The 57,671-nt window shown below is 41.7% G+C and carries 48 protein-coding genes (2 of these 48 cut by a window edge); 37 read left to right on the top strand and 11 right to left on the bottom strand.

What is annotated here, in order from left to right:
* Nucleotides 1-267, bottom strand: the 5' end (the start) of a protein-coding gene (locus POV27_RS11180; protein WP_272862856.1) for an acyl carrier protein phosphodiesterase. 318 nt of this gene lie to the left of the window's left edge; 267 of the gene's 585 nt are visible here — the first part of the coding sequence; the start codon lies at nt 265-267; its stop codon lies off the left edge, out of view.
* A gap of 68 nt (nt 268-335) precedes the next feature.
* Here POV27_RS11180 and glmM point away from each other — a divergent pair, with 68 nt between their 5' ends.
* From glmM to POV27_RS11165, 3 genes are read left to right on the top strand one after another with little or no spacing between them, the layout of a single operon-like run.
* The gene (glmM, locus tag POV27_RS11175; protein WP_272862855.1) at nt 336-1,724 is read left to right on the top strand and encodes a phosphoglucosamine mutase; all 1,389 of its coding nucleotides are present in this window, start codon (nt 336-338) and stop codon (nt 1,722-1,724) included.
* Between the two features lie 38 nt (nt 1,725-1,762).
* Entirely contained in the window at nt 1,763-3,256 is a 1,494-nt protein-coding gene (locus POV27_RS11170; RefSeq protein ID WP_272862854.1) for an aminotransferase class V-fold PLP-dependent enzyme, read from the top strand.
* Between the two features lie 47 nt (nt 3,257-3,303).
* Nucleotides 3,304-4,437, top strand: coding sequence for a glycerate kinase (locus POV27_RS11165; protein WP_272862853.1), 1,134 nt, complete (start codon nt 3,304-3,306; stop codon nt 4,435-4,437).
* On the opposite strand, the gene POV27_RS11160 is transcribed toward POV27_RS11165, so the two are convergent.
* A complete protein-coding gene (locus tag POV27_RS11160) occupies nt 4,434-5,324 on the bottom strand; it encodes a lysophospholipid acyltransferase family protein (RefSeq protein ID WP_272862852.1) in 891 nt (296 codons plus the stop codon). The two genes, POV27_RS11165 and POV27_RS11160, sit on opposite strands and share 4 nt — an antisense overlap.
* Nucleotides 5,325-5,394: 70 nt before the next feature.
* Between POV27_RS11160 and POV27_RS11155 the strand changes: the two genes are divergently transcribed.
* Nucleotides 5,395-6,045 carry a rhomboid family intramembrane serine protease gene (locus POV27_RS11155; protein WP_272863251.1) on the top strand — a complete coding sequence of 217 codons (651 nt, stop codon included), beginning with the start codon at nt 5,395-5,397 and terminating at the stop codon, nt 6,043-6,045.
* Between the two features lies 1 nt (nt 6,046).
* On the top strand, nt 6,047-6,724 hold the full coding sequence (locus POV27_RS11150; RefSeq protein WP_272862851.1) for an SIMPL domain-containing protein: 678 nt from the start codon (nt 6,047-6,049) through the stop codon (nt 6,722-6,724).
* On the opposite strand, the gene POV27_RS11145 is transcribed toward POV27_RS11150, so the two are convergent.
* Nucleotides 6,721-7,833: a TlpA disulfide reductase family protein gene (locus POV27_RS11145; protein WP_272862850.1), complete on the bottom strand. Its 1,113-nt coding sequence runs from the start codon at nt 7,831-7,833 to the stop codon at nt 6,721-6,723. The genes POV27_RS11150 and POV27_RS11145 overlap by 4 nt on opposite strands.
* Nucleotides 7,834-7,973: 140 nt before the next feature.
* On the opposite strand from POV27_RS11145, the gene POV27_RS11140 reads away from it, so the two are divergent.
* Nucleotides 7,974-10,355 (top strand): GAF domain-containing protein, encoded by a 2,382-nt coding sequence (locus POV27_RS11140; protein WP_272862849.1) that lies wholly within the window; start codon nt 7,974-7,976, stop codon nt 10,353-10,355.
* On the opposite strand, the gene POV27_RS11135 is transcribed toward POV27_RS11140, so the two are convergent.
* Nucleotides 10,352-11,557, bottom strand: coding sequence for a Pycsar system effector family protein (locus tag POV27_RS11135; protein WP_272862848.1), 1,206 nt, complete (start codon nt 11,555-11,557; stop codon nt 10,352-10,354). The two genes, POV27_RS11140 and POV27_RS11135, sit on opposite strands and share 4 nt — an antisense overlap.
* Nucleotides 11,558-11,611: 54 nt before the next feature.
* On the opposite strand from POV27_RS11135, the gene POV27_RS11130 reads away from it, so the two are divergent.
* Entirely contained in the window at nt 11,612-15,313 is a 3,702-nt protein-coding gene (locus POV27_RS11130) for a metallophosphoesterase (RefSeq protein ID WP_272862847.1), read from the top strand.
* 88 nt (nt 15,314-15,401) lie between these two features.
* On the opposite strand, the gene POV27_RS11125 is transcribed toward POV27_RS11130, so the two are convergent.
* On the bottom strand, nt 15,402-15,767 hold the full coding sequence (locus POV27_RS11125) for a LamG domain-containing protein (protein ID WP_272862846.1): 366 nt from the start codon (nt 15,765-15,767) through the stop codon (nt 15,402-15,404).
* Nucleotides 15,768-15,944: 177 nt separating this feature from the next.
* On the opposite strand from POV27_RS11125, the gene POV27_RS11120 reads away from it, so the two are divergent.
* Nucleotides 15,945-17,684 (top strand): helix-turn-helix transcriptional regulator, encoded by a 1,740-nt coding sequence (locus POV27_RS11120; RefSeq protein ID WP_272862845.1) that lies wholly within the window; start codon nt 15,945-15,947, stop codon nt 17,682-17,684.
* 9 nt (nt 17,685-17,693) lie between these two features.
* Here the strand turns inward: POV27_RS11120 and POV27_RS11115 are convergent, their stop codons facing one another.
* Nucleotides 17,694-18,560: an esterase-like activity of phytase family protein gene (locus POV27_RS11115; protein ID WP_272862844.1), complete on the bottom strand. Its 867-nt coding sequence runs from the start codon at nt 18,558-18,560 to the stop codon at nt 17,694-17,696.
* A gap of 69 nt (nt 18,561-18,629) precedes the next feature.
* Here POV27_RS11115 and cysQ point away from each other — a divergent pair, with 69 nt between their 5' ends.
* From cysQ to POV27_RS11000, 23 genes are all read left to right on the top strand, one after another.
* A complete protein-coding gene (gene cysQ, locus POV27_RS11110; RefSeq protein WP_272862843.1) occupies nt 18,630-19,412 on the top strand; it encodes a 3'(2'),5'-bisphosphate nucleotidase CysQ in 783 nt (260 codons plus the stop codon).
* Between the two features lies 1 nt (nt 19,413).
* Nucleotides 19,414-19,875, top strand: a complete 462-nt coding sequence (locus POV27_RS11105; protein ID WP_272862842.1) for a DUF2061 domain-containing protein — start codon at nt 19,414-19,416, stop codon at nt 19,873-19,875.
* Nucleotides 19,875-20,474, top strand: coding sequence for an adenylyl-sulfate kinase (cysC, locus tag POV27_RS11100; protein ID WP_272862841.1), 600 nt, complete (start codon nt 19,875-19,877; stop codon nt 20,472-20,474). Before POV27_RS11105 ends, cysC begins: the two co-directional genes overlap by 1 nt.
* A complete protein-coding gene (gene cysD / locus POV27_RS11095) occupies nt 20,467-21,372 on the top strand; it encodes a sulfate adenylyltransferase subunit CysD (RefSeq protein ID WP_272862840.1) in 906 nt (301 codons plus the stop codon). Before cysC ends, cysD begins: the two co-directional genes overlap by 8 nt.
* Before the next feature lie 83 nt (nt 21,373-21,455).
* On the top strand, nt 21,456-22,712 hold the full coding sequence (locus POV27_RS11090) for a sulfate adenylyltransferase subunit 1 (RefSeq protein ID WP_272862839.1): 1,257 nt from the start codon (nt 21,456-21,458) through the stop codon (nt 22,710-22,712).
* 39 nt (nt 22,713-22,751) lie between these two features.
* Entirely contained in the window at nt 22,752-24,047 is a 1,296-nt protein-coding gene (locus tag POV27_RS11085) for an oligosaccharide flippase family protein (protein ID WP_272862838.1), read from the top strand.
* Nucleotides 24,044-24,919, top strand: coding sequence for a hypothetical protein (locus tag POV27_RS11080; protein WP_272862837.1), 876 nt, complete (start codon nt 24,044-24,046; stop codon nt 24,917-24,919). The genes POV27_RS11085 and POV27_RS11080 overlap by 4 nt, the downstream gene beginning before the upstream one ends.
* A complete protein-coding gene (locus POV27_RS11075) occupies nt 24,916-25,689 on the top strand; it encodes a class I SAM-dependent methyltransferase (RefSeq protein WP_272862836.1) in 774 nt (257 codons plus the stop codon). Before POV27_RS11080 ends, POV27_RS11075 begins: the two co-directional genes overlap by 4 nt.
* 7 nt (nt 25,690-25,696) lie before the next feature.
* The gene (locus POV27_RS11070; protein ID WP_272862835.1) at nt 25,697-26,617 is read left to right on the top strand and encodes a glycosyltransferase family 2 protein; all 921 of its coding nucleotides are present in this window, start codon (nt 25,697-25,699) and stop codon (nt 26,615-26,617) included.
* Entirely contained in the window at nt 26,614-27,495 is an 882-nt protein-coding gene (locus tag POV27_RS11065) for a sulfotransferase family protein (RefSeq protein ID WP_272862834.1), read from the top strand. Before POV27_RS11070 ends, POV27_RS11065 begins: the two co-directional genes overlap by 4 nt.
* Before the next feature lie 3 nt (nt 27,496-27,498).
* Nucleotides 27,499-28,695, top strand: coding sequence for a hypothetical protein (locus POV27_RS11060; protein WP_272862833.1), 1,197 nt, complete (start codon nt 27,499-27,501; stop codon nt 28,693-28,695).
* The gene (locus tag POV27_RS11055) at nt 28,673-29,764 is read left to right on the top strand and encodes a glycosyltransferase (protein WP_272862832.1); all 1,092 of its coding nucleotides are present in this window, start codon (nt 28,673-28,675) and stop codon (nt 29,762-29,764) included. Before POV27_RS11060 ends, POV27_RS11055 begins: the two co-directional genes overlap by 23 nt.
* Nucleotides 29,746-30,903, top strand: coding sequence for a glycosyltransferase family 4 protein (locus POV27_RS11050; RefSeq protein ID WP_272862831.1), 1,158 nt, complete (start codon nt 29,746-29,748; stop codon nt 30,901-30,903). The genes POV27_RS11055 and POV27_RS11050 overlap by 19 nt, the downstream gene beginning before the upstream one ends.
* A gap of 11 nt (nt 30,904-30,914) precedes the next feature.
* A complete protein-coding gene (locus POV27_RS11045) occupies nt 30,915-31,526 on the top strand; it encodes a sugar transferase (protein WP_272862830.1) in 612 nt (203 codons plus the stop codon).
* Nucleotides 31,523-32,122 (top strand): acetyltransferase, encoded by a 600-nt coding sequence (locus tag POV27_RS11040; RefSeq protein WP_272862829.1) that lies wholly within the window; start codon nt 31,523-31,525, stop codon nt 32,120-32,122. The genes POV27_RS11045 and POV27_RS11040 overlap by 4 nt, the downstream gene beginning before the upstream one ends.
* A gap of 3 nt (nt 32,123-32,125) precedes the next feature.
* A complete protein-coding gene (locus POV27_RS11035) occupies nt 32,126-33,253 on the top strand; it encodes a DegT/DnrJ/EryC1/StrS family aminotransferase (protein ID WP_272862828.1) in 1,128 nt (375 codons plus the stop codon).
* A 35-nt stretch (nt 33,254-33,288) separates the two neighbouring features.
* Complete coding sequence (locus tag POV27_RS11030) at nt 33,289-35,256, top strand: polysaccharide biosynthesis protein (protein WP_272862827.1); 1,968 nt, start codon at nt 33,289-33,291, stop codon at nt 35,254-35,256.
* Nucleotides 35,257-35,304: 48 nt separating this feature from the next.
* Nucleotides 35,305-36,060, top strand: a complete 756-nt coding sequence (locus POV27_RS11025; protein WP_272862826.1) for a polysaccharide biosynthesis/export family protein — start codon at nt 35,305-35,307, stop codon at nt 36,058-36,060.
* 4 nt (nt 36,061-36,064) lie between these two features.
* Nucleotides 36,065-38,449, top strand: a complete 2,385-nt coding sequence (locus POV27_RS11020; RefSeq protein ID WP_272862825.1) for a GumC family protein — start codon at nt 36,065-36,067, stop codon at nt 38,447-38,449.
* 35 nt (nt 38,450-38,484) lie between these two features.
* A complete protein-coding gene (locus tag POV27_RS11015; protein WP_272862824.1) occupies nt 38,485-39,819 on the top strand; it encodes a capsule assembly Wzi family protein in 1,335 nt (444 codons plus the stop codon).
* A 169-nt stretch (nt 39,820-39,988) separates the two neighbouring features.
* Nucleotides 39,989-40,417: a response regulator gene (locus POV27_RS11010; RefSeq protein WP_272862823.1), complete on the top strand. Its 429-nt coding sequence runs from the start codon at nt 39,989-39,991 to the stop codon at nt 40,415-40,417.
* A gap of 27 nt (nt 40,418-40,444) precedes the next feature.
* Nucleotides 40,445-43,186 carry a TonB-dependent receptor gene (locus POV27_RS11005; RefSeq protein WP_272862822.1) on the top strand — a complete coding sequence of 914 codons (2,742 nt, stop codon included), beginning with the start codon at nt 40,445-40,447 and terminating at the stop codon, nt 43,184-43,186.
* Between the two features lie 23 nt (nt 43,187-43,209).
* Entirely contained in the window at nt 43,210-44,994 is a 1,785-nt protein-coding gene (locus POV27_RS11000) for a YfiR/HmsC family protein (RefSeq protein ID WP_272862821.1), read from the top strand.
* 62 nt (nt 44,995-45,056) lie between these two features.
* Here POV27_RS11000 and POV27_RS10995 read toward each other — a convergent pair whose 3' ends face one another.
* Nucleotides 45,057-46,484 carry a choice-of-anchor B family protein gene (locus POV27_RS10995; protein ID WP_272862820.1) on the bottom strand — a complete coding sequence of 476 codons (1,428 nt, stop codon included), beginning with the start codon at nt 46,482-46,484 and terminating at the stop codon, nt 45,057-45,059.
* Nucleotides 46,485-46,737: 253 nt separating this feature from the next.
* Between POV27_RS10995 and POV27_RS10990 the strand changes: the two genes are divergently transcribed.
* Both POV27_RS10990 and POV27_RS10985 read left to right on the top strand, forming a co-directional pair.
* Nucleotides 46,738-48,483, top strand: a complete 1,746-nt coding sequence (locus POV27_RS10990; RefSeq protein ID WP_272862819.1) for a helix-turn-helix domain-containing protein — start codon at nt 46,738-46,740, stop codon at nt 48,481-48,483.
* 176 nt (nt 48,484-48,659) lie between these two features.
* Nucleotides 48,660-49,769, top strand: a complete 1,110-nt coding sequence (locus POV27_RS10985; RefSeq protein WP_272862818.1) for a T9SS type A sorting domain-containing protein — start codon at nt 48,660-48,662, stop codon at nt 49,767-49,769.
* A 98-nt stretch (nt 49,770-49,867) separates the two neighbouring features.
* Here POV27_RS10985 and POV27_RS10980 read toward each other — a convergent pair whose 3' ends face one another.
* Genes POV27_RS10980 through POV27_RS10965 form a run of 4 tightly spaced genes read right to left on the bottom strand, consistent with a single transcriptional unit; the run spans nt 49,868 to nt 53,016 of the window.
* Nucleotides 49,868-51,331, bottom strand: coding sequence for a DUF3570 domain-containing protein (locus tag POV27_RS10980; protein ID WP_272862817.1), 1,464 nt, complete (start codon nt 51,329-51,331; stop codon nt 49,868-49,870).
* Nucleotides 51,332-51,341: 10 nt separating this feature from the next.
* Nucleotides 51,342-51,551 carry a DUF4266 domain-containing protein gene (locus POV27_RS10975; protein ID WP_272862816.1) on the bottom strand — a complete coding sequence of 70 codons (210 nt, stop codon included), beginning with the start codon at nt 51,549-51,551 and terminating at the stop codon, nt 51,342-51,344.
* A 16-nt stretch (nt 51,552-51,567) separates the two neighbouring features.
* Nucleotides 51,568-52,575 (bottom strand): FAD:protein FMN transferase, encoded by a 1,008-nt coding sequence (locus tag POV27_RS10970; protein WP_272862815.1) that lies wholly within the window; start codon nt 52,573-52,575, stop codon nt 51,568-51,570.
* A 3-nt stretch (nt 52,576-52,578) separates the two neighbouring features.
* Nucleotides 52,579-53,016: a thioredoxin family protein gene (locus tag POV27_RS10965; protein WP_272862814.1), complete on the bottom strand. Its 438-nt coding sequence runs from the start codon at nt 53,014-53,016 to the stop codon at nt 52,579-52,581.
* A 118-nt stretch (nt 53,017-53,134) separates the two neighbouring features.
* Here POV27_RS10965 and POV27_RS10960 point away from each other — a divergent pair, with 118 nt between their 5' ends.
* The 4 genes from POV27_RS10960 to POV27_RS10945 all read left to right on the top strand — a co-directional run.
* Entirely contained in the window at nt 53,135-53,656 is a 522-nt protein-coding gene (locus tag POV27_RS10960) for an RNA polymerase sigma factor (protein WP_272862813.1), read from the top strand.
* Between the two features lie 48 nt (nt 53,657-53,704).
* Nucleotides 53,705-54,622, top strand: a complete 918-nt coding sequence (locus POV27_RS10955) for a FecR family protein (RefSeq protein ID WP_272862812.1) — start codon at nt 53,705-53,707, stop codon at nt 54,620-54,622.
* Nucleotides 54,576-57,191, top strand: a complete 2,616-nt coding sequence (locus POV27_RS10950; RefSeq protein ID WP_272862811.1) for a TonB-dependent receptor — start codon at nt 54,576-54,578, stop codon at nt 57,189-57,191. Before POV27_RS10955 ends, POV27_RS10950 begins: the two co-directional genes overlap by 47 nt.
* Nucleotides 57,192-57,285: 94 nt before the next feature.
* Nucleotides 57,286-57,671 carry the 5' end (the start) of an HYR domain-containing protein gene (locus POV27_RS10945; protein WP_272862810.1) on the top strand. Its footprint extends 7,579 nt past the window's final position, so the window shows 386 of its 7,965 coding nt (coding positions 1-386); its start codon is at nt 57,286-57,288; its stop codon lies off the right edge, out of view.

Raw genomic sequence — 57,671 nt, 5'->3', positions numbered from 1 at the left:
CCAATTCTTGGCCAAGAAATGATCGTAGAGAATGTCTACAATTACCCCGCTGTAATGTCCATATTTTTTATGAAGTCGCTTGGTACTTTGCTTTACCGTAGGATGTTGATCGGTATAAGAGTCGATGGCACGGTGCAACAATATTCCCTTTTGAATTTGTGGTGGATACTTCTCATACCTTTTTCCTTTTATGCCATCGGCGATAAAATTGCCAATTGTAATTCCTTCATCCTCTCCCGAAAGGTATATATGTGCGAGAAAATTCATTAGGACAATTTACAAAAACGCAACATAACATTTCCGTTTTAAAAGTATCTTTGCCAAAATTTCGAATAATGACCTTAATCAAATCCATTTCTGGAATCCGAGGAACCATTGGAGGCCCTCAAAAAGAGAATTTAACACCAATCGATGCAGTGACTTATGCGGCCGCTTATGGAACTTGGGTGAAAGAACAGCGCAACAAGGACAACTATCGCGTGGTCGTAGGTAGGGACGCTAGGATTTCGGGGGAAATGATTCAACAATTGGTCATGAATACCCTTATCGGATTAGGAATCGATGTGATCGACTTAGGGCTATCGACTACGCCTACGGTCGAAGTAGCAGTCGATTTGGAACATGCGGATGGCGGGATCATTCTTACTGCAAGCCATAACCCCAAGCAATGGAATGCCCTTAAATTATTGAATAACAAAGGGGAATTCCTAAATGCAGCAGCGGGACAGCGTGTATTGGATATAGCCGAAGCAGGGCAGATCTCCTTTGCGGAAGTAGATGCATTGGGTAAAGTGAGTAGAAACGATGCCTATTTCGATCTTCATATTGAAGAAATCCTCAATTTGGATCTGGTAAATGTAGAAGCCATTAAAAAAGCTGGATTTAAAGTGGTTGTAGACGGAGTGAATTCTACCGGAGGGATTGCTGTTCCTTTATTGCTTGAGGCGTTGGGAGTACAACCCGTGAAATTGTATTGTACGCCAAACGGAGAATTCCCGCATAATCCCGAACCTCTAAAGGAACATCTTACGGACCTCATGGAAATGGTTATAAAGGAACGTGCCGATTTCGGTATTGTGGTAGACCCCGATGTGGATCGATTGGCCTTTGTAGATGAAAAGGGAGAGATGTTTGGGGAGGAATATACCTTGGTAGCGGTAGCCGATTATGTATTGAGGCACACTCCTGGAGACACCGTTTCCAATATGTCATCTTCACGAGCCCTACGCGATGTCACCCAAAAGCATGGTAGAAACTATACCGCCAGTGCCGTGGGAGAAGTGAATGTAGTACAACAAATGAAGGATACCAACGCCGTTATTGGAGGAGAAGGAAATGGAGGAATCATCTATCCAGAATTACATTACGGTAGGGATAGTTTGGTAGGAATCGCACTTTTCTTGAGTCACTTGGCCGATGAACGAACGAGTGTGAGTGCTATGCGTGCGGGATATCCATCGTACTACATGAGCAAAAAGAAAATTGAGTTAACACCAGATTTGGATGTCGATGCTTTACTAAAAGCAATGGAAGAGGCCTATGCTTCTGAAGAAATCAAAACTATAGATGGTGTAAAAATCGATTTCGCCGAAAACTGGGTACACTTACGAAAGTCCAATACAGAGCCCATTATCCGAATTTATACCGAAGCCAAATCCCAAGAAGCTGCAGATGCTTTGGCAGATCGATTCATTGCTGAAATCAAGGAAAAAAGTATGCAATAATTTTCTTACATTTGTCCGCTTAATAAATTGATCCCTAATTGCTTACACGGCTCCCTGACAAAGTAGATAACTTAGAAATTTATTTTAATTCCTTCAGAAGCAACATTGTAGGGATCGATCATTTTTTTACTACCCCTTTTGGTGAAAAGAAGATTATCTATACTGACTGGACCGCAAGTGGACGTTTGTACCGTCCCATAGAAGAGAAAATTCTCAACGAATTTGGTCCTTTTGTCGCCAACACCCATACAGAGACTACTGTAAGCGGCACGGCCATGACCTATGCGTATCGTGAGGCGAGGAAAATTATCAAAGAACATGTAAATGCCAGCGCAGATGATGTACTCATTACAACGGGTACGGGCATGACAGGTGCGGTGAATAAATTTCAGCGCATTCTTGGGTTGAAGGTCCCCGAACAAATAAAGGATACCCTACAAATAAGGGAAGAAGATCGTCCTATAGTGTTCGTTTCCCATATGGAGCATCACAGCAATCAGACTTCTTGGCTGGAAACTCTGGCCAAAGTGGTTGTAATACCTTGCAATCATGAAGGGCTTTTCTGCTTAGAGAATTTCAAAGCACTTATCGAAGAATATAAGGATAAGCCCAATCTGAAAATCGCTTCTATCACCAGTTGTTCTAATGTTACAGGTATAACAACACCCTATTACGAAGTAGCCAGATTGATGCACGAAATTGGAGGCTTGTGCTTTGTAGATTTTGCGTGTTCAGGACCTTATGTGGACATCAACATGCATCCTGAAGATCCCGAAAGTTATTTAGATGCCATCTTTTTTTCACCCCATAAGTTTTTGGGCGGACCTGGAAGTTCGGGGGTGTTGATTTTCAATAAAAAGTTATATAGAAATTTGGTGCCCGATTGTCCGGGAGGCGGTACCGTTTCTTGGACCACTCCATGGGGGCAACATAAATATGTGGACGACATAGAAGAACGTGAAGATGGAGGAACCCCAGGGTTTTTACAAGTGATTCGTACTTCTCTGGCTATTACCCTGAAAGAACAAATGGGCGTTGAGGCCATTATGAAAAGGGAGCACGAGCTGTTAACCTATTTCTTCGATCGCATTTCTGGTCATAAGGAGATTTCCATTTTGGCAGGAGAACATAGGGATCGTTTAGGGGTAGTTTCCTTGAATATCGGAGAACTGCATTTCGATTTGGCTGTTAAAATGTTGAACGATCGTTACGGAATTCAAACCCGAGGCGGTTGCAGTTGTGCAGGAACTTACGGGCATTATCTCTTGGAGATCGATCAGACGAAATCGAATGCGATCATTTCCGAAATAGAATCGGGTAAAGTCTATTTAAAACCTGGTTGGGTTCGTATTTCTTTCCATCCTACCATGACCAATGCAGAAATGGCGTATGTGTGCGATAGCCTTTTAGAATTGGCTTCCCATTGGACCAAATGGAAGGAGGATTACAAATACCAGGACGGGAAGTTCTTGCATAAAAACGCTACCGAGGACTGTACCAGTGCCGTTTCCAAAGATTGGTTTAAGTTGTAAGGCATCTTAGATTTGTTCCCACCATATTTGGGTAGTATCTTAGGACTATGAAAATTGTGCTTGCCCCCGATAAGTTTAAGGGATCGCTTACGGCTATTGAGTTTTGCTATTTGGTGGCAGCGGGTATTCGCGAAAAAATACCCGAAGCGCAGATCATATCCCTTCCCTTGGCCGATGGGGGAGATGGCACGATCGATATACTCAATTTCTATTTGAAAGGAGACTTCCTTAGTGCCCAGGTGCACGACCCGCTCTTCCGAACCATTACCGCTAGGTATTTGTATAGCGAAAACTCGGAAACGGCTTTTATTGAAATGGCCGAGGCTTCGGGACATAAACTATTGAAACCTTCAGAAAAAAATTGCAAGAACGCTACCACCTTGGGAACGGGGGAGTTGATCATGGATGCTGTTTCTAAAGGAGCTAAAAAGATCATCTTGGGCATCGGCGGAAGTGCAACCAATGATTGTGGAATGGGCATGGCCACAGCATTGGGCTATCAATTCTTGAATTCTCTTGGGGAATCCGTTTCGCCCATAGGTGCCAATCTTTCGGAGGTAGCCGCTATTGATGTTGCCGAAGTGGATGAACGATTGAAAAATATTGAATTCTTCTTGGCTTGTGATGTAAGCAATCCGCTTTATGGTATGAATGGCGCCGCTCATGTATATGCACAGCAAAAGGGAGCAACTCCCGAAGATATTGTGCTATTGGACCAAGGACTTAAAGATTTTGCGAGCGTTCTTGAAAATCACTTCGGAATAAATCCGCAAGAGGTCCCAGGAGCTGGAGCGGCTGGTGGTATGGGTATAGGCTCCATGCTATTTTTAAGTGCCCATCTCGTTCCGGGTATCGACATGATTAAGAAGTTGGCCAATTTCGATTCGGAAATCGAAAATGCCGACTGGATCATTACTGGGGAAGGTCAATTGGACGAACAAACCCTTTCTGGGAAAACGATCAATGGCGTAATACAATCTGGGCAGGAACAAGGAATTCCTGTAGCCTCTTTTTGTGGGAATATTACCTTGTCTCCATCCGAAATTCGGAACATGGGAATTCAGTATTCCGATGCTATCATGAAACGTGCTGTAAACATTCGGGATGCAATGGAAAACAGTGAAATGTATCTAAAGGAGATGGCTGTAGACTTTACCAATTGGTTGTTGAAGGAGGCCTAAGATGCTTCCCTTGGGGCATTGTCTTTGTATTTCCAACGTTTGTGTGTCCACAGGTAATAAGCAGGATCTTCGTAAATGAGTTCTTCCAATAGCTTTATGAATGCGTCTGTAATTTCGAAGTCTTCGAATTCCTTCGGATTTGTAGTAATGGTCTTAAATGTGGTAGAGTAGTGGCCTCTTTTTACCTTTTTCGTGCCAATAAAAACAACGGCCATATCCAATCGCTTTGCAATCATTTCGGCTCCCGTAAGTACGGGAACTTTTACGCCCAAGAACTCCTGCCAGTGTTTGGCCTTCCAGTGTTTGGCAGTTTGATCGGCCAAGAAACCATTAATAGTCAATTCGCCTCTATTTCGTGCCGCCCCTAGTTTATGAAAAGTCTCTTTAGTGGTGATAAGTTCGGTGTTGTATTTGGCACGTATCCCCTTGATGAGGGCATCGAAATACTTATTTTCTATACGTTTATAAACGGCATATCCTTTATGGTTAATGTGTCTTTGCAGAATAAAAGACCACTCCCAACTCCCGTAATGCCCACCCATAAGAGCGATACTCTTATTTTGCTCTTCTAGTTTATGGATCTCCTCAACATTGGTAAAGGTGAAGCGTTTGTTAAGTTCCTTTTCTGAAATGGAAAGAGATTTCACCGATTCCACAACCATATCGCAAAGGTGATGGTAGAAGCGCCTGGAAATCTCCTTTATTTCCTTTTTGGATTTGTTAGGAAAAACCAATTCCAAGTTTTCCCGTACGACTCTTCGTCGATATCCTATGATGTAGAAGATGAGTAAGAAGAACGCATCCGATATAAAATAAAGAACTCCCATAGGGAGCTTTGAAAGGAACCAGATAATCGGAAAAACAAAAATATAAACTAGCCGTTGCATAGGTAAAGTTAGCGCAAAACTAACTAAATTTATTGCATTATAATTCCGTTGTTAGATAAAATTCCACATGCTGCAAAGTATCCATATTGCCACCCTCATCATAATTGTTGCCAACGTACTTATCTCCATGAAAGCCTTGAATGATTTTTCGTTTTTCGAGAAATATAAATTCAATATAGCGGCCATTCGAAGGGGAGAACAGATACGAATGTTTTCATCGGCTTTTTTACACGCCGATTTTGTGCATCTATTTTTCAATATGATCACCCTTTATTTCTTTGCCGATGTGGTCATAGATACCTTAGGCGTTCCTAGATTTCTCATCATATATGTGATAAGCCTAATCGTCGGGAACCTACTGTCATTCTACTTTCATAAGGATGAGTACCATTATAGTGCTGTTGGGGCGAGTGGCGCCGTTATGGGAGTGATTTATGCGGCAATTCTAATACACCCAGAAGGCGAACTCTTATTGTTTTATGCATTGCGTATTCCCGCTTGGATGTTCGGCTTAGGATATCTCCTGTTTTCTATTTACGGTATGAAGGCCCGATTGGGAAATATTGGTCATGATGCTCATTTCGGTGGCGCAGTGGCAGGGTATTTGTTAACTTTACTATTCTATCCTTCGGTGTTCGATGATAAGCTGATTTATGTAATCCTATTGGCCGTTCCCATCGTGATACTGTTGGTTATGTACAGAACTGGAAAAATTTATTAGCATGAAACATTTTATTGCAATCATCACCTTACTAAGCACCTGCTTTATGACAGCACAACAATCACAGACACCCAGTGTAGATGTTACTGGGGAAGGGATCGTAACCGTGATACCCGATCAGGTAACCGTTAACATACGTGTAGAGAACACCGGCAATGATGCCAAAGAAGTAAAATTGAAGAACGACCAGACCATCAGCGATGTTTTTCAATTTTTGAAGAAACAAAAGATAGACGAGAAATATATCAAGACGGAGTACATCCGCTTGAATAAAACCTACGAATACAACACTAAGCGGTACAACTATACTGCAAATCAATCCATTTCATTAAAAATTGTGGATCTAGACGATTATGAAAGCATTATGAATGGCCTTATTGAAACGGGGATCAATCGTATCGATGGCATTCATTTTTCATCTTCAAAACAAGCCAGTTTAGAATCGGAAGCACGAACTAAAGCCATTCAAAATGCCAAACAAAAGGCAGAAGAGTACACAGCGGTATTGGACCAAAAAATAGGGAAGGCCATGCAGATTAGTGAATTTCAGGCAACCCATACACCAGGGCCCATGTTCCGTTCGGCTATGCTCATGGAAAACGATGCCTCCGGCCAAACAATGGCCCCGGGGGAAATGGAAATTAAGGTACGCGTTAACGTACGTTTCGAATTGTATTAATCTAAAAGACTAGCAATTTTCTGCTGAAGGGCAGCACCACGCAGATTTTTATCAATAATTCTCCCTTCTTCATCCAATAGGAAGGTAGCTGGTATACTGCGTACATTGTATTGACGTGCAATCGGATCTTGCCAAAACTGCAGATTGGATACGTGGTACCAGTCCATTTTATCATCTTCAATGGCTTTTAACCAGCGATCTCTCTGATTGGCTTTGTCCAATGAAACACTAATGATGTTAAGCCCTTTGTCGTGGTATTCGTTGTACACTTTTACCACATTAGGGTTTTCCATACGGCAAGGACGGCACCAAGAAGCCCAGAAGTCGATAATCGTGTATTTTCCTAACGTTTCTTTGAGTGATAGCATTTCCCCATTAGGTTGCGGAGCACTAAAGTCGGGAGCGACACCACCAATGCTTGCTTTCTTTTTGGCTTCTATGGTCTTTTTAAGATTGTCTACCAATGGATGCTTTGCCATCTTGGGGCTTAACTCTCCTATAATTTGATTTGCTTGCTCGGTAGTCATTTCTTCTTTACCCAATAGTTCTGCCAATAGCATAATACTGAAAACAGAGTTCCTATTCTCATTCACAAAATTCGACTTATAGCCGCGTTCTTCGGCGGTCAAGGCCTGACTCTGCGCACGTAGTTCGTTCACCAAAATACCATCTTGCTCTACCTGCGCCTGTCGGAAAGCTGCAGTAATCTGCTGTTTCTTTTTGTTGATTGATGCCATGCCTTCATTGAATTCGTTGTAGAGCTCGTTCTGTTTTCCACCGGTAACAAAGGAGGCACCTAGGCTGTCTTTATAAATAGTAGCCTTTATGGGTTCGTTTTCAACAAAGTAAATGATATTGTTGCGACTTCCGTCCATTCGTAGCAAATGGATCTTTGTGTCAGTTTCATTGGGGTAGGTCTTAGAGAATTTCTCACCGATGATCTCCAAGGTATCCTTTATTTTGGTCTGATTGTTTACCACGTCATATACCAAAACCTTGGTACCATCTGCATATCCAAGGGCATTTCCTTCTAAAGTATAGCTGTCGGAACTCGTTTCATTACAAGAAATAAACAAAAGTGTAATAAAAAATGCAATTAATCGTCTCATTTTGTAGTAGGTTTTACGTCACAAAAGTAACGGTATTTTTTTCTGAATGAAAGTCGGAAATCCGAAAATACTGTTAATAACAAGGTGATATGGTCCCACTTGCGGGATAATTCTTAATTTTATAGTGTATTAGGCAGATAATGAAACAAAAAATTACTCAAGGGGAATTCCCTCTAAGCGTGGAGATTAGCTTTAAAAAGCTATTCGATTCCTATCGTGATAAACTGGAAGGAAGCACTTCCCTGTTCCGTGCTCGTGCTGAAGAAGTACTGAAAATTGCTGAAGACTATCCGGCACTTGTCGAAGGAATGTCTACAGCCGAGGAAATTGAGGCACATAAGGAACAAATAGATATCATTTTAGAAGATCTTTTTGCATCCATTTTGCAAAAAAACGAAATCAAGATCGCAACCATTCCATTTCAGGATTATGTGGTGAAATCTTCAGAGCGTTATGACAATATTATAAAAGTAGCAGGGGGTGATTCGTTCGAATTTAAATTGGCCGATTTCTCCGATGAGGAAATGTACATCATGGGATGTAGCGTTATCCTCAATATGTACTATGGCTACCGAACCGATTTTAGAAGGCCCTTCTACTATGACATCCCGGATGCACAAGGTATCATGAGACACTATCGTGTTTTGTACAATGGAGACTTTGTAGGTATAGAAAAAACAGGAGACTCAAAAGATATCACTCCCGAAGATGTAGCGGAATTGCTGGACAGTTTTGATAATATCGAGGTATGGAAGGAGAAGTTTCCGCCGAATAGCTGGAAATTTAGTGGATTCGTGATCGCCAATATGTACGACGCTACGACCGATGTTTCCCTGTCCGATTTTAAAGCGAACTTGTTGCAGAATGATCCTAAGGATGAGAGCTTTGCCCAACAGTTTCAGGAAATCCTTAGAGCAATCTTTGGCTTGCCTCAATTAGAGGTGGGATATTCCATTTATGAGCCGGAAGATGATACCTTCCAAGCTCCTCCATCGTTATTGAATGTGAAAAGTTATTTGCTGAATTCGGAAATGAAGGAATCTTGTAATAAGTCCCTTTGCCCGCATTCCTATGATCACTTAATGAACAAAGGGGAAGCTTATTGTATATCAGATACCGACAGGTACGTAGAATTGTATCCAGACAATCTATTGTACAAAAAACTTCAGAAGCAAGGTGTAAAAAGTGCTATCATTCAACCCATTCAGAATGAAGATGAATTGTTCGGAATGATGGAAATCGTATCTCCGAATCCACAGGAGTTAAATACAATCAATGCCAATAAGCTAAGGGACATCATGCCTTTCTTGGTAGACTCTGTACGTCGTTCCAAGGAAGAAAAGGACAATGAAATGGAATTGCTTATTCAGAAAGAGTGTACCTCCATTCACCCCAGTGTACACTGGAAATTTAAGAAAGAAGCCAAACGTGTGATCGACACCAAGATGAATGGAGAAGAGGCGACCTTTCAAGAGATTGTTTTCGAAGATGTTTTCCCGTTGTTTGGGCAGATCGATATTAAGGGATCTTCCACAGCTAGAAATGAGGCGACCAAGGACGATCTTATCCTTCAGCTGAAGCAGGTAAAGAAAATTATTGCGAAAGTGTTCACCGAAGAACCCCTTCCCATATACGAGCAGATCAATTTCCGAATCGATAATTTCCTTAAGGATATTCGGAAAAACCTACAGGTGGATAGCGAGCGTAGGGTATTAAATTTCCTGCGCAATGAAATTGTTCCCTTGTACGATCACCTAAGTAAAAAGGATACGAAGTTAAAGGCGCTTATCGATGAATACTATTCCATTTTAGATCATGACAAAGGCTTTATCTATAAGCATAGAAAGGATTACGATGAATCTGTAATGCTTATTAATAAGACCATGGCGGCTATTCTGGATAAGAAGCAGGAAGATGCTCAGAAAATGTATCCGCATTACTACGAGCGTTTTAAAACGGATGGTGTAGAGCATAACCTATATATTGGCGAGTCCATTACCAAACAGGATAGTTTCAATAAGATTTACTTGTATAACCTTCGCTTGTGGCAATTACAGGCCATGTGCGAGATGGAGAACAAGTTCTATCAACTCAAAGAGAAACTATTGGTTCCGTTAGATGTAGCCTCTATGATTTTGGCTTTCAATAGTTCCTTATCCCTTCGTTTCCGTATGGACGAAAAGCGTTTCGACGTAGATGGCACTTATAATGCCCGTTACGAAGTGGTGAAGAAACGTGTAGACAAAGCCCTTATTAAAGGAACGGACGAGAGGATTACGCAACCAGGTAAGATTACCATTGTGTATTCTCAGCGATCGGATGAGGTGGAGTATTTGAAATACGTAAACTTCCTTCAGTCCAAGAAACATCTGGGCGATGAAGTCGAAATCCTAGAATTGGAAGACTTACAAGGAGTAACAGGGCTAAAAGCCATCCGTGTAAATGTACTTTACAACCGTGGTAAAAAGGATAAATCCTACTACACCTATGAGGATCTAATGAAGGAAATAAGCAGCAATTAAGCGTCTGGCGTACCACTTAGGATAAAGGAAATCACAAAAGCGGCCACCGAAATTATAATACCACTCATAAAAATAGAGTAGGTAAGTCTTAATATTTTATATTTCTTCTGAAGTACTAGCCCAAGAAAATAGAGGTCCTTGGTCAATGACGAATAGATATACTGCTTGTCATTGAGCATTTCGTTCATGGCCCAATCGTATTCCGGTAGGCTCATTTGGTGGAAATTCCCAAAGAACAAAAGGTTCACTTTCTTGTTTTCCACATCTTCCTTGGTAAACTTTCCTGTAGTCACATTAGGGCGTGTTGCCAGTACAGAAAGTACAATAGATACTACTGTGAAAAAACAGAAGATAATGGTAGGGACTATTAAATAGGCATTGGATGGGTTATCCAACTTAGGAATTAAATTGGATAACGCAATCGAAATGATAATGGCATTTACCGATAGTAAGATGTTTGCTTTGGTATCGGCAATATCACTCAATTTAATATGGTTTCGTAGAGTCACCCTAAATACACTTTGTATGGCTTTTTCAGGATCTACCGCTTTCATTTTTTCCTTCAACTTTTTCCCATCTTTCTTTTTCTGAAGGGCTTTTTCGGCCGCTAGGGTTTCGCTTTCCTGTATCATGAGTTTCAGATTTTCTTCTTTTTTAGGTGTCCAATGCTCCTTGGCATATTTGGATAAATACTGGTGCTTGTTTTGTAACAGATCGATATTCTCTTCGAGCCACTTGCGTTTGCTGTAATCGGCACAGCCCTGCATTTTCCACTCCAGTCGAAGGAACTCGCTTGCCTCCTGAAAGTAGTCCTTTGCAAAATGCGAAGCATCGGCATCGCGAATGATTTTTTCCAGTTCTGTTTCGGGAACTGCATCGAACTTAGTGGCCATGATGCACTTTCCCACTTCGGCGATAAGATGGTCGGAAGCACCATGCTCCTTAAGGAATGAAGCAGCTATTTCAATACTCTTAGCCTCGTGGCCTTCACCACCAGCAATATAACCTACATCATGAAAAAGAGCAGACAATAATAAAATTTCGGACTCTTCTCCATTGAGGCCGCTTCCATCAATTATTTCTTTTGTACTTTTAAAAACACGTTTGGTATGAGTTAGGTTGTGATAGAGGCAAGTGCTTGGTAACTCCTCTGTGAGGAGGTCCTGAACATATGCTTCGGATTTTTCAATGAGTGTAGACATACCAGGTTTAAATTAGTTTACCAAATTACTAAATTTTAGCATTAGTCAACCGATATGAAGAAAGTTTACACTACCATCAGTATTGCCCTTATTTTTCTATTATCCAGTTGTGCTACCTATAAAACCAAGATCGCTAAGGAGGCCAATAATATGGCCCCTAACGATGCCAAGGAGGTAGCGCACACTTTTTATTTGATAGGGGATGCCGGAAATGCCGAAATGGGTTCTTCAACTTGGTCACTTCTTTCCTTTCAGGAACATATACAGGGAAAGGACACTTCTAAGGACCATCTTATCTTTTTAGGGGACAACATCTATGAAAAAGGAATGCCGAAAGAGGGAAGCCCAGAGGAAGACGAGGCAAAACACAGAATTGATGTTCAGATAAACGCCGCTAAGGAATTTGATGGAAATACCATTTTCATTCCTGGAAACCATGACTGGTATAATGGTCTTTCTGGATTAAAGCGACAGGAAAAAAGAGTAGAGAAGGGATTGGGTAAAAATACCTTCCAGCCTGAAAATGGATGTCCCATTGAAAAAATCAATATTACCGATGAGATCGTCGTGCTGGCGGTCGACTCTCAATGGTATATTACGGATTGGAACGATCACCCCACCATTAACGACGAATGCGACATAAAAACCCGTCACGATTTCATTCTTGAACTGGAAGGGGAGTTGAAAAAGAATAACGAAAAGACCATTCTGTTAGCCATACATCATCCAGCTATTACCTATGGATCCCATGGAGGGAAGTTTAGTTTAGACAAGCATCTTTTTCCCTTTCAGTCTAAGATTCCGTTGCCGGGATTGGCTACTTTGGCCACCCAAATAAGATCGCAAGGAGGTATTTCGCCTCAAGATCGATACAATGTGCTGTACAACCAATTAATGAATCGCCTAATTACCATGGCTAAGGGCAATGATCGCCTGATTATGGTATCGGGTCACGAACATTCCCTTCAATATATTGATTTGGATGGAGTGAAGCAGATTGTTTCTGGTTCAGGTTCAAAAACATCCGCAGCTTCTTTGGGAGAGGGATCTATGTTTTCTTCTGGAACACAAGGGTTTGCCGAATTAAAGGTATTTACCGATGGATCTTCCCATGTTACCTTCTATGGATCGGAAGATGGAAGGCCTACAGAATTGTTCAGTACCGAAGTTCATGGACCTAAGTACAACTATGACTTCAATACGCTGACCAATAATTTCCCAAAAACTAAAGTCGCAACTACCTACGAAAAGGAAAAAACCGAAAAAGGAAAGAGCTACAATTGGCTTTGGGGAGATCACTATCGCTATGTATATGGCACCGATCTTACGGTTCCAGTTGCAACCTTAGATACTTTATACGGAGGACTAGCTATTGAAAGAAAAGGGGGAGGGCACCAGACCCGTTCGCTACGTGTTGTAGACAAGAAAGGTCGCAATTTTGCCATCCGTGGAGTAAAGAAAAGCGCCACGCAATACCTGCAGACTGTATTGTTTACCGAGACCTATGTCGAAGAGGATTTTGAAGAAACCGTAACCGAAGATCTCATCTTGGATTTTTACACAGCTAGTCATCCTTTTGCTTCCTTTGTTGTTGCTCCTTTGGCAGATGCTGTTGGCGTATTTCACACCAATCCAGAACTGCTGTACATACCTAAACATAAAGCCTTAGGAAAGTATAATGCTGAGTTTGGGGACGAATTATATGTGATCGAAGAACGCCCCGATGATGGATTTTTAGACGTAGCGTCTTTCGGAAAGCCCGATGCCATTGAAAGCACGAGCGACATGATGCAGAACCTTCGGAAGGATGAAGAATATCAAGTAGATGAAAGTGCATTTATAAAAGCCCGTTTGTTCGATATGCTGTTGGGCGACTGGGACCGTCACCAAGATCAGTGGCGCTGGTCCCGTTTCGATATTTCTAAAGATGAGAAGGTATATAGACCCATCCCAAGAGATCGCGATCAGGTGTTTTCGTATTATGACGGAGCTTTATTGGATATTGCCAAGGTGCTGATTCCGAGTGCGGGGCAACTTCAGAAATACAACGAGAATTTCAAGGATATAAAATGGTTGAATGCAGCTGGAATTCTGCTGGATCGAAACTTTGTACAAACTTCTTCCAAAGAAGAATGGGTAAAGCAAGCCAAGTACATTCAGGAGAGCCTTACGGATGAAGTGATTGAAAATGCTTTTACCAAACTTCCTAAAGAGGTACAAGACGATCGCGCCGAAGAAATAAAGGTAAAATTGAGATCGAGAAGGGATCAGATGGAAGATTTGGCGAATCGCTACTACGATTACCTTTCCAAACTACTCATATTTACCGGAACGGACAAGGATGACCATATAGAGATAACTCGGGGAAATGGATCCACAAAAATTTCCATTTCCAGGATCAAAGATGGCGCGATAGAGGCTCCTTACAAAGAGCGTACGGTTTTCAGTAATGAAACTAAGGAAATCTGGATTTACGGATTGGACGACGACGATCATTTTGTAGTAAAAGGAGAAGGGAACAATCCGGTGTTTATCCGCATTATTGGAGGACAGAACAACGATATCTATACGTTGGAGAACGGTAGAGCCGTAAAGGTGCACGACCACAAGAGCAAGCCCAACACGGTTGCTAAGAATAATGGAGGGGCCATTCGCTTTAGGGACGATTATGTAATCAATAATTACGATTTCCGAAAGTTGATTACGCGTAACAATTCCATCATCCCTTCCATAGGGGCGAATCCAGATGATGGTCTACGTATCGGATTGATGGATACGTATACCGTAAAAGGTTTTAAAACAGATCCGTTTCACCAGAAACATATTTTTAGAGCTGGCTACTACTTCGCTACCCAAGGCTTCGATTTAGAATACAATGGAGAATTTGCCGATGCAGTAGGGGATTGGAATTTTCTGATTGGAGGCCATTTTACAAGTGAAAACTTTACCCGTAACTTCTTTGGATTTGGAAATGAAACCGAAAATTTTGATGATCAAGATGGTGTTGATTTTGATTTTAACCGTGTAAAAACGGCTATTCTAAGTGGAAAAGTAGGTGTAGTGAAGAATGGTTTGTACGGTGGCCGCTTTGGAATTACTGCCTTTTTCGAAAATATCGAGGTAGAAGATACCGAAGGACGTTTCATTTCGGATTTCTTCAGTGGCATGCCAAATACTTTTGAAGCGCAGAACTTTGTGGGTGCAGAAATGGACTATACCTACTCCAGTTATGATAATGCGGGAGCACCCAGTCGTGGGATGCACTTTGGATTGAAAGTAGGGGGTCGGACCAATATAGACGATACCGAACGCACGTACGGATACATTCAGCCCGAATTACAGTTCTACAATTCCTTAACCAAGGATAAGAAGCTGGTATTGCGTACCATGGCACAGGGACAATTCAATATTGGAGATTCTTTCGAGTTCTATCAAGCTGCGGTGCTAGGATCGGGCGATGGATTGAGAGGATATCGAACCCAACGTTTCAGTGGGGAAAGTGCCTTGGCCTTTGGTGGTGATCTGCGTTATGGATTCCGAAAATTTAAAACAGGGATTCTGCCCTTACAATTAGGAATCTTTGGAGGGGCCGATACTGGAAGAGTATGGTTGGATGGAGAAGATAGTGACACTTGGCACAGTGATGTGGGTGGCGGTCTTTGGATCAATGCCGTGGATACCATTTCGGGTCAGTTGGGTATTTTTAGTGGAGATGACGGCATGCGTATTTCCTTTGGATTTGGCGTGAGTCTGTAAGATAAAACGGAGAAAGGAAGCTCGTGAGAACTTCCTTTTTTACCGTCTCTCAGTAAAGGCTTGATCAAAAGCCCTATGGCTTAACTTGTTATTCCTTGATTATTTCAGCAATTTCCTTCACTCCAGAATCGTTGGGGATGGACAAGAAATACATGCCCGAAGGAAGGGAGTTGATAGAGATGGATTGATGGGTAATGCGTCCATGCAATTCAATTTGGAAGCCCCATCCTCTAAAAGCTCCTTCTTCAATTCCCAGTTTCGAAATGATTTGTTTAAACCCCGGCTGCTCAATTTTTATCCATGCCTCGATTGTAAAGGAATCGTCTGGATTAAAAACGTAGTTCTCTCCCAAATCAACGTAATCATCCTCTCCATCGAATAGGAGGGATCGCTGTTGTCCATAAAATGTTATGGTGAAAAGTAGCAGGAAGCATAAAGATAATTGTGTTTTCATCGTTTTTTAAATGTGTTATTGAATATTCCAGAAATATGTTGTTATGGCCTATTGTTGCCTAAAGAAGTGATTTGTTACCCGAGGTTTTTGGGCTTTTGAAGAAATCGTAGGAATAAGCTATATTTACGAAAAGCGATTTGCATTTTATAAAATGCATTAAAAAAAATTGTAACTCTATTGAAGTCAGCTAACCATCATTTGCTACGGACCTTCGGTTTGTGGATACTCTCTCTTTTGTTATTGGGGTCCCTAGACGCCCAAGACCTAGCATTGGAAGAGATCTACCACGATAAGGTGGTTCAATACATGCACAAGGATGCTGATAGTACCCGTTTCTACATTCGGAAAATGAGGCAATCTGATAATCATTGCCGTGTTCTTTTTGCCGATTTGTATGAAGCCACACTGTTGTACTATGAGGGAAAGGAAATAGCTTGTATCGAAATTCTGGATGATGTATTGGTGGTCATTAATCAAAATCCTCAACCACAAAACTATACCCACACAAAAAACCTTATTGGAAAGACCTATGAGGAGTGTACGGATATCATAAAGCTGAACATATACCGGAGATACTTCTATTTAAAAATGAACCGACAGAAGTTTTCCGAAGCATACGATCATCTTATGCAAATGGGAGAAGTTTTAAACAACTTACCAGAGCGGGACGATTACTATATGAAGAATGAGATCTCCCTTACCTTTAGTTTAGCCAGTCTTAAAAGCAAAATGGGAAAATTCCAGGAAAGCAATAGCATTCTGGAAAAACTGAATAACGAAATAGACTTTCACATAAGCGATACAAGTCAAGTTTGGTACAAACATTTGCTTCATGAAAAGGCCAATATCAGTGTGGAAATGGGTAGAAACTTTCTTTCCCTCGGAAAGAAGAACCCTGTGCTTATAGATTCCGCAGAATCTTATTTTAAGGAAGCCTACATGCTCACCCAGAAGATTGACAGCAATAACAAGAAGCATAAGGCCCATTATTATTTAAGAAAGGCCGAATTGGATTATTACAGAAAACAATTCTCTCGGGCATTATCTTATGCGGATACCGCCTTAACCTTTTATACCGAAGACGAAAGTAAGCAGGCCGTCTACTTTTTTAAGTCCAAAAGTCATTTTGGAAAGCAAAAACACGATTCGGCAGTTTTTTACGGGAAGAAGGCCTTGGGAAGTCCAGATGGTAGTGAGGTATACGATATACTCGCAGAATCTTATTTTAAATTGAACAAGCTGGACAGTGCCTACAAATACTCACAATTACGGGTAGAATCACTTGAGAAAATTGGGGTAGACAAGGAAAAAGCCAATAGCAAGATTACCAAAGCGGATCTGAACAATGTACTTCAGTTAAATACAGCCATTAAAGGCAAGATGCAGGCCGAAAAGAGAAAGTATTGGACGACAATAGCCCTATCACTACTTCTGTTGTTGGGAATATTGTTCTATGGAATGCAGAAGCGGAAATCACAGAGAAAAGCCTTGCTAGCCTTGAGGGAGGAATACTTGGACTTGCTGAACTCGAGCAAAAGGGAAAGTGTGCCCAATCGCAAAATCGATGGCAAACTTGCCGATGAAATTCTCACAAACCTGAAAGTGATAGAAGACTCGGATATGTTTATGAAAAAGGATTTTACCCTGACGACCTTGGCAAAACTACTAGAAACGAACACTAGTTACCTTTCTCGAGTGATTAATTCGCATAAGAACAAATCCTTCAATCAATACTTGGTAGATCTTCGCATGGCACGATTACTCGAAAATTTGGAGAGCAAACCCCTGTTGCGAAAGTATTCCATTCAGGCCTTGGCCGAATCGGTAGGATATAACAATGCTTCTTCCTTTACGCGTGCTTTCAAAAAGTATCAGGGAACGAGTCCTTCGCAGTATTTAAAGGATCGTTATCAATAGCCACAAATATTATTCAGTTTCCAGGGATAATAGATATAAATTACCTCCTTTTCCATGGGATCGCTCATCGGCAATGTAGACTTCGTTCTCGTTTTTGAAACAAATGCTTTCCTTTTGGGAACGGTGTCCTAACTTTATTTTTTCGATGTTACCGTGAGCAAAGTTATCGCCCATATAATCGGTAATGACCCAAACTTTGTTATAAGATAGCAATACAATTTTGCCCGTTTCATGGTGTATGGCTGCCGAAGTGATTTCACAATCGCTTTGGTCATCACAGGTTTTAAATTCCCCTATAAACGCTGCCGTTTGTTCTCCTGGTGTTGCAGGCATTCGGTAAATCTTCGAAGTGCCATCATATTTCTTGGCACGATTGCGTGTGAAAAGGTAGAAGTGATCTTTCCAAAAGAAGAATGCCTCTACATCATAACTCTTGTCCTTTTCCTTCGGGGGAAACTTCAGCTGATCCGCAAAGGTAAATTCCACCACGGTAGGTTCGTAACGTCTTTTGTCTAGTTCGTTAGGGTTTTTAATACCGTAAATGGCCAGATCGGTTCTGTTGCTGAGGTTATTGCCAAAGTTGCCTACGTACAAAGTACCATCGGGCCCAATGGCAAGGTCTTCCCAGTCGATATTCGGGGCATCCTTTACCCGTATGGTTTGCCCCATTTTATTTCGGTCGAGATCAAAAGCGTATACTTCCGGTGGATTACGGGAATCATTGATGGTCCATAGAATATTTTGGTCGGGGAATTTTTCAATTCCACTAATTTCATTCACCTTCCCAGGGAGATCGGCAATAAACTGCATTTTTCCAAAATCCTGACAGCTGGCTTGGGTGATGATGAGTAACGATAAGTAGGCGATTTTCTTCATGTGTATAAATGTAAACATTATTATGAATTCTTGCTATTTATTGTACCTTTGCGCACTTATATTTCCCGTATGAACAAATACTTACAAACCGCCATAAAAGCAGCTATTGAAGGAGGAAAAGCTATCATGGAAGTCTATGCAACAGACTTCGATGTGGAGCTAAAAGGAGACGATTCACCGCTTACCATTGCAGATAAAAAATGCAATGCGATAATCAATACCTATTTGGAGAAAACCCCTTTCCCAATTATTAGTGAAGAAAATAAGCAGATCGACTATAGTGAGCGCAAGGAATGGAGCAGTTGTTGGATTGTGGATCCGTTGGATGGAACTAAGGAATTCATAAAGCGAAATGGGGAATTTACGGTGAACATTGCTTTGGTACAAGAGGGCACACCTGTGATGGGAATCATTTATGTGCCGGTTTCGAAAACCTTGTATTACACTCTTGGAATGGACGAAGGTTCCTATAGATTGGAGCTAACGGACGAAAATATCCCTGTGGAAGAAATTATGGCTCAAGCAACCCCTATGAAACCTGCTGCATCTTCACTTCGAGTAAGAGTAGTGGGAAGCCGTTCGCACCTTAATGATGCAACGAAAGCCTACATTGAAGATTTGGGAAAGGAAGTTGAAATTGTTTCCAAGGGAAGTTCACTTAAGTTCTGTTTGGTGGCCGAAGGGAATGCCCACGTGTATCCTCGTTTTGCCCCTACTATGGAATGGGATACAGCAGCAGGTGATGCCATTTGTAGAGCTGTGGGAGTGAAGGTGATCGATCAGGAAACACAACAACCCCTTCGATACAACAAGGAAAATCTTTTGAATCCTTATTTTCTCGTAACGAGTTAACATGGCTCAGTACAAACAAGAATCACATATAAGAAGCCTCCTCAAAGGAATCTCCTGGCGCGTAGTTGCCACGACAGATACCATATTGGTGGCATTGCTTATCACCTGCTTGTTTGGACAGTGCAGTTTGGAGGATGCTTTTAAGATAGGTGCCGCCGAGTTTTTGATCAAGTTTTTTGTCTACTATGTACACGAACGTATATGGCAACGATACCGCAAGAATGGGGTGGTGACCAAGCGTGCTACCGTCTACAAATCCATTTCTTGGCGATTGGTGGCAACCACCATGACTTTCATCATTTCGGGAGCTGTCTTAGAGAGTTTTAATGAAGTGGCACTTTTTATCGCTTTAACCGAGTTAATTACTAAATTTGCACTTTATTATTTTCACGAGCGATTATGGCTCAAATTACCACTGGGTAGAATACGGAATTATATCTATAGAAAACTAGGAAAGAACTGATGCAAGAGAATGTAATCCCCCATAATTTTAGTGTCGATCGGGAGATGCGAAAGTCCATTAAAGGACATGGTTCGTTCTTGCTTTGGTTTACGGGTTTAAGTGGCTCTGGCAAATCGACCATAGCCAATGCCGTGGAGAAAGCCTTGGTAGATAAGGGAATCCATACCTACATCCTCGATGGGGATAACGTGCGAAAAGGCCTTAACAATAACCTGACATTTTCCCCCGAAGACCGTAAGGAGAATATCCGCCGCATTGCCGAAGTGGCCAATTTAATGGTCGATGCTGGTTTGGTAACCTTGGCTGCCTTTGTTTCCCCATATGAAAAGGATAGAGAAAACATAAAAAATATTCTGGGTGCAGACAATTATGTCGAAATTTTCGTTAATACACCCATTGAGGAGTGTGAGCGACGAGATGTAAAAGGACTGTATGCCAAAGCTAGAGCAGGTGAGATCAAGGACTTTACGGGAGTAAACGCTCCTTATGAAGCTCCACAATCACCGGACGTAGAAATAGACACCACAAAGGTTACTGTAGAGGAATCTGTAGCAACCATCATAGCATATATTGAAAACAAACTGAACACCGATGAGTAAGTATTATTTGAATTATTTGGATGAATTGGAATCGGAAGCGATCTATATTTTACGTGAAGTATGGGCGCAATTTCAGAATCCTGTAATTCTATTTTCTGGAGGAAAAGACTCTATTGTAGTAACGCATTTGGCAAGGAAAGCGTTTTATCCTTCAAAAATCCCGTTTCCATTAATGCACGTGGATACGGGGCACAACTTCCCTGAAACCATAAAATTCCGAGATGACCTAATCAATCAGTTGGGAGTTCAATTGATTGTGGGATCCGTACAGGAATCTATCGATAAAGGACGCGTAGCCGAAGAAAAAGGTAAAAACGCCACCCGAAATGCTCTTCAGATCACCACCCTATTGGATGCTATTGAAGACAACCGAATCGATTGCGCTATTGGAGGAGGAAGAAGGGACGAAGAAAAGGCCAGAGCCAAGGAGCGTTTCTTTTCTCATAGGGATGATTTCGGACAATGGGATCCTAAAAACCAGCGTCCAGAACTTTGGAACATCCTAAACGGAAAACATTTCGAAGGAGAGCACTTTAGGGCATTCCCTATTAGTAACTGGACCGAAATGGACGTTTGGAATTATATCCTTCGTGAAAATATTAGCATTCCATCCTTGTATTTCGCCCATGAAAGAGAGGTGGTTTGGAGAAGTAATTCTTGGATTCCTGTTTCCGAACACTTAATTATGGAGGACAGCGAAACCATTGAGAAGAAGAAAATCAGATTCAGAACCCTTGGGGATATTACCATTACAGGAGGCCTGGAAAGCGATGCCGATTCACTGGAAAAGATCGTTGCTGAAGTAGCGGCCATGAAACAGACTGAACGGGGAAATCGTACAGACGACAAACGAAGTGAAACGGCTATGGAAGACCGTAAGCGTCAGGGATATTTTTAATAGCGACGAGAGAGAGGAAAGAGAGGAGAATATTGAGATATCTCACAACTAAACACTTAATACTAAGAACTTAGAATTTAAAAATGGCAATAGATAACAACCAACTATTACGATTCACCACCGCAGGAAGTGTAGATGACGGAAAGAGTACCCTAATCGGTCGATTGTTGTATGATTCCAAGGCAATTTTCGAAGATCAATTGGAAGCCGTAGAATCTACCAGTAAGCGTAAAGGACACGAGGGAGTGGATTTGGCTTTGTTTACCGATGGTCTTAGAGACGAACGCGAGCAGGGAATTACCATCGACGTGGCCTATAGATATTTTACCACCCCTAAGCGTAAGTTCATTATTGCTGATACTCCTGGACATATTCAGTATACCCGAAACATGGTTACTGGAGCTTCTACAGCTAATGCGGCATTGATCCTAATCGATGCGCGTAATGGTGTGATTGAACAGACGAAACGCCATGCTTTTATTGCTTCTTTGTTGCAGATTCCACACATTATCGTGTGTGTCAATAAAATGGATTTGGTAGAATATAAAGAAGAAGTGTATGAGAATATCATTGCACAGTTCGAAGAGTTTTCTTCCAAATTATATGTAAAGGACATCCGTTTCCTTCCTATCAGTGCCTTAAATGGGGACAACGTAGTAAATCGTTCCGAAAACATGGAATGGTACAAGGGAGCACCACTATTGCATACACTGGAGCACATGCACATTAGTAGCGACGTGAATAAAATCGATGCCAGATTCCCGGTACAAACTGTATTGCGTCCACAAAGCAAGGAGTTTATCGATTACAGAGGATATGCGGGACGTGTAGCTAGTGGAATCTTTAGACCTGGCGATGACGTTACCCTAATGCCTTCAGGGTTTACGTCTACTATTAAAACCATCGATACCATCAATGGAGAAGTGGCAGAAGCCTTTGCCCCGATGTCGGTTACTATTACACTAGAGGACGATATCGATGTGGGTCGAGGGGATATGATTGTAAAGACCAACAACAAGCCAACCCCAAGTCAGGAATTCGATGCTATGATCTGTTGGTTGAACAACCAGCAGGCACGCCCAAGAGCAAAATACACCATTTTACATACCTCGAATGAGCAAAAAGCCATGATCAAGGACATTCTTTACAAGGTCGACATCAACTCATACAGTCGAGACGAGGAGAGTAAGGATCTGGCTATGAACGACATTGCCCGCGTGAAGGTTCGTACTACACGACCTCTTATGATTGATGAGTATCGCGACAACCGAATTACAGGGAGTTTTGTTTTGATCGATGATGCTACGCACGAGACCGTAGCTGCCGGAATGATTATGTAATGGGTTTCTCTTCCAGAAAAGGAAGATAGTAATGGGAACGTGAATATTTTAGATTTATTTAGCAGCAAACAGATTAAGGTTGCAACTTTGGGTAGTTTAGGGATAAAGTTCCTATCCACCTTCTTCGCTTTTCTCAATGGAATTTTATTGGCCAGGGTGTTAAGTGTAAAAGAATTTGGTGCATACGTACTAGCCTTTGCAACCATCAATCTCATCGTAATCCCCGTTTCTTTTGGTCTCCCCAATTTAATTACACGTTATATTTCCAAGTATCAAGTGGAAAAGGATTTTGCAGGAATAAAGGGACTGCTTATTCGTTCCAATCAATTGGTGCTATTAACGACGGCACTTGCACTACTACTCGCTTACGTTACCTATTTGGTTTGGTGGGGCCAATACGAAATGTCCACTACCATGTGGTATGCATTTCTCATACTTCCCTTTTTGGCCTTAGGTAGTATTCGCTCTGCGGCATTAAGAGGTCTAAAATTGGTAGTTTTAGGGCAATTGCCAGATACATTCATAAGGAATTTTTTGCTTTTTGTAGGGCTTATCGTTTTCTATTTAGCAGGAAATACACTTACCCCAGAAAATGCAATGCTCATTCATGCCATTGCCGCCGCCATAGCTTTTATTGTGGGTTCATTATTTCTGAAATCCAAACTTTTGAACAAGTTGAAGGGCATTCGACCCTCTTTTTCAGAAAAAGAATGGACCAAGGCTACCATACCTTTTCTCATAAACGGAGGGACCCAAACATTAAAGGAAAAGTCCATCACCTATCTTTTGGCCATCTTCGGAAGCTTGGAAGCTGTTGCCATTTTTGACGTAGCCATGCGGGGTGCAGCATTGGTTTCTTTTGCATTAGGCGCAATAAACTCCGCCATTCCACCTTATATTTCAACAGCATTCGAACAAAAAAACATGGAGTCACTACAACGAATTGTTACCAAAGCCAACCGTTTGGTGTTCGCTTTTTCGGTAGTAGTGGTTATTGTTTTCGTAGTAGGAGGGGAAGCGTTATTGACTTTTATGTTTGGAAATGAATACGCCGTTTCATTTATCCCGTTACTCATCCTTTGTTTGGGACAATTGGTACACGCCTTGGCGGGTTCGGCCGGCCCCGTTTTGAATATGACTGGAAATCAAGCCTATCTTTCCAAGAATTTAATCCAAATGCTCATTCTAAATGTTGGTTTAAGTATAGCACTCATCATATTTTTCGATGTATTGGGAGCTTCATGGGCTTATACCATTACCCTCATTGTACAGAACATTATCCTAGTTCGATATATTCAGAAAAAACTAGGGGTTAATACCACAATCTTCTCATGAAAATTATCTACATAGCAGGAGACGGTAGGTCAGGTTCCACACTGTTGGAAAATGTTTTGGCAAATGCAGATGGTACTATCGGAATAGGTGAATGCTATCGTTTTTGGCGACGATATTATGAAGGGGATTCACTATGCGGCTGCGGCGATATTATTGTAAGCTGCCCATTGTGGTCGCATGTACACAATACCTTGACTTCCGAAATAGAGGATTACGATCCGTCTGATTTTTGGAATAAGATCCAGTACCTTTTGAAATATAAAAATGCGGGCAAGGCTAAGGAAATTTTGGCACAACCCGACTGGAGTTCGTTCGTTAAGGGAGTTAAGCTATTCTACCAATGCATCGCGGATAAAACGGGAAAGAAAATCCTTATAGATAGCTCCAAGAGTATAGGATGGCTCAACATCCTTATTACATTGAACTTCTGTGAAGTGACTATTTTGCATTTGGAACGATCGCTGCCTGAAGTAGCCAATAGTTGGAAAAAGAAGGTAAGACTACCCGAATACACAGATAAGACGGTTTATATGCCCATAAAAAGTGATTGGGTAATTGCTAAGAACTGGCTAAAAATAAAGTATTTCATGCGACGGTTTAAAAGTTTACCTGGGTATACCTTTGTTTCCTATCATTCCTTTGTTTCCGATCCGAATGCCTGGTTGGCAAAAATGGAAGAGTGGACGGGAGCAACGTTGAAATTGAATTCTTTAGACGTACATTTTAATCACGCTATTGGGGGAAACCCTATGCGAAGTAATACCAAGGGGAACCTGCGTATTGAAAACAGAAAAGCGAGTCTAGATCACTTAAACTTTTTTAATCGTATTTTCTTTACAGGTCTCCATAAAATCAGTATCCTTATACAATGAGAATCATCTCCGAAAAATACCAACCTACACAACAAGCAAAGGATTCCCTTATAAATGCACGTTCCCGTGTTTTCCCGGACGAAGAATTTATGAAGGAATGGTATGATAACTATTCTAAGAATCACATAAACAGATTGTCATTCGATTTGGAGTACTTACAGGCCGAATTCCCAGAAGATACCAGTATATCGGTATTGGAATTGGGCTCAACACCTCCCATATTAACAACAGCCATAAAAGATAAAGGCTATCGGGTTACGGGATTGGATATGGAACCCGACCGGTTTAAGAGTTGTATAGACACCAATGGTTTGGAGGTTGTTAAAGGCAGTATAGGTCAAGAATCTTTACCTTTCGAAGATGCTACTTTTCATGCTGTCATTATGAATGAGGTATTCGAACATCTTAATGCCAATCTTATTACGGTCATTGAAGACATTAAAAGGGTCATGGTGCCTGGAGGGAAGTTGTTTATTTCTACTCCCAATCTTCGATCTATGGTGGGAATCCGAAATTTCCTGTTTAGAGGAAAGGCGTACAGTTGTTGTGGTGAAATTTATGAGGAATACGACAAGATTTCGAAATATGGGCACATGGGCCATGTAAGGGAATACACTCCTACGGAATTGATTGTGTTTCTGGAAAAGCTTGGGCTAGAGGTGCAAACCCTCATTTATCGAGGGAAATACCCAAAGAAATATCGTTTAATAGAGTATTTGTTTCCAAAGCTTAGACCGTTCTTTAGCGTAGTTGCCGTAAAATCTCAGTAGATGTCATATGGTATCTGTAATCGTACCCCTTTATAATAAACAACAGTATGTTGCAAAGACAATACAGTCTGTGTTGGATCAAACCTATGCAGATTTTGAAATTGTTGTTGTTAACGATGGGAGTACCGATGATTCAGAGAAAGTGGTAAAGACCTTTCAGGATCCTAGGATTCGACTTATAACGATCGAAAATAGTGGTGTCAGCGTAGCCAGAAACACGGGAATAGAAAAAGCACAATATCCGTGGATTTCATTTTTAGATGGGGACGACTGGTGGGATCCTAATTTTTTGGCTGAAATGGTAAAAGCCATGGAGGCATTTCCCAAAGTAAACATTTTTGGGGCAGGTAGGAGCAGGGTTTTCGAAGATTCCATAGAACGTTACCAGCATGCCCTCTTGCCTAAGGATGGAACTTCTGGGATAACGAACTATTTCGAAATCATTAAAAAGTATCTGCCGCCGATCAATGCCTCTAATGCGGTGTTCAAAGCCTCACTTTTCGATGCGAATCACCGTTTCAGAAAAGGGCAGCGCAAACACGAAGACCATGATCTTTGGATACGCCTTTGTGCAAATGAAGAAGTGGTTTTTATAAACAAACCCCTGTCTTTTTACCTAAAAAACACCGCACAATCCGCCTCTCAAGCAGTATATGATGCTACCGATTTCTGTACCTACCTTACTACCTTGGCCGAAGTGAAACCGAAATTAACGGACCAAGAACAGCAATGGTTTTCCAAATATTTAAACTCCTTTGTTCCTATTGTATACCTTCAGAACTACAAACATTACAGTCGTTCCGAAGAAAAACAAGTATATAAATTGGCCAAAAGGTTAGTTCGGGGAAAGCACAAAGCGCTGCTTACATTATTACATGCATTTCCCTATAAAGGAATGTATGGACTGCTTAAACGATTAAAAGGATGATGGAGGGAAAACCCAAAGCAAATTTATTCGTTGTTGGTGCCATGAAGGCAGGGACCACTTCTTTTGTGGAAGCCCTTTCCCAAATTCCCCAGGTATATATGTGCCCAGTCAAGGAACCCAATTACTTTGTGGATGAAGTTCCTGATATCCTGTACGATCCTTCCAAGTTTTTCAATTGGGATACCTATCTAAAGACCCAATTCCCGGAATCACTTCATATTGCCAATGTGGAGCGGGAAGCCGATTACGACAAGTTGTTTTCATTGGCAACCGAAGAGAAATGGCTTGCTGAAGCCAGCACTATGTATCTGCACGCACCCGGAGTGGCAGAAGGTATTAAATCCTACAACCCTGAGGCACGCATCATCATCCTTACCCGCAACCCCTTAACTAGGGCTTTTTCCCACTACAAAATGCTTTCGGGCTTAAGTAGGGAGATGAAATCCTTTGAGGACGTGCTATTACAGGATATTACGTCTTTCGATAGAGGACAATTGCCCTGGTATAGTTACACCAACATGAGTTGTTATCATAAAGCCATAGCTTCCTTTCGTTCGCAATTTGACCGTGTTTTGGTAGTTCCTTTCGAGGAATGGGTACAAAGAACCCCAGCGCTAATCGATGAACTAAATGCATTCTTGGAATTGCCAATGGAAACCGATTGGGAGGTAAAGCGTTCTAATACAACCAGAAGCCTACGTTTTAAGCGCTTGTTCTATTGGTTGAAACGATCAGGACTCAAAGACTATTTTTCCGCTATCTTTGGCCCCAAGACCAAGGCAATGCTGTTTCGGTGGGTATCTAAAAAAGCTTCGGACCCCATGAATCTTTCTGAAACCACCCAAGCACGCTTCGACGAAATAACCGCGAACCAGTAAGAAATGCTGCTACTTGATATCTGCATAACTTTCATCGTATTCTTAATTGGATTCAATTATCATTTTTTCAGTGGTATGAGGGGTCGATCGGATAAGAAATTGTTGCGTCAACTGTTCTTTTACCATTTTGGGATTGCTATTGCTTTCCATTTCTACCTTACCTTCTTTGGAGGGGATGCCGTCCACTATTGGAAAGCACCCAAGACCTATTCTTTGGATGATATTTTGGCGATTATAGATCAAGGTTCCGCTACAGGGGTGGTCTACTTACTCAATTATATTCCATCCAAGGTATTGCAACTATCATTTTTCACAGGGAATATGATGTATGCTCTGTTGGGATACATTGGTTTCGTGTATCTCATTAAGATCATGCAACATATCTTCCCCGAATTGGATAGCTTTGAAGACATACGCATATTCAACATCCCGTTGTTTCCTTGGATATGGTTTTTGCCCAACCTTCATTTCTGGTCATCAGGAATAGGAAAAGATTCACTGCTGTTTTTTAGCATCGCCATGTTTGTGTATGCCCTTATTGACTTCAGGAAGCGTTGGCTCCTAATTATGATTAGTATCATACTGTCCTTTGTTATTAGGCCACACATTCTTTTGTTCTTGCTATTTGCCTTTGGCGTTGGATTTATGATGGACAATCGCTTAAAGGGATATTTGAAAGTACTACTGTTTTTGGTTTTCTTGGTAGGGTTCATTTCCATTTTCGGATACGTTCAGAACTTCATTCAACTGGAAAGTCTGGAAGTTTCTGCCATCAATGAATTTGCCTCAGAACGATCTGCTAATTTGAATAAGGCCCGCACAGGATCCGGGGTAGACATTAGTGGTTATCCTTTCCCACTTAAGCTGTTTACGTTTCTATTCCGTCCTCTGTTTTTCGATATCAACGGAATCTTAGCGGTGATCGCTTCTGTAGAGAATTTCATTTTACTGATTTTTACGGTGCAAGTTTTCCGGAGAAAACCATTCAAGGGGTTTCGTACTTCTAACTACATGCTAAAAGCATTTGTGGTATACTTTCTCTTGGGAAGTGTAGCCTTCAGTCTCATCTTGGGGAACTTGGGTATTATGATCCGACAAAAGAACATGCTCGTTCCCTATTGGATCATTTTTGGTCTTTGGTCGCTCTATTATTTTCAACAACAAAAAAAGTTACGCCTTGCGAATACTTCAGGTCATTAATAGCTTAGCCACGGGAGGAGCGGAAAAATTGATTTTGGATACGGTTCCAAAATTGAACGAAGGAGGCACGACCTGCGATGTAGCTTTGTTGGATGCGACTCCTCATTCTTTTCTGAAACAATTGGAAGAAACAGGATCGTGCAAAATTCATACGTTGGCAAAGGGTTCAGTCTATAGTCCCAAGCACATTTTTAAATTGAGGAAACTGTTCAAAGAGTACGATCTTATCCATGTTCATCTGTTTCCTGGATTGTATTGGGCAGCTATGGCCAAATGGTTGTCTGGATCTAAGGTGAAAATGGTCTTTACCGAACATAACACTTCCAATAGACGTAGAGGCACTTTGATGAAATGGGTAGATCGATGGATGTACAAGAAATACGATAAGATCGTCGCCATTGCCGGAGAGGTAGAGCAAAACTTGCAGGCACATTTAAAAGCGCCAGCCTCTAAATTTGTACGGATACCCAACGGAGTGGATATTGCCAAGATTCGGAATGCTGTGCCCAAGACCAAAACCGAATTAGATATCTATGAAAGCCATAGGGTCATTATTCAAGTTTCCAGTTTTACGGAACAGAAAGACCAAGCTACGCTCATCAAGGCGATGGCACATCTAGAACAACCTACAGCACTTTTATTGGTAGGGAAGGGACCGAAAATGGATGAATGTAAAATGTTGGCTTATGAACTGCAGCACAAAGGAGCCATACATTTCACCGGCGCCCGATATGATGTTCCTGCGCTATTGAAAATGGCCGATGTAGTCGTATTATCTTCCCATTTTGAAGGTCTATCACTTTCCAGTATTGAAGGAATGGCTTCGGGAAGGCCCTTTGTAGCTTCTGCCGTTCCAGGACTAACTCCCGTTGTGAAAGGAGCAGGGGTGTTGTTTGAAGAGGGGAACGATAAAGACTTGGCAGATAAATTGAATAAGCTATTGGCTGATTCACAATATGCAAAGGAAGTGGCTATTGCCTGTAAACAAAGAGCTTCCGAATATGATATTCATGTGATGGTTCAAAAATTAAATACCTTGTATCGTGCCCTATGGGAAAACCAAAACTAATACGAATCACCACCATACCCTTGTCGTTGGAAAAGCTACTGGAAGGTCAGTTGGGCTATATGAAGCAGTGGTACGATGTTACAGCTGTATCCGCAGATAGGCCCGCTTTGGAAGCCTATGGACAAAGGGAAGGAATACCGGTACATCCAATAGAACTCACCCGAAAAATCACTCCCTTTAAAGATCTTATTGCTGTTTGGAAACTCTACCGATTTTTGCGTCGGGAGCGACCTGAGATTGTACACACGCACACACCTAAGGCGGGGATTGTAGGTATGTTGGGAGCCTATTTGGCAGGTGTTCCCCATAGGTTACATACGGTAGCAGGATTGCCCCTTATGGAAGCTAAAGGCCCCAAGCGGAAATTACTCAACTTTATAGAAAAGCTCACCTATCGATTTGCCACCGGCGTATATCCTAATTCCAAAGGACTGTATGATTTCATAGTACAGGAGCGATTCATCAAACCCAAGAAGCTGAAGATTATCGGGAAAGGGAGTTCCAATGGGATAGATACGACCTATTTTTCTAGAACTCATTTTTCTGAAGAAGACTTACGGGCCATTCGATCCGAATTTGGGATTCCAGATACTACCTTCATTTATGTTTTCGTAGGGCGCATTGTGAAGGACAAAGGAATTAACGAGATGGTAGCGGCTTTTTCAAAATTATATGAAGAGAAACCCAAAGTCACTTTGCTTTTGGTAGGACCTTTCGAAGACGATTTGGATGCTGTTTCCGAATGGACTTCAAAAACCATCAACGAACACGAAGGGATCATTACGACTGGTTATCAAACCGATGTTCGTCCGTTTTTTGCCTTAAGTGATGCCTTGGTATTTCCGAGTTACCGCGAAGGCTTCCCCAATGTAGTGATGCAGGCATGTGCCATGGAACTTCCCTGTATCGTCAGTGACATCAATGGCTGTAATGAAATCATTACTGAAAATGAAAACGGAAAAATAGTACCCGCTAAGGATGAAGAAGCTTTATTCCATGCCATGAAGCAATTAAGGGAAGATGAGGTTTTGTTCGAGCGTTTGGCCAAATCGAGCCGAAGTAGCATCAAAGAACAGTTTGAGAGGAGTTATATTTGGGGCGAACTTTCTAAGGAATACGAGAATTTGTTGAATTCTTAATAACAACCTAAGTGTACAAAGCATTTGTAAAACCACTTTTCGATATCCTTTTTGGCTCGCTGGCCTTTGTGGTTTTATTCCCCATATTTTTAATAGTAGCCCTGTTACTAACAATACATTTAAAAGGAAGTCCTTTTTTCTTTCAAAGAAGGCCGGGCAAGAACGAACGTATTTTCAAGATTGTGAAATTCAAGACCATGACGGATGCGAAAGATACCAATGGAAACCTGTTACCCGATAACGAACGCCTTACTTCCTTGGGGAAATGGGTGCGGTCCACTTCTCTGGATGAAATCCCCCAATTACTCAATGTGATAAAAGGGGAGATGAGTTTTGTTGGGCCACGGCCATTGCTACCACAATATCTATCTTTGTACAACGATTTTCAGAAGCAACGACATAATGTAACTCCTGGAATTACAGGCTGGGCCCAAGTAAATGGTAGAAATGCTATATCGTGGGAGAAAAAGTTTGAATATGACGTTTACTATGCCCAACACATTAGCTTTTTGTTGGATCTAAAAATCCTGTTTAAAACGGTTGCCAAAGTTTTTCTTCGGAAAGACATTAGCGAAGCGGATTCGGCAACGGCAACACCCTTTAAAGGAACACAGCAAGAATGAAAGACCTAATTTTATACGGTGCAGGAGGCCATTGTTTTGCCATGGTAGATCTCATTAGGAGTATCGGAAACCTGCAGGTAATCCAAATTTATGATGACGCTCCCAAAAACGGAACCATCCTAGACGTTCCTGTTTCCAAATACAACGGGGAAGACTTGTCGCAAGCCACTATATGTATTTCGGTAGGGAATAACGAAGTCCGTAGGAAACTATCGGAAAAGTTCGATGCCGACTTTCCTATTTTAACACACCCAAGTGCTGTGGTGTATCCGTCTGTCTCCATAGGTAAAGGAACCACGATCATGGCACAAACGGTCATAGATGCAGATGTTTCATTGGGGCGTTTCTGTATTGTAAATCACAATGCCACGGTAGCGCATAATGTTGTGGTGGGCGATTATTGTCATATTGCCATTAACGCTGCTGTTGCAGGAGGTGTTACTATTGGTGAAGGTACTTTGGTAGGAGCGGGAAGTGTCATCCTACCCGGTATTGCGATAGGAAAGGGAGCTACAATAGGAGCAGGAGCCGTGGTCACCAAAGATGTTCCCGATGGAGCTATGGTATATGGGAACCCAGCCAAAATCATACGATAAACTATGAACGAGAGAATATATTTGTCTTCACCCCATATGGGAGGAACCGAAAAGAACTATGTAGATGAAGCCTTTGCTACCAATTGGATCGCTCCATTGGGTCCTAATGTAAATGGATTCGAACAGGCCTTGGAAGCCTATTTTGGTGAAGGATTTCACGTTGCCGCTCTAAGTTCTGGGACAGCGGCGATTCACTTGGCTTTGATTCAGTTGGGTGTTGGAGCTGGGGATGAGGTTATCTGTCAGAGCATGACATTCAGTGCTTCTGCTAATCCCATTATTTATCAAGGGGCTACACCCGTTTTTGTGGATAGCGAAGTAGATACTTGGAACATCTGCCCCGAACACTTAGAAAAGGCGATTGTAGATCGAATTGCAAAAGGAAAAAAGCCAAAAGCCATTATCGCTGTACATCTCTACGGAATGCCTTTTAAGGTGGACGAGATAGTAGCGATCGCAAAAAAACATGATATCCCTATTGTGGAAGATAGCGCCGAAGCCCTGGGGAGCTATTACAAAGGGGGTCCTTGTGGTAGTTTTGGGGATATCTCCATACTGTCTTTCAACGGAAATAAGATCATTACCACCTCAGGAGGAGGGGCATTGGTTACCCGAGATCCCAAAGTAAAGGAAAAAGTGGTGTTTTGGGCCACGCAGGCGAGGGATGCAGCGCCACACTATGAACATAGCGAGATAGGCTATAATTATAGATTGAGCAATATTTGTGCGGGTATAGGACGCGGACAAATGGAAGTACTGGATAAGCATGTGGGACTCCGCCGTGCCAATCATACTTTTTATACCGATCTATTCAAGAACAATGATGGAGTTACTGTCTTTACTGAAAAAGATGAAGATCGGCTTTCCAATCACTGGTTAAGCTGTATCACTTTAGAAGCCTCTGCCGGATTCACTTCAGAAGAACTCCGACTGGCCTTAGAAGGTGACAATATTGAATCCAGGCCCCTATGGAAACCCATGCACTTGCAACCTGTATTCAAAAACCATCCCTACTACGGAACCGACGTAGCCGAAAGGCTCTTCGAAAATGGACTTTGCTTGCCTTCAGGTTCCAATTTAACAACGCAACAGAAACAAAGGATTAACACGGTTATCGCCCAAATAGTCTAGATTATAGCTATATTTGTGTGCCTAATCTTAATCATGTGAAAAGAAGTGCTTTTTTATTAAGCCAGTTGTACGATGGAGATAATAAACTGAAGCTACTGGATCAGCGATATTTGCCGCGATGGACGGTATTTATCATAGATTCTATTTTGCTCATTTTTTCAATGCTATTGGTCTACCTTATCCTTAGGGGAACCCCAATCAGCTTTCACGAAGTCATTTCTATCCCCTTGCAGTTTGCGTCCATTGCTGCAGTGAATCTTATTTTTTTCTTTTTGTTTAGAACCTATGCCGGTATCATTCGGCATTCTACGTTTACCGACATCAAGAAACTGGCACTGTCCAGTATGCTAACGGCAGCGACTGTTTTTATATTCAATACGGTATATGAACTAATGATGGGGGAAAAGGTATTCCTTACCACCTTTCTATTTACCTATATGCTACTTTCCTTTTCCTGTATGCTTCTTTTTCGCGTTGTGGTGAAGGAGAGCTATCAGTTTTTGAAGAAAGCAGCCGTAGGAAGCAATAAGAAAAGAGTGGTCATCATAGGGGTCGATGATCAGACCATTTCGGTAGGAAATGCGATTACCAACGAATCAAATATGCCGTTTGAATTGGTAGGATTTGTGACTCGAAATTTTGGTTCCAAAAAATATAAGATTGCTGGAAAGCCCGTAATTCCTGTGAAGGGCTCACTCACACAAGCCTTGCTGGAATTGAATATTGAAGGGGTGTTGATTGTACATGAATCCCTTTCGGGTAAGCTTAAGAACCAAATCGTTGAAGATTGTATTTCGGAAAACATAGAGGTGTTTAATGTACCCTCCATGGAAACTTGGAATACCAAGGCAGATATCCGAAATCAGATCAAACCCATTCAGATTGAAGACTTGCTGGAACGGGAACCTATCAATATTGATGACAAGGTCATTAAAAAAGATATTCTAGGTAAAACGGTACTGGTAACAGGTGGAGCAGGATCTATTGGAAGTGAGATTGTTCGTCAGTTGGCCAAATTTCACCCAGAAAGGATCATCATATTGGACCAGGCAGAATCGGCTTTGCATGAGTTGGAACTGTATCTAGTCCGAAACCATCCCAAGCTCAATTTCATTACCGAATTGGCGGATATTAGTAATATGTACCGTATGGAGTTGATGTTCAAGAAATACGACTTCGACATCATTTATCATGCCGCTGCCTACAAACATGTTCCGCTTATTGAACGAAACCCCCACGAAGCGATTTATGTGAATATCTTGGGTACAGTCAATATTTCCATCTTGGCCATTAACTACGATATCGAAAAATTCGTGATGGTTTCTACCGATAAGGCCGTGAACCCGACCAATGTTATGGGGGCTTCAAAGAGAGTGGCCGAAATGTATGTGCAGTCCCTTCAGAATGAAAAAGGTGTCTATACCCGATTTATTACGACACGTTTTGGAAACGTGTTAGGTTCCAGCGGTTCGGTGATTCCCCATTTCAGAAAACAGATCATGCAAGGCGGTCCCGTTACCGTTACGCATAAGGATATCATCCGTTATTTCATGACCATTCCGGAAGCTTGTCAATTGGTATTACAGGCGGGAACCATGGGCAAAGGGGGTGAGATTTATGTGTTCGATATGGGCAAACCGGTACGTATCTTGGATTTGGCCGAACGTATGATCCGTCTTTCAGGACTTGAGCCTTATGAGGATATCGACATCCAGATTGTTGGGCTGCGTCCCGGAGAAAAACTCTACGAAGAGCTTCTTAATGATTCTTCAACCACTTTACCAACCTATCACCCAAAGATTATGGTATCTAAGGTACCAGCGGGTGAATTCCCCATCATCAAGAAAAAGGTAAAGGAAATCATTAAAACTGCCACTCGCCATAAAGACAAGAAAGTGGTGAAATTATTGAAGGAATTGGTGCCCGAATTTAAAAGTGAGAATTCAGAATTTGCCGAATTGGATGAAGAATCCCAGATTAATCCCGAAGTCACTACTACCTAAAGCTTATCATTTAACGAAAAGATTATATTTGCATAATTATATGCCACTATGAAACAATCTCTTCTTCTTGTATGCACACTTTTCTTAGTCGTTTCCTGTGCTACAAAAAAGCAGATAATTTATTTTCAGGATGTTGAAGGGCTTGCCACCAATGGGGAAGCACTTTCGTTCGAACCCATTATACAGAACAATGACGTTCTACATATTTCTATTTCTTCCATGAGCCGTGAATCTTTGGAACCATTCCAAAGAAAAACGGGGCTCGAGGGAAATGTAGGTAATGTCAATCCGACGCTACAAGGGTACTTAGTGAACTCCCAAGGGAATATTAATTTTCCTGTTTTAGGAACATTCAAGGCAAGTGGAAAAACCCGGGATGAACTACAAGGAGAATTGAAATCCAAACTTTCTGAATTCATTACCGATATAGTAGTTGATGTTCGCATTATGAATTTCAAGATTACCGTTTTAGGTGGTGTAAATAGTCCAGGGGTATATACCATTTCGGATGAACAGGTGACGCTTCCACAGGCCATCGGGCTGGCTGGAGATCTTTCAGAAGATGGAAGAAGGGAAAATGTTATGGTGATCCGGGAAGTGGACGGGAAACAGGAGGTTACTAAGGTAGACCTTACCAAAACCGACTTTTTCACCAGTCCTTTTTACTATTTAAAACAGAATGACGTGGTATATGTGGAGCCTTCTTTAAAGGGAGTTAAGAAATCTGGTTTTATACCAGATGTTCCCGCATTGCTGTCACTTTTCACTGTGGTATTGACCAGTGTAATATTGATTACCCGATAATTTCATGAGCAATCTTCCTCAACATAATCCGCAAAATGAACCTTCCTTAAGGGAAATCTTGGATCGATACACGCGGCATTGGTATCTATTTGCGCTGGGCGTTATTTTGGCCATTGCTGCGAGCCTTGTGTACCTGCGCTACTCAACCACCTATTACACGAGTACGGCGACGGTCATTATTAAGGATGATACCTCGGGATCCAATTCGGGAGAATTGGCCGCTTTCTCAGAATTAGGAAGCTTTCTGAATCGCTTTGGGGACAATAAGATTGAAAATGAACTAGCGGTATTCCGCTCCAAAAGGATTATTAAAGAGGCCGTAAAAACACTCGACCTTAATGTGGTGTATGAAAGCATAGGAACGTTGAAAAACACCAACCTATACGAATACAAGCCTTTCGAAGTTCGATACCTCACATTTAATGATAGTGTGGTTTCCGCCAGAGTTCCCAAGCTGAATTTCAAGATTCTTTCCGAAACCAGCTATGAAGTTTGGACCGAGAGCAAATCGATAGAGCGAACCCAAGACTTCGGGGAAAAGGTAGATTTACCATTTGGTGACATTACCGTACTTCCTATTTTTGATCGCCCTGAGGTTTTCGATCACTATGTGGGAAAAACCATATCTGTTATGTATCGCGATATAGATCGCTTGGCATCCATTTACCAAAAACAGATCAAGGTGGTAAATGAGATCAAGAACAGTAATGTTGTGATTTTAAGCTTACAATCACCGGTTCCCGCACGCGCTGAAGATTTTATAGATGAATTGGTATTTCAATACAACAAAGACGCGATTAACGACAGGGGACAGGTAGCCAAGAAGACTTCAGATTTTATCGATTCCCGTTTGGAGATTATTACCCGAGAGTTGGATTCTGTAGAACGGAATAAGGAAGTCTTTAAGAGCGAAAATCGACTCACCAATATAGAAGCTGAGGCCCAGCTTATTCTTCAAGATGCCAGTGAGTTCGAAAAGAGACGGTTCGACGTAAATACGCAATTGGAATTGGCCAATACCATGATCGATTATATGGAAAGTTCTTCCAGTAACGATCTATTGCCAGCAAATATCGGATTGAGTGGGGATGAGGTATCCCGTTCGGTAGACAACTATAATGAACTTATACTAAGACGTAACGAATTGTTGAAAACGTCCACTTCCAAGAATCCCGTGGTGGTTAATTTGAACAATCAGATAGAAGACATACGAAGCGGTATTTTAGGAAGTCTTAAAAACACAACCAATTCCCTAAAGATATCCCTACGAGATCTTAATTTTAAGGAAGCTTCGATCAATTCGAAACTCTCGCAGGTTCCAACCACAGAGAAAATATACCGAGGGATAGAGCGACAGCAAACCATTAAAGAACAGCTGTACTTATTCCTGTTGCAACAAAGGGAAAAAGCCAATATATCTTTGGCTGTGACGGCACCAAAGGCGAAAGTAGTGGACAGGGCTTTTACAGGCAATGTTCCCGTATCACCAAATAAATCACTGATTTTCTTAGGAGCCGCTTTGGCAGGATTGTTACTGCCATTCTCCTTTATCTACGGAAGATCGATACTGAACAATAGAGTTGCCAATCGCAGAGACGTGGAAGCCATGATTCCGAATGCGAGTCTCATTGGTGAAATCCCAAAACTGGGTAAAAATGACGAACAGCTTATTCAGGTGAACGATCGCAGTATTTTGGCCGAGTCCTTCCGGATTCTTCGTACCAACCTTCAATACCTGTTCATCAATAAATTGAACAACGGTAAAAAGGCCAATACGGTATTTGTAACCTCCACGATTAAAGGGGAAGGAAAGACCTTCGTGGCCTTTAATTTAGCCCTTACCTTAGCTCTTACAGGGAAGAAGGTGGCCTTGGTGGGAGCAGATATTAGAAACCCTCAATTACAGCGTTATCTGCCCAGTGAATCCAGAAGCCGAAAAGGAATTACGGAATACATCATAGATCCTAGTTTGACTTTAAAGGATCTGGCGGCTCAAAGTAGTTACAATGAGAACCTAAGTATTGTGCTTTCGGGTGTCATTCCCCCGAATCCGGCAGAGTTACTTATGGAGCATAGGACCGTTGAGTTTTTTGAAGAAGCCCGGGATCTTTTCGATTATGTGGTGGTAGATACTGCTCCCTCTATGCTGGTTACCGACACCATACTCATCAACAAACTCGCCGATGTTACCTTATACGTGGCTAGAGCAAGTTATACCGAGCGAAAGCTATTAGGATTTGCAAAAGATGCGATTGAAGACGGTAGGCTGGTGAATGTGGCGACCGTACTAAACAATGTATCCATGATCAACTTTGGCTATGGCAACAAGTACGGGTATGCATATACGGAAGAAAAGCGAAGAGGCCTTTTAGGGCGTCTATTCAGATAAGTATTCCATTAACCTAACCCCCAAACCAACCTGTTATGCGATTTATTTGTTGTTTTTTATTCACACTAACGGCTTTTTCCCAATCTGTAGTTTGGGAAGGAAGTGTTTCCGCTTCGGGACTTTTTTCCACCGAAGATGCATCTCCTTTTTGGATATCCAAGAACACCGATACCCGATGGGGTGAAGAAACTACCTTTTCCGGTTTTGGAGAGATTCGAGGTTCGTATGCTTTGACCGAAACTTCAGAAATAAGCGGTGGGGCTTCCTTTTTCTATAGAAATGAAGTGCAGGATGAATTTCAGCGTAGGGATATCTATGCCCAATTCACCAATTCGTGGTTGAATGCGGTTGTTGGGGCGAAAAAAGGAGAGACGGTAATGAACGGTCTATCCACCACCAATAAAAACTTTCTTTTTTCCCAGAACGCCCGCCCATTATCTGGCGTCTTATTGGAAGCTTCCGAACCATTGAAAATTACCGATGCTATTGGAATCGATTGGGGAATAGGACATTATTGGTTGAATGACGATCGCTATGTAGACGATGTGCTTGTGCATTATAAGCGCTTGGGATTGCATATTAAGATCAACGAAAATAACACCCTTACAGCACAGATTCAACATTATGCGCAATGGGCGGGAACCTCTCCTGATTTTGGAGAGTTGCCCAGTGGATTTGATGCTTTTGTAGACGTTTTTCTAGCGAAAGAATCTTCGGAAAGTGGAGAGGCTGGAGAGATCGTAAATGCTGTGGGAAATCATTTGGGAAGTTACTTATTGGATTATAGCTTTGGTACTTCGGTTGGGGATTTCTCTTTATACCATGAGCATCCTTTTGAGGATGGATCGGGAACAGCACTAAAGAACCTACCTGACGGGGTATGGGGGATACATTTTGTGCCTTCCGAAAAGAAAATCGTCTCTGGAGTGCTTTATGAATATGTGAGCACGGACGATCAAGGTGTTGGAAGTCAACTGGCAGGAGCCGACAACTACTTCAGCAATAATATTTACAGAAGCGGTTGGACCTACGATGGTGCCATTATTGGGGTTCCTTTTGTATTGGTAGATCCAACACGCGAAATCACCAGTGAAACGTCTCCTATCGTGAGCAATCGGGCCAAGGTGCACCATTTTGGGGTGCATGGCGAAGTGAGCAAGTTTTCATGGCTGTTCAAAACCTCTATCGCTAAACATTTGGGTACTTATAACAATCCGTTTCCCTCGGATATCAACCTATTGCATAATTACCTTTCTGTGATGTACAAAACGGATAATTACGGGAATTTTAGACTGTTTTCTGGTTTGGATTCGGGGAAAACTATAGATACTACCTTTGGTTTAGGGGTCGATTATACCTATTCGTTTTAATTTTTTGTTAGCTATTTTCATGAAATAGAGTGAGTTGTAAATGTAGCTCATCGATGAAAGAATGTTTTTTGTCGATAAAATTGAAATTAGGCCGAAAATTGTTATTTTTCCAGCGGTTTTTCCGTAGCAAAATTTCGGTAATCCCCTCACTTAATTATCTTTGCGCGTTATGATGAATCCCGTTGAGTTTGTATTGCTAATAGACGATGACAATGCTACAAACTTTTTTAATGGAATGATGCTAGGAAAGCACGACTCTTTCGGAAGGACGTTAGCGGTAAGGAGTGGGAGTGAAGCCTTGGATTTTCTACAATCCATACCCAATACGGACGCTCAAAAACCAGATCTCATTTTTTTGGATATCAATATGCCCGGTATGAATGGGTGGGAGTTTTTGGATGCTTTTAAAGAACTTCCCGTTCATATTACAGAAGGTATTAAAGTAATCTTGTTATCTACCTCATCAAATCCCGAGGAAGTAAAGAAATCCATGCGCAAGTATTCGGTGGATGATTACATTAATAAACCTCTTTCCATGAACATATTAGATTCTGTTTATGAAGTTCATTTCCAAAAGCAATACTCCTCAACGAGCTAGTTATATGAATTAACTTTATAATGCCCAATGACCCCCTTATTACCAAATCGCTTCAAACCTAATCTTAGACAATCCCTAGGTCTACTGACGTTGCTCTTTGCCTTTCAGTTTATGGGCTATGGACAATCGCAGTCCCGTGCCGTGATCATAGGTAATGTTTCGGATCAGTTTGGAAGTCTTCCAGGAGCAACCGTAAGTATAGAAGGAACCGACTTGGTTACCACCACGGATGTAAAAGGAAACTTTAGTTTAGATGTAGACGAGGGAACCTATGTTGTTAATGCGAGCTTTGTAATGTACATAGGCCAATCTAAGGAAGTGACCGTAAAGGTGGGCGAGACAGCTACATTGGACTTCCTGTTAGAAACAGGATTTTCTATAGATCAACCTGTAACCATTGGAAGTAGGGGTAGCCCAACTTCCAGTTTAAAGACATCGGCACCAGTAGATATTATTTCCCCTCAGTTGTTGGCGAGTTCCCCTAGAATGGAGCTTGGTGATGTGCTGCACTACTTGGTGCCTTCTTTTCATTCTACCAATCAGACCATTTCCGATGGAACCGACCATATAGACCCAGCGACCTTGCGAGGATTAGGACCCGATCAGGTGCTGGTTCTGGTGAATGGAAAAAGACGCCATAACAGTTCGCTCCTTAATGTAAATGGAACCGTGGGAAGGGGAAGTGTAGGAACCGACTTTAATGCCATTCCCATAGCTACGATTGAACGTATTGAAATTCTTAGGGAAGGCGCTACTTCTCAGTACGGATCGGATGCGATCGCTGGGGTGATCAATATCATTCTGAAGAAACAGACCGAAGTAATCGATATTGACAATCGTGTGCTTATTAATACCGAAGGCGACGGCTTTGAAAACTATTCTTCTGGAAATTTTGGATTAAAGCTTGGAAACAAAGGCTTTTTGAATGTAACAGCCGAGTATAGAAATAGAAATGCCACCAACAGGGCGGGAGATTACACAGGAGCTGTGTATACCGATGATCCCGTATTGGATGCACAATTGATAGAAGAGAATAATTTCTTCGGTCAAACAGGTTATGACAATAGAAGAGTTATGGAAATTGGGAATGCAGAAACCCAAAATTTAGCCCTTTACTTTAATGGAGAATTTAAAGTATCCCCTACAGCGGCCTTATACCTTCATGGAGGTCGTAACTATAGGGAAGGTAAAGGTAAAGGGTTCTATCGCTTCCCGAAGGATCCCGATCGTGTGGTGTTCGAATTGTTCCCCAATGGATTTTCACCAGAAATTCTAACGGACATTCAGGACGACGCTGTCGTTATGGGGATTAAAGGGATTAAGAATAACTTTAATATCGACTTTAGCCACTCTATAGGAAGCAATCGTATTGATTATACCATCAATAATTCTAACAATGCCTCCCTAGGAATAGCTTCTCCCCGTACTTTTTATTCGGGAGGGTTTGTGTACAATCAAAATACTACTAACCTTGACATTTCCCGCGGGTTCGATTATTTAAAGGGAATCAACCTTGCCTTTGGAGCTGAGCTTCGTGTTGAAAATTATCAGATCATTGCTGGGGAAGAGGCTTCGTACATTGACGGAGGCGAAACTTTTACAGACGAGAACGGGGAAGAGCAACCTCGTATACCAGGAGCCCAAGTGTTTCCGGGGTTTCAGCCAGAAAATGAACTGAACAGATTCCGTACCAATTCGGCAGGATATGTGGACATAGATGTAAATGCTACGGACAATCTATTATTTAAGCTAGGAGGTCGTTTTGAGGCTTCCAATGACTTCGGAAGTCAAGGTGTCTATAAAATATCCAGTCGTTATCGCGTTAATGATAGGCTTAGCTTTAGGGGATCGTATTCCAAAGGATTTAGGGCGCCGTCGTTACACCAAGTGTTTTTCCAGAACATTAGTACCCAGTTCATTGATGGAGAAATTGTACAAGTAGGAACCTTCAATAACGAAAGCGCGGTAGCTCGAGAAGCCTTTAAGATTGATAAATTACGTGCAGAGACATCTAGGCATTTCAGTCTTGGATTCAATGGGAAGTTAGGGGACAAACTTACCTTTAGTGCCGACTACTATCTCATTAATATTGAAGATCGGATCGTACTTTCAGGAAGGTTTGCCGAAGGGTATGAGGATATTTTATCGCCCTTTAATGTAAGTGCGGCTCAGTTTTTCACCAATGCTATCGATTCCAGGACTTCTGGAGGGGATGTTTCCTTATTCTACAAGGATAATTTGGGCAGCGGAGAGTTAAATGCTTCTTTATCTGCCAATTTCACATCCACAAAGGTGGTTGGGGATATACATGTTCCGGAGGCACTTGATGGGCAGGAAGATGTGTTGTTTAGCCGAGAAGATGTGGCTCGGGTAGAAGAGGCCCAGCCTAATTTTAAAGTGAATTCCCTCATTACTTACGAATTCGACAATTATAAATTTCAGTTGGGGAATACCTATTTCGGTGAAGTAGGTTATATGCACCCGGAAGATGGCAACCCAGACAATTGGGTATTGAATGAGTTTACGGGTAACGTAGAAACACGTGATCAAATATTTTCTTCGAAATTGATTACGGATGTTGGAGTGAGTTATCAAATGAGTGATAACCTGATTATTTCCCTTTACGGAAATAACGTGTTCAACGTGTATCCCGATGCGCATACCCATTCCGCCAATACCAGCCAAGGAAATTTCATGTACAGCCGACGTGTGCAGCAATTCGGGGTAAGTGGTGCCAACTATACGCTAGGCGTATTGTTGCGATTGTAGTTTAGTTTATTAGGTTTGCTTTTATGTTAAGGTCTTCTTTTATCTGTAGTTTGTTATTTGGATTCTTCCTTTTGGTGGGATCTGTACAGGCGCAGGAAAGTGGCAATGAACAGGTAAAAAGGGTACAGCGAACCATCTTTATTTACAACATAGCACAACAGGTCACATGGCCCAATGCTTCAGATTTCGATACGTTTAGTATTGGTGTTTTAGGACCCGATCGGGTGGCGATCGATTTGCAAGTGATGGCCCAAAGACGCCAGATACAAGGAAAACCAGTAGAGGTGGTCCGATTCAACAAGGTGAAAGATGTGCAGGGAATTCAGTTGCTGTATGTAAATAGGAAGTTCAATTATGATATTAACTATGTACTTTCTTCCCTTTCCGGAAAGAATATATTACTGATTTCCGAAGATTACAACTACAATACGTCCATGATCAATATGGTAAATGTGGGCGATTCCTTCGAATACGAGATCAATAAACCGCTATTACTTTCCACAGGATTCATAGTTACGCCTTCTTTGGAAAACTATGCTGTAAGTTCTTCAGAAAAGTGGAAAGAGCTATTTCAGGAAACCCAAGATGATCTTGCCGAAGAGGAGAAACAAGTGGAGGCACAACAAGAGATTATTTCCGAAAGGGATAAAGAGATCAAGGAACAGGAAAAAGCACTAAGCCAGAAAGATGAAATCATCACTTCTTCCAAGGACTTGCTAACGCGGCAGCAAGATTCCATTTTAGAGCTGGCGTCTCAAAACCAACTACAACTTCAGAAATATGAAGACAAAGTCCTTATAGAGCAGGAACTGGAGCGTACCATTGCCAATCAGGTAGAGTTCTTACGAACACAGCAGGAAACCATCGATAGCACGAATACTAGGATTGCAGGACAACTGGAGATATTGAAAGCTCAGGAGGATGAGATCAACGAAAAACAGCGTATACTGGATGCCCAGGATGAGACCATAAGCTCCCAGAAAAAGGTGAATATGCTGTTGCTTGTAATCGCTGGATTGTTATTGTTGGGAGCACTTCTCATCTACAGAGGGTATTTACAGAAGCGAAAGCTAAGCGATGCTTTGGCAGAAAAGAATTCTGAATTTGAGATGCAAGCGGCCGAATTGAAACAGAAAAATGCCGAACTGGAGCAATTTGCCTATATAGCAAGTCATGATCTACAGGAACCTTTGAGTACCATAAGCAGTCTTATCGGTATTCTGAAAGAAGACTACGACCATCTCTTTGACGATGTTGCGAAGCAAAGCCTTCAGTTTATGGATGATTCTAGCTTACGCATGCGAGAATTAATTCAAGCACTTCTTAAGCATTCCAAGTTAGGAATGAATCAGGATAAGACCTATGTGAATGTAAATACGCTGTTGAAGGATATACAGGGAGATCTCACCGAAAAAATAAAGACGACTGGAGCCGAAATTTATGTAGACGATATGCCCGAAGTATTGGCTTCGGAAGTGGAATTGCGATTGGTGTATCAGAATTTAATTACCAATGCCATAAAGTTCACGAAGGATGACGTGGTACCTGAAATCAATATCTCTGCTGAAAAGACGCAGGATAAAGCTTTTTGGGAATTTTCGGTTTCCGATAATGGTATCGGGATTCCAGGAGCGTATCGCGATCGTATTTTTGCTATTTTCCAACGATTGCATAGCCGGGAGGAATATGAGGGTACGGGAATTGGACTCGCGCATGTAAAGAAGATCATCGATGCCCACGGAGGTCGTATTTGGGTAGAATCTACCGTAGGTGAAGGAAGTACTTTCTTCTTTACCCTTCCCGTTTAATACTTAAGCGATATAAAAAAAGCCCCTCTTTCGAGGGACTTTTCTGCAAGGGCACAAGTCCCTTACTCCTTAGCAATTTTTATACTTTGAATATTATTTACCACGGCTATATAAATACCCTGAGCCAGTCTATCGATGGCAAGGGTCTTTTGGGTAACCGCGTCTATACTTTCATCGATTAATAATCGACCGTTCAGATCGTATATGGCAATGCTAGTAATCGGCACACTATTGGAACGGAAATTCAATACGTTCTTCGCTGGATTTGGAGCAACCGAAAAGGCCTGAACGTTCTCATCATTTACGCTAAGCGATTGTTCTCTCACCAAGAAGAAACCACCGGCATCGGAATAGTTGCTAATCACGATATTTCCGCTTTCAAAGAAAGGATAGGCACCCCAAGCTCCAGGATCGCCCACACTGGCACTGGCATTATCATCGGCAGGCCAAGTATCGAAGAATCCAATTTCGGGCATATTGTTATTGGCGATATCGGACACATCCATTACGCGCAAACCGCCTCTATAGGCAGAGGCATAAGCCTTGTCTCCTTTCACAAAAACATTATGGTCAGAAGCCGTAGTGGGACCTAAGTATTCAAAATGAACACTAGGGTTGTCCAAATCGTTAGCATCTAATACAATAAGACGTAGATTGAACCCAAAGAATACTTCATCCAATTCGTCTGTAGTAATGAAATACGCTTGATCTTCTGTAAACCAGCCTTGATGGGTATATCCTATATTGTTATAACTAACAGACGAGATATGTTGTGGATTCGACTTGTCTGTAATATCTACGAACACAACTTCATTTTCATTACTTCCAATAAATATCTCTTTTCCCGTATAGTCACTGTCCGGTCCATTATAGGTTACTACCTGTCCGTCATGAGAATAGCCGTCACCGCTCCAACCGCCAGCTCCGACAGGATTTAAAGGATCTGTCATATCTACAAAATGAGGACCTCCTGAAAAGGTATTGGTTCCCACTCCAAAGGCATAACCAGAATCTTCGTTTACCACGATGTTATGGGAATTTCCAAATCCATCGTAGTGAGCATCCTCCGTAAAGGTTACTGGAGGACTGGCCACATTGCGCAATCGGGTAAGATCGAAAATTTGCATCCCATGTCCGGCAGCTTCACTTCCTATGAGTGCGTAATTGCCCAAGGTTTTAATGTCTCTCCATTCGCTACTGCTGGTATGAGTATCTAATTTTCCTAGGTATACAGGATTCACAGGATCCGAAATATCGATGAAGACCGTTCCGTTCTTTACGCCCATGATGGCATATTCCTTTCCGTCTTGCGGATCTGTCCATCCCCAGGTATCATTTCCGGATGTAGCACCAAAAATGGCTACGGGAATATTGGATTGTAAATCGAAGTTACTGCAGGGATAGGCACCTGCCATTCCACTATCGCATGGAGTTTGCGCCATGGCACCCAATGAAATACTGAATGCACATGCAAGTATTATTTTTTTCATAATCAATTTTTTAGTTGCACATCTCGAAATTACTTAAAATTGGTTCCGATACTGTAAATTCCGATAACTATTTCCTCGAAATACATGAAATACAGGCAAATTTGAGTAAGTGAATAGTGGAATTAGAGAAAAAGATGAGTATTTGAATATACTCTCGATTTATAAATTTGGAGAAATTTTCGAATCTATCTGACGATAATGGACGCTAAAAGAAATCTTGTGCATTATTTTTATTGTCCCTAGCCAATTGCTCATGAAAAAGTTAAGACCCAAAGTAACCCCTTGTCTATTTTTTGTCCTCCTTGGGATGCTATTTCTTATGGGAAATAGGACTTCCTTAATGGCACAAAGCCAAAAAGAATTCAATGGAGTGGCAATGGACAAACTTATGGAGATGCGTAACTACTATGCGTGGATTTCTAATTATGCATCACAAAAACAATTTGATAGTTCAAGCCGCTACGCCAAAAGAGCGATGGATTTGGCAAGGAGTCTCAATAATGACGAAATGATAGGCTATGCCAAGGTTTGTAATGCTTTGAATTTGTATTACCAGAGGCGTATTAACCAAGCCAAGGAACTGCTACAGGACAATATTACGGATATCGAAATGCATGACAGCATTAAGATACGATCCTATCTAATGGCGGGGGAAATCCATTATTATGAAAAGGATTATTTGAAAGGGGTGGAAGACAATGTCAATGCCGAAAAACTTTTACGAAAATCAGGCACCTTCAGAAGATGGGATAGCGTATCACTTTGCCGTGCCTATACCAATATCGCAACCCTTTACAAAGAAATTCATGAGTACGAAAAAGCCCATGATTATTTCGATAAAGCAAGGAACTTTAATGTGGATAAGGGTATGGATAGTTTCATTCTATATTATCGATCCGAATTATATGAAGAGGAGGAAAGGATCAATGCGGCCATAGCAATGACAAAGCGGGCAGCTGCCATTGTAGCCGAGGATAAAAAAGAATTATTTCTTCCCACTTATTATCTCGCCTTAAGCCGATATTATCATAAACTACAGAAAGCAGACAGTGCCGTGTACTACGGTTTAAAAGGTATTAAGGATAATTCGTATTGTCAATTGGATTTGTTACATAACGCCTTGGGTAACGCCTATGTTCTTTTAAACGATTACCCTAAAGCCAAACAGCACTATAAGAAGGCATTGGTAGAATCCACAGCTCCGGCAGTAGACACTCTGGTTCATAAGAATTTGAGTAACGTATATGCCCACTTAAAGGATTATAAAAATGCACTTGACCACAACACTTATTATCTGAAATTGAAGGACTCTTTGGATGGACTGAAGGTGAAGCAGGAAATTGCAATGATTACCGAGAAGTACGAATCTGGAAAGAAACAGGTAGAAATTGAGAAGTTAAACGTGGAGAATGCCAAAAATGAGATGGTAATTAAGGAGCAGAAAACGAAACTCACCATTATTTCCATTGCCTTACTCGGTATATTCCTGATACTTTTTATCATCTATTATTTTTATGTGAAACAGAGCAGGCAAAAGCATTTGTTATTCCTTAAAAATTCTGAGTTAGCCCGTGAACTAAAGGAACGACAAACCATAACAGTGAAAAGACAACCCAAGGAAGATAATCCTGGGATGCAAGACGCACAGCGTGAAAAAATCCATGATGCCATCGAAGAACAAATGAAAGAAGGCTTTTATCTGGATACGAATATGACGCTGGCAAAAATGGCCAAACTTATAGATACCAACACTACCTATCTTTCTAAAGTGATCAATGAAGATTACGAAAAGAGCTTTGCCACTTTCCTGAATGAATTGCGCCTTTCGTATACGTTAGAAAATCTGGAAACTGAACCAACTTTTAGAAGGTTGACCATAGATCATATTGCCGAAAAGTCCGGTTTTGCGTCCAGCTCTACCTTTTACAGTGCTTTTAAGAAGTACACTGGACTTACCCCTTCCTATTACATTAAAAAACGTTTGGTCCAAGCGGAATAAGCCCCCGTATATCCTTTACCTGTTGAGTTTATTTCGATTTATAAATCTGAATAAACTTCATTTTTCATTGCCTTATTTCATAGATAGCTTTGTTACAAACGCTGCTAAGGAATCCTATCGTGCACTTTATATGGATAGGATGATTTAAAGCAAGTCTAACCACTAAAATATAAGTTATGATAAAGTTTGTATTCTTTTTACTCATGGGAAACTTGGCATTGGCGCAGACCGTTTCCACCTTCTTGGACGACCCAGCCGTAGATGTAGACGATGGCCTAGTTTTCGACAACGACGGAAACCTATACGGATCTAATTTTGCCGGAGACACAGTATATCAAATTTCACCCGCAGGTGTGGCGACACCTTTTGTAAGTGGATTTACGAACCCTAATGGACTTGCTTTCGATACTAATGGAGATTTTTTCGTAGTAGACTGGGGGGCAGGCGAAGTTGTGAAGTTCGATAATGGTGGAAATTTATTGGAAACCTACAACGTAGGGCCAACGCCCTCTGGTCTTATTGCGACACCAACAGGTACGGTGATCTATACCGACACAAACGATGACAGTATCAAAGAGATTGCTACCGATGGAACCATAACCACTTTGTTCACAGGAACACCTCTCAATGCTCCTGTAGGTCTTGCTTATGACGAGAACGATGTGCTTTATGTGGGGAATTTCGTTGGACGCGAAGTATATCGTTTCACGGGAAGCGATATGGAATATGTAGCTACCGTTCCCGATGGAGGCGCTGCCACCAACAATTTTCTTGGGTTCATCGCGTATGCCGACGGTAATTTATACGGCACCAATTTTGGAGGGCATCAGATTTATAAGATCAATCCAGAAGCGGTAGATGATGTTACTCTTTTTTCTGGAGGTGATCAAGGAAGTGCAGATGGCGATATATCTGTAGCCACCTTTAGCTTTCCGAATGGCATTATCTACAATCCTTCACAGGATGCCCTGTATGTATCCGAATTTAGTGGAGTAGGTAACATCCGGCGGATCGATGGTATTTTATCGATTGGGGAAAATGAGATTAGCTTAGATGCTTTCATTGCACCCAACCCTGTAGGTGATAGATTGAATTTTAGTCTACCAAATGATCGTTCGGCCATTCATTCAGTGTCTATTTATACCATTTCAGGAGCCTTGGTGACTGTCCATACCGATTTAAGCACAAATAGTATAGATGTGGCGCATTTGGTACAAGGAATGTACTTTGCAGAGATTGCTTCTGTGGAGAACAAAACATCGGTGCAAGCCTTTATTAAGAATTAAGTTTATTCTTCTTTTTTATGAAAAAGCCTCCTCGTACATGCGTACAGGAGGCTCTTTCGCCTAACCGCTTCGACTATCTAGACAGAAGGGTGCAGTTCTCAATCGAATATAAATTTGAACCCTCCCGAAATGATACTTGCATTTAAACCGGTACTTCGTTCGTATTGGGCAAAACGTAGATCGATACTTTTTAAACCGAATTTAAAGAGCTTGAATTTGGTAAAAATGTCCGTATATCGAATTCCAAAGCCATATTGATGGGCATTGAACGAAGACAGGTCGAAGTCCGATGTATAGTATTGCTGGGTAGATAAGTGCTCCTCAAAGGGCGCAAAGTAATCGATGGCCGATTGAGTATAGTATCTATAGTTGGGATACAGGGTAAACTTATCGCCTAACTTAATGGGCAATTCTACACTCGCTGTATGAGCGCTCATGCCCCAATTATCGAAGTAATAACGATAATAGGTGCGAACGGTCAAATACTCATTTATAAAATAGTTGAGTCGTGCCCCAATAGGCGTTTTAAATCGCGTATCGGGTAGCCGTTCAAAGTCATCTGCCAATTGAAACACGTCTGTATTACTCTGTGAGGTATAATTGGGAATGTTTGCTGCATTTCCGACGAAGTAATTCGGACGGTCCCCAAAGTATACACGTTGCATCGGATTGGCCAACCAACCTTCTTGCTGTATGAGGTCTACAAACAGGGATAGTTGAGCGTTCCTGCTAAGAATTTGAGAGAAACTAAGGGATAAGGTATAACTATTTCGGTTTTTGTTCTGAATTAACTCGAATCCAGATACAGGACTCCAAAGGTCATTTCCATTCTTGTCGATGATCTGTCCTTGCTCATTCAGGATATCGATTCCTTCAAAGAAGCCGTTGTTCAGGTTCCTGTCGGCATCGAGGTACGAATCCAGTTCGGTAGGATATCGGGCACTCCATTTGTCCAAGAACACCGATCCTTTAACACCTATTTCTGTGTTTTTCTGATTGAACAACCAGGTATAACCTCCACCAAAGCCAGCGGAGAAGTAATCGTATTCGGCCGAAATCCCTCCATTTACGTTCCAAATACGATTTCTATCCTCGCTGTACTTTGTATAGCTAAGCGTGGCATTTCCCCAAATGTCCATATAGGATTCTCCGGAAGATGCTACCCACGGACTCCCCGTAACGGGATTATTAGCATTGTTTCTATTAGCATTTCCCCCCTGAAGGTCATCGTCGTATTCCCCTCCCGAAGCACCACTGGAATCAAACGGATCCAGATTACTGGAAGAAGCTGAGGTATATGCAGAAATCCCGGCATCTACAGTCAGGATTTCGTTAGCACTTAAAGGCATGGTGATCGTAATGGTTGGGGTAACGTCGGTAAGCCGTTCGGTACCAATACCCCCCGTTACTGAGGCGTTATTTCCGTCCTGTTCATAGTAACTGGACACAAAGTCGATTTCAGCATTTTCCAATACCCTTTTCTGATAGGTCGAATTCGAGTTGTCTTGTGCATAGAGGCAAATGCAGGACAGTGATAGTATAGCGGTCAGTATGTTCTTCATTCAGTAGTAATTAATTACATCCACAACCACCTCCGGTTTTTCCACCGTTGGCGCCTGAAGCTCCTTCTCTATATACTTGAAAATTGGTTTCGAACCGTTCGCATTTATGTGCGGCTAAATTCATATCGGGATCATTGATGTTTACTTTTTCGTATTCCTTTACCACCACACAGGATTGTAAGGAACTTAAAAGGAGAAGTCCTATTCCTAATTTTTTCATAGTTATTTTTTTCTATTTAGTCCTCCGAAGCGCTTTGATCCGAAGAAAGGTTGTCCAGTTGAATATTATTCGAGGTGTGGATTTTATAGTTATCATCAATAATGACGCACTCCACACCCTTTAATTGATTGATAAAATGAAGTCCGGTATCCAATCCCATCACAAATACTGAAGTGGATAAGGCATCCGCTAACTCCGCATTTTTTGTAAAGATGCTCACACTTCTAACCCCACTCGATGGGTAACCCGTTTTTGGATTAATGATATGTGAATAGCGGACTCCATTAAACTGTACGTATTTCTTGTAATTTCCAGAAGTAACCACGGAGCTGTTTTTAACCGGCATCCAAGAGAACACTTTTTCGTCATTCAGAGGATTTTTTATAGCGACGTACCAATCACTTCCATCTGCCTGTATACCCCAAGTATTCAAGTCTCCCGAGGCATTGATGATTCCACCAGAAACGCCTTTTTCTATTAATAACGCCTTGGCCTTGTCGGCCGCATAACCTTTTCCTATAGCCCCAAAACCTATCTTCATGCCTTCATCCTTTAGAAAGACAGTATTCGTTTCCTTGTTCAGGATAATCTTTTCATAACCTACTCGGGCAACTGAGTTTTTAATGGCCGTTTCAGAGGGCATTTCGGTCATGCTTCCATCAAATTTCCAGATACGGTCCATAGAGGCATAGCTTATATCGAAAGCCCCTTCGGTTAATGCCGAAATCTTTTTGGCGCGTTCAATAAGTTGCACCAGTTCCGGATCTACTGTTACAGGTTGTTTGCCGGCATTGTTGTTAATTTCCGAAGTCTGGGAAGCGGGGTCCCAAGAGGAAATCATGTTTTCGATCCGTGTAATTTCCGAAACCGCGAGGTCGATATAAGCATTGGCCTCTTCTTCATCGTTGGCGACTACGGTAATTTCGAAACCGCATCCCATTAATTTCATGGCCCTTTTAAAGTTTTGCTGTGCGAAAACGCTAGTACTGAGGAGGCACACTATGATAATTGATAGGCTCTTCATGGCTTACTGTATGAATGAGTTGATATGAGTAATGTATTCGTCAGGCGATATTTTCTTGTACCCAGTTTCCCCGAGCACAAAGCCTTCACTGTTCAAAATGGCAACAAAGGGAAAGATGCCATTAGGATTGTATTTTTCTGCCAGCCCATTGTTATGTTGCTGTTGGGTTTCGGGCAATGCATTCTTCTTTTTTCTGGGAAAATCTGCCTGTAACATCACATAATGTGACTCGGCATATTTCTTAAAGGCTTCTGTGCTCCAAATTTCTTTGTCTAGTTTAATGCATGGAGCACACCAATCGCTTCCTTGAAAAACCAGAACAATGTGTTTGCTGTCCCGGGAAGCCTTTGTTTTGGCGCTTTCAAAGTCTGTAAGCCATTCCTGGGCAATGGCCGAAGTGCAAAATAGTAGCGTAAATAATAGGGCCGCATATACTTTCATACGTATTGGATTATAAGGTTGTTTCTTGTAAACAAGACAGGAAAAGGAGAATACACCCTATTTTTTGAAGATTAATTTTTGGACTTTTCCTACTTTTGGCACGGAGATTTTAGCGAGCATGTCCGAGAAAGAACCATCCATTTGCGAGGAGAAAAACTATAATACGTTGTTTCATGACTACTATGAATCGGCCACGAAATACATTTACTATAAGTGTGGCGATTTACAGCAGGCAGAGGATATCGTTCAGAATGTTTTTATCAAACTTTGGAAATTATGTGCTACCATCTCCTTTTCTAAGGCAAAGGCCTATATTTATAGGGCTTGCAACAACCTTTTCCTGAATGAAGTGGAGCACAAAAAGGTGGTGTTAAAACACCAAAAGACCCTTGTGCAGAACATAGACAATGAAAGTCCTGATTTTTTGGTGGAGATGGATGAATTTAGGGAGAAGTTAATGGCAGCTATCAACACCCTCGCTGTAAGGGAAAGGGAGGTATTCTTGTTAAGTCGGGTAGAAAAGAAGACGTATAAAGAAATTTCCGAAATGACCGGACTCACCGTTAAGGCGATAGAACGCAGGATGAGCAAGGCATTACGGGAATTGAGAGAACAATTAGGAAAAGAAATTAAAGTATAAAATAGGGTAAATCCATTTTTAAATGTCTCATAAGTAAGAAGCTAATGTATGGCAGAGCATTACGAAACAGACGAAACTTTTTTGGCTAGATGGATCGAAGGGAAACTTTCGGACGAGGAGCGTATGGCTTTTGAGAAGACGGAAGCCTTCAAAGAGTTTGAGCTTATTAACAAACAAGCTCAGCTTTTATCTGCACCTTCAATAGACGCCGAAGCAGCATTTCAAAAGGTCAAGTCTAAGCTACAAGAGGAAAAACCCACCAAGGTACGTTCCCTTCGTAGATGGTTTGCTGTAGCCGCTAGTGTCGTCTTGCTTCTAGGTTTGGGATACCTTTTTACAGCAACCCAAACGCATACTACGGCTATTGGAGCTACCCAAACGATTGCATTACAAGATGGGATTGAGATACATCTTAACTCAGGATCAAGCATCACCCATAAACGTTTTTTCTGGAGCCTCGATAAGGAAGTGGATTTAGAAGGAGAAGCCTATTTTGTGATTGAAAAAGGGAATGACTTTGCCGTAAATACTTCGAAAGGACAGGTAACGGTATTGGGAACCGAATTCAATATAAAGGATAGAGGAGTCTTTCAAGTAAAGTGTTATGAAGGAAAGGTGAGTTTTACCGCAGATGATACGGATGTTGGGACGATACTCACACAAGGCGAACAACTACTTATTGAAAAAGACAAACAGATAGAAGAAAGTACTTTTGAAGCCCAAGCACCTTCCTGGAGAAATGGTATTTCTAATTTTGAAGAGCAACCGCTGTATTTGGTGCTTGAAGAGTTGACCTATTTATATCCCATTACGTTTGAATCTTCTACCGTAGATACCGATCGACTGTTTACGGGAAGCTTTACGCATAACGACCTAGAAACCGCATTAAAAACGACCCTAATCCCTATGGGAATTCGCTATGAGATTACATCAACAGGCAACACCATTATCCTATCCGAAAAATAACCTAACGTACTTTTTATTCGGCCTCTCACTTTTCTTCCTTCAACTTGCGTTGGCTCAGGAAAGACAGGATTATGTGTATGACGGAACCGACTTAGAAACGGTCATTAAAGATGTTGAAGTTAGGAATGATGTGGTTTTTTCATATGCGCTCGACGTGGTTTCTGGAAAAGTGGTGTCGTTAGATGCACAACAAGTAACCTTAGAAGATATACTGTCCCTATTGCAAGCCCAAACGATATTGAGTTTTCAATTGGTTTCACCCAAGCAAGTCATTGTATCTCCTATCATTCCCGAAAGGAACAGCGTATGCGGATATCTCATCGATGCGGCCACCAAAGCGCCCATACCCTTTGCAACGATCATCATTTCAGGAAATCTTCAAACTACAACCAATGAGGATGGGTTCTTTACATTTCAAAGAACAGCTAGTAATTCCTATGTAGCACAGACCATAGGATATGCTGCCAAGGAGTTTCAAGGAGCTAGGGAATGCGTAACAATTAGTATGACATCGACCACCGAGTCCTTAACAGAGGTAGTCATTTCTGGTTATGTCACCTCCGGAATCGATTGGCAAAGAGATGGGTCTGTCTCGGTAGATCAGAAGAAATTGGGTATTTTGCCTGGTTTGGTTACGCCCGATCTACTTCAAAGTATTCAGTTAATTCCTGGGATAGGAAGTTTGGACGAATCGGCCTCTGGCATTCAGATACGGGGAGGTACTCCGGATCAGAACTTGATTCTTTTCGACGATATTAAAGTATACAATACAGGCTATCTCTATGGGGCCTTTTCGGCTTTTAACCCTTTTGCTACTAAGAAAGCGACCATCTTCAAATCTGGGACCGAAGCAGCCTACGGGGATCGTATTTCAGGAATCATAGACATTTCAACTGGAGATAACATTCCTGAAAAAATAGAAGCCGGGGTGGGTATCGATGGATTAAGTGCAGATGCCTATGTGCGTGCACCTCTTTCAGATAAATGGGCCGTCAATGTTTTTGCCCGTAAATCCTATTCAGAAGTATATAAAAGTCCTACCTACGATAGCTATGCGGAGAAATTATTCCGAAATGTCGGGGAAGTACGGGACATTAATGGAAATATAATCACTGTCGAAACCGATGACGAATATACGGTAGATACCAGCACCAATGAGTTTTCGTTTTACGATGCCAATGTTAAGGCAATCTATCAACCTGATGAAAACAATAAGATCGTATTGAGTAGTTTGTATACGCGTAATGATCTCGACTTCGAATTTACGAACACTGGGGAAACCAGAATAGATTCCCTAGTGACCAAAAACTACGGGGTGAGCTTGCGTTGGGATCATAGAAGTACCGAGAATAGAACTGAGGAGATCACAGCGTACATAGCGAATTATGATTCCCATTATTTGAATGAAGAGTTCGTTGAAAACACTTTGGAAGAAACCAATATTAGGTCGAATCAGATCTTCGATTATGGGCTCACGGCCATTTCAAGGCGGGATTTCAATGAAAAGCACTCACTTTCTTTTGGGTACCAATTCTCCAACTCTCGCGTGAATATAGATTTGGTAAAGGAAGAGCCTTCTGAACCAGAGGACAATCAATTTGTGTTCGATGAACAAAGCAATCTCAAGAATGCTTTGTTTGGAACCTATACCTATCGTTTTTCGAATAAGGGCATTCTGAGTGCTGGAGTTCGTTCGGTGCATTATGGAAGTGTAGGGGAGCTTTATATCGAACCACGGCTAAATGTAGTATTCCCAATGACCAATGCCATTCGTCTAAAGGCCAGTTTAGAACGAAGGAACCAACCTATTTCTCAGTTGGTGGAGTTCAACCAAACCGAACTTAGATTGGAAAATAACATTTGGCGCCTGTCCGATGATAGAACCTATCCATTATTACAGAGTAATCAAGCATCATTGGGTGTCATTCTTAATTCCAACGGATGGACGGTCGATTTCGACGCCTATCTAAAGAGATTATCGGGACTCACTTCGTTTACCAGTGGATTTAGCACGCCTCAATTGCAACTTTCTGAAGGGGAAAGCGAGATTGTTGGATTCGACATATTATTTAAGAAAAGGGTAGGGGCTTACCGCGTTTGGGCAGGCTACAGTTTGAATGATATCGACTTTACCTTCGATGCGATTCAACCCGAATCTTTCGATGGAAACAATGATATTACGCACAGTTTCAGGATTTCCAATTCGCTTTCGTTTAAAAATCTTCAGATTTCGGTGGGATGGCAATACAGAACGGGAGAACCCTTCACACCTATCAGCAATTTTAATCCAGAGAATTCTGATGTGAGATTTGGGGCCATTAATAGTGACCGATTGGAAGATTATCATCGACTGGATGCTTCGATCATCTACAATTTTACCATCAATAAGAAAAAAGGATGGAAGGCCCAGTTAGGTTTTTCTGCCCTCAATCTCTACGATCGTAAAATACCACTTTCTATCACCTATAGAGCTGAGGAAGAGGATGATGTAGATCTGGAATTGAAGCAGGTTATACAGCGATTTTCCCTTGGCTTTACGTCGAATGCGTCCCTTAGAATCTTCTTCTAAGAAAAAACTTCATTTTTTTTGAAATAAAAATAGGGTGGTCTTCACTTTCCCTGTCTTAAGGGTGTAAACCATTAAATCAACCAAAACCCCAAAAATGAGAAGATCGACCCTACTCGTCTTGATGCTTTTGGCATCCCTTCAAACTATTTACTCACAATGCGGACCCGGTAATGACATAGATAACTCAGTTGTTACTGCACAGATCATTAACACAACGCAAATCAATGGGCAAGCTTTTACCCCAGATTGTACGGGTTTTATAGATCGCATCCGTTTTGCGACCAATGCGATGAGCGTCGCTGGTACGGGTACCATGACCATTTATGAAGGTCTAACCGATGCAAATCCTTTGGCATCAAACACCTTCACACTTTCGCAACCCGCAGAAAGTGTATGGGTGAATTTTTCACCTCCGGTCCCTGTTACTGCCGGTACCGAATATGTTTTTATGATAGATCCCGGGACCAGTATCGCCAACTA

The organism is Aureisphaera galaxeae (assembly GCF_028561275.1).
Lineage (GTDB): Bacteria > Bacteroidota > Bacteroidia > Flavobacteriales > Flavobacteriaceae > Aureisphaera > Aureisphaera galaxeae.
The sequence above is the reverse complement of the archived record's forward strand: the minus strand, read 5'-3'. Positions and strand labels throughout refer to the sequence as shown.

Coding starts and splice junctions, on each gene's coding strand:
- glmM (WP_272862855.1), top strand. CDS start 336: ATGACCTTAATCAAATCCATTTCTGGAATCCGAGGAACCATTGGAGGC.
- POV27_RS11165 (WP_272862853.1), top strand. CDS start 3,304: ATGAAAATTGTGCTTGCCCCCGATAAGTTTAAGGGATCGCTTACGGCT.
- POV27_RS11160 (WP_272862852.1), bottom strand. CDS start 5,324: ATGCAACGGCTAGTTTATATTTTTGTTTTTCCGATTATCTGGTTCCTT.
- POV27_RS11150 (WP_272862851.1), top strand. CDS start 6,047: ATGAAACATTTTATTGCAATCATCACCTTACTAAGCACCTGCTTTATG.
- POV27_RS11145 (WP_272862850.1), bottom strand. CDS start 7,833: ATGAGACGATTAATTGCATTTTTTATTACACTTTTGTTTATTTCTTGT.
- POV27_RS11140 (WP_272862849.1), top strand. CDS start 7,974: ATGAAACAAAAAATTACTCAAGGGGAATTCCCTCTAAGCGTGGAGATT.
- POV27_RS11135 (WP_272862848.1), bottom strand. CDS start 11,557: ATGTCTACACTCATTGAAAAATCCGAAGCATATGTTCAGGACCTCCTC.
- POV27_RS11130 (WP_272862847.1), top strand. CDS start 11,612: ATGAAGAAAGTTTACACTACCATCAGTATTGCCCTTATTTTTCTATTA.
- POV27_RS11125 (WP_272862846.1), bottom strand. CDS start 15,767: ATGAAAACACAATTATCTTTATGCTTCCTGCTACTTTTCACCATAACA.
- POV27_RS11115 (WP_272862844.1), bottom strand. CDS start 18,560: ATGAAGAAAATCGCCTACTTATCGTTACTCATCATCACCCAAGCCAGC.
- cysQ (WP_272862843.1), top strand. CDS start 18,630: ATGAACAAATACTTACAAACCGCCATAAAAGCAGCTATTGAAGGAGGA.
- POV27_RS11105 (WP_272862842.1), top strand. CDS start 19,414: ATGGCTCAGTACAAACAAGAATCACATATAAGAAGCCTCCTCAAAGGA.
- cysC (WP_272862841.1), top strand. CDS start 19,875: ATGCAAGAGAATGTAATCCCCCATAATTTTAGTGTCGATCGGGAGATG.
- cysD (WP_272862840.1), top strand. CDS start 20,467: ATGAGTAAGTATTATTTGAATTATTTGGATGAATTGGAATCGGAAGCG.
- POV27_RS11090 (WP_272862839.1), top strand. CDS start 21,456: ATGGCAATAGATAACAACCAACTATTACGATTCACCACCGCAGGAAGT.
- POV27_RS11080 (WP_272862837.1), top strand. CDS start 24,044: ATGAAAATTATCTACATAGCAGGAGACGGTAGGTCAGGTTCCACACTG.
- POV27_RS11075 (WP_272862836.1), top strand. CDS start 24,916: ATGAGAATCATCTCCGAAAAATACCAACCTACACAACAAGCAAAGGAT.
- POV27_RS11070 (WP_272862835.1), top strand. CDS start 25,697: ATGGTATCTGTAATCGTACCCCTTTATAATAAACAACAGTATGTTGCA.
- POV27_RS11065 (WP_272862834.1), top strand. CDS start 26,614: ATGATGGAGGGAAAACCCAAAGCAAATTTATTCGTTGTTGGTGCCATG.
- POV27_RS11060 (WP_272862833.1), top strand. CDS start 27,499: ATGCTGCTACTTGATATCTGCATAACTTTCATCGTATTCTTAATTGGA.
- POV27_RS11050 (WP_272862831.1), top strand. CDS start 29,746: ATGGGAAAACCAAAACTAATACGAATCACCACCATACCCTTGTCGTTG.
- POV27_RS11040 (WP_272862829.1), top strand. CDS start 31,523: ATGAAAGACCTAATTTTATACGGTGCAGGAGGCCATTGTTTTGCCATG.
- POV27_RS11035 (WP_272862828.1), top strand. CDS start 32,126: ATGAACGAGAGAATATATTTGTCTTCACCCCATATGGGAGGAACCGAA.
- POV27_RS11025 (WP_272862826.1), top strand. CDS start 35,305: ATGAAACAATCTCTTCTTCTTGTATGCACACTTTTCTTAGTCGTTTCC.
- POV27_RS11020 (WP_272862825.1), top strand. CDS start 36,065: ATGAGCAATCTTCCTCAACATAATCCGCAAAATGAACCTTCCTTAAGG.
- POV27_RS11015 (WP_272862824.1), top strand. CDS start 38,485: ATGCGATTTATTTGTTGTTTTTTATTCACACTAACGGCTTTTTCCCAA.
- POV27_RS11010 (WP_272862823.1), top strand. CDS start 39,989: ATGATGAATCCCGTTGAGTTTGTATTGCTAATAGACGATGACAATGCT.
- POV27_RS11005 (WP_272862822.1), top strand. CDS start 40,445: ATGACCCCCTTATTACCAAATCGCTTCAAACCTAATCTTAGACAATCC.
- POV27_RS11000 (WP_272862821.1), top strand. CDS start 43,210: ATGTTAAGGTCTTCTTTTATCTGTAGTTTGTTATTTGGATTCTTCCTT.
- POV27_RS10995 (WP_272862820.1), bottom strand. CDS start 46,484: ATGAAAAAAATAATACTTGCATGTGCATTCAGTATTTCATTGGGTGCC.
- POV27_RS10990 (WP_272862819.1), top strand. CDS start 46,738: ATGAAAAAGTTAAGACCCAAAGTAACCCCTTGTCTATTTTTTGTCCTC.
- POV27_RS10985 (WP_272862818.1), top strand. CDS start 48,660: ATGATAAAGTTTGTATTCTTTTTACTCATGGGAAACTTGGCATTGGCG.
- POV27_RS10980 (WP_272862817.1), bottom strand. CDS start 51,331: ATGAAGAACATACTGACCGCTATACTATCACTGTCCTGCATTTGCCTC.
- POV27_RS10975 (WP_272862816.1), bottom strand. CDS start 51,551: ATGAAAAAATTAGGAATAGGACTTCTCCTTTTAAGTTCCTTACAATCC.
- POV27_RS10970 (WP_272862815.1), bottom strand. CDS start 52,575: ATGAAGAGCCTATCAATTATCATAGTGTGCCTCCTCAGTACTAGCGTT.
- POV27_RS10965 (WP_272862814.1), bottom strand. CDS start 53,016: ATGAAAGTATATGCGGCCCTATTATTTACGCTACTATTTTGCACTTCG.
- POV27_RS10960 (WP_272862813.1), top strand. CDS start 53,135: ATGTCCGAGAAAGAACCATCCATTTGCGAGGAGAAAAACTATAATACG.
- POV27_RS10955 (WP_272862812.1), top strand. CDS start 53,705: ATGGCAGAGCATTACGAAACAGACGAAACTTTTTTGGCTAGATGGATC.
- POV27_RS10950 (WP_272862811.1), top strand. CDS start 54,576: ATGAGATTACATCAACAGGCAACACCATTATCCTATCCGAAAAATAAC.